Origin of the sequence: Undibacterium sp. RuRC25W, from assembly GCF_049339825.1 — a bacterium.
Classification (GTDB): Bacteria; Pseudomonadota; Gammaproteobacteria; order Burkholderiales; family Burkholderiaceae_D; genus Undibacterium.
In genome coordinates, this window is the sequence record NZ_JBMPPD010000009.1 from 57,672 (window position 1) to 106,460 (window position 48,789).

At 46.9% G+C, this 48,789-nt stretch carries 39 protein-coding genes and 1 pseudogene (1 of these 40 cut by a window edge); 17 read left to right on the forward strand and 23 right to left on the reverse strand.

Annotated features, from left to right (window positions below):
• From ACO0KV_RS06275 to ACO0KV_RS06290, 4 genes are all read right to left on the reverse strand, one after another.
• A protein-coding gene (locus ACO0KV_RS06275; RefSeq protein WP_423041003.1) for an ATP-binding protein crosses the window boundary here: on the reverse strand, nt 1-1,664 show its 5' portion. 1,162 nt of this gene lie to the left of the window's left edge; only the first 1,664 of its 2,826 coding nucleotides appear in the window; it begins with the start codon at nt 1,662-1,664; its stop codon lies beyond the left edge, outside the window.
• A gap of 55 nt (nt 1,665-1,719) precedes the next feature.
• Nucleotides 1,720-2,436: a hypothetical protein gene (locus tag ACO0KV_RS06280; protein ID WP_423041005.1), complete on the reverse strand. Its 717-nt coding sequence runs from the start codon at nt 2,434-2,436 to the stop codon at nt 1,720-1,722.
• Nucleotides 2,433-3,785 carry a hypothetical protein gene (locus ACO0KV_RS06285; RefSeq protein ID WP_423041007.1) on the reverse strand — a complete coding sequence of 451 codons (1,353 nt, stop codon included), beginning with the start codon at nt 3,783-3,785 and terminating at the stop codon, nt 2,433-2,435. Before ACO0KV_RS06285 ends, ACO0KV_RS06280 begins: the two co-directional genes overlap by 4 nt.
• 294 nt (nt 3,786-4,079) lie before the next feature.
• Entirely contained in the window at nt 4,080-4,412 is a 333-nt protein-coding gene (locus ACO0KV_RS06290; protein WP_423041009.1) for a hypothetical protein, read from the reverse strand.
• A 204-nt stretch (nt 4,413-4,616) separates the two neighbouring features.
• Here ACO0KV_RS06290 and ACO0KV_RS06295 point away from each other — a divergent pair, with 204 nt between their 5' ends.
• Complete coding sequence (locus ACO0KV_RS06295) at nt 4,617-5,009, forward strand: GFA family protein (RefSeq protein ID WP_423041011.1); 393 nt, start codon at nt 4,617-4,619, stop codon at nt 5,007-5,009.
• A gap of 112 nt (nt 5,010-5,121) precedes the next feature.
• Here ACO0KV_RS06295 and ACO0KV_RS06300 read toward each other — a convergent pair whose 3' ends face one another.
• From ACO0KV_RS06300 to ACO0KV_RS06320, 5 genes are all read right to left on the reverse strand, one after another.
• Nucleotides 5,122-5,787 carry a cupin domain-containing protein gene (locus ACO0KV_RS06300; RefSeq protein ID WP_423041081.1) on the reverse strand — a complete coding sequence of 222 codons (666 nt, stop codon included), beginning with the start codon at nt 5,785-5,787 and terminating at the stop codon, nt 5,122-5,124.
• Between the two features lie 65 nt (nt 5,788-5,852).
• The gene (locus ACO0KV_RS06305) at nt 5,853-6,332 is read right to left on the reverse strand and encodes a hypothetical protein (RefSeq protein WP_423041013.1); all 480 of its coding nucleotides are present in this window, start codon (nt 6,330-6,332) and stop codon (nt 5,853-5,855) included.
• A gap of 4 nt (nt 6,333-6,336) precedes the next feature.
• Nucleotides 6,337-7,479, reverse strand: a complete 1,143-nt coding sequence (locus tag ACO0KV_RS06310) for an MGDG synthase family glycosyltransferase (RefSeq protein WP_423041015.1) — start codon at nt 7,477-7,479, stop codon at nt 6,337-6,339.
• Between the two features lie 203 nt (nt 7,480-7,682).
• On the reverse strand, nt 7,683-8,318 hold the full coding sequence (pdxH, locus tag ACO0KV_RS06315) for a pyridoxamine 5'-phosphate oxidase (RefSeq protein WP_423041017.1): 636 nt from the start codon (nt 8,316-8,318) through the stop codon (nt 7,683-7,685).
• A gap of 61 nt (nt 8,319-8,379) precedes the next feature.
• Nucleotides 8,380-8,913: a hemerythrin domain-containing protein gene (locus ACO0KV_RS06320; protein ID WP_423041019.1), complete on the reverse strand. Its 534-nt coding sequence runs from the start codon at nt 8,911-8,913 to the stop codon at nt 8,380-8,382.
• 113 nt (nt 8,914-9,026) lie between these two features.
• Here ACO0KV_RS06320 and ACO0KV_RS06325 point away from each other — a divergent pair, with 113 nt between their 5' ends.
• A complete protein-coding gene (locus ACO0KV_RS06325; protein WP_423041021.1) occupies nt 9,027-9,851 on the forward strand; it encodes a tRNA threonylcarbamoyladenosine dehydratase in 825 nt (274 codons plus the stop codon).
• A 243-nt stretch (nt 9,852-10,094) separates the two neighbouring features.
• Nucleotides 10,095-10,601 carry a chemotaxis protein CheW gene (locus tag ACO0KV_RS06330; protein WP_423041023.1) on the forward strand — a complete coding sequence of 169 codons (507 nt, stop codon included), beginning with the start codon at nt 10,095-10,097 and terminating at the stop codon, nt 10,599-10,601.
• Between the two features lie 166 nt (nt 10,602-10,767).
• Here ACO0KV_RS06330 and ACO0KV_RS06335 read toward each other — a convergent pair whose 3' ends face one another.
• From ACO0KV_RS06335 to ACO0KV_RS06350, 4 genes are all read right to left on the reverse strand, one after another.
• Nucleotides 10,768-11,547, reverse strand: coding sequence for an energy transducer TonB (locus ACO0KV_RS06335; protein WP_423041025.1), 780 nt, complete (start codon nt 11,545-11,547; stop codon nt 10,768-10,770).
• 388 nt (nt 11,548-11,935) lie between these two features.
• Nucleotides 11,936-12,976, reverse strand: coding sequence for a GMP reductase (locus ACO0KV_RS06340; RefSeq protein ID WP_423041027.1), 1,041 nt, complete (start codon nt 12,974-12,976; stop codon nt 11,936-11,938).
• Between the two features lie 278 nt (nt 12,977-13,254).
• On the reverse strand, nt 13,255-14,190 hold the full coding sequence (locus ACO0KV_RS06345) for a metallophosphoesterase family protein (RefSeq protein ID WP_423041029.1): 936 nt from the start codon (nt 14,188-14,190) through the stop codon (nt 13,255-13,257).
• Nucleotides 14,191-14,391: 201 nt separating this feature from the next.
• Complete coding sequence (locus ACO0KV_RS06350; RefSeq protein WP_423041031.1) at nt 14,392-17,016, reverse strand: heavy metal translocating P-type ATPase; 2,625 nt, start codon at nt 17,014-17,016, stop codon at nt 14,392-14,394.
• A 68-nt stretch (nt 17,017-17,084) separates the two neighbouring features.
• Here ACO0KV_RS06350 and ACO0KV_RS06355 point away from each other — a divergent pair, with 68 nt between their 5' ends.
• A complete protein-coding gene (locus tag ACO0KV_RS06355; RefSeq protein WP_423041033.1) occupies nt 17,085-17,537 on the forward strand; it encodes a MerR family transcriptional regulator in 453 nt (150 codons plus the stop codon).
• A gap of 63 nt (nt 17,538-17,600) precedes the next feature.
• On the opposite strand, the gene ACO0KV_RS06360 is transcribed toward ACO0KV_RS06355, so the two are convergent.
• Complete coding sequence (locus ACO0KV_RS06360) at nt 17,601-18,710, reverse strand: alkene reductase (protein ID WP_423041035.1); 1,110 nt, start codon at nt 18,708-18,710, stop codon at nt 17,601-17,603.
• A gap of 117 nt (nt 18,711-18,827) precedes the next feature.
• Nucleotides 18,828-19,433, reverse strand: coding sequence for a TetR/AcrR family transcriptional regulator (locus tag ACO0KV_RS06365; RefSeq protein WP_423041037.1), 606 nt, complete (start codon nt 19,431-19,433; stop codon nt 18,828-18,830).
• Between the two features lie 399 nt (nt 19,434-19,832).
• Between ACO0KV_RS06365 and ACO0KV_RS06370 the strand changes: the two genes are divergently transcribed.
• The 5 genes from ACO0KV_RS06370 (at nt 19,833) to ACO0KV_RS06390 (ending at nt 27,749) form a co-directional block, all read left to right on the forward strand.
• Nucleotides 19,833-22,130, forward strand: coding sequence for a putative bifunctional diguanylate cyclase/phosphodiesterase (locus ACO0KV_RS06370; protein ID WP_423041039.1), 2,298 nt, complete (start codon nt 19,833-19,835; stop codon nt 22,128-22,130).
• A gap of 312 nt (nt 22,131-22,442) precedes the next feature.
• A complete protein-coding gene (locus tag ACO0KV_RS06375) occupies nt 22,443-24,365 on the forward strand; it encodes a PrkA family serine protein kinase (protein ID WP_423041041.1) in 1,923 nt (640 codons plus the stop codon).
• A gap of 190 nt (nt 24,366-24,555) precedes the next feature.
• Nucleotides 24,556-25,827 (forward strand): YeaH/YhbH family protein, encoded by a 1,272-nt coding sequence (locus tag ACO0KV_RS06380; RefSeq protein WP_423041043.1) that lies wholly within the window; start codon nt 24,556-24,558, stop codon nt 25,825-25,827.
• Nucleotides 25,828-25,835: 8 nt separating this feature from the next.
• Nucleotides 25,836-27,374 carry a SpoVR family protein gene (locus tag ACO0KV_RS06385; RefSeq protein ID WP_423041045.1) on the forward strand — a complete coding sequence of 513 codons (1,539 nt, stop codon included), beginning with the start codon at nt 25,836-25,838 and terminating at the stop codon, nt 27,372-27,374.
• A gap of 51 nt (nt 27,375-27,425) precedes the next feature.
• On the forward strand, nt 27,426-27,749 hold the full coding sequence (locus tag ACO0KV_RS06390; protein ID WP_423041047.1) for a hypothetical protein: 324 nt from the start codon (nt 27,426-27,428) through the stop codon (nt 27,747-27,749).
• Here ACO0KV_RS06390 and ACO0KV_RS06395 read toward each other — a convergent pair.
• Complete coding sequence (locus ACO0KV_RS06395) at nt 27,716-30,088, reverse strand: heavy metal translocating P-type ATPase (protein WP_423041049.1); 2,373 nt, start codon at nt 30,086-30,088, stop codon at nt 27,716-27,718. The two genes, ACO0KV_RS06390 and ACO0KV_RS06395, sit on opposite strands and share 34 nt — an antisense overlap.
• A gap of 149 nt (nt 30,089-30,237) precedes the next feature.
• On the opposite strand from ACO0KV_RS06395, the gene cadR reads away from it, so the two are divergent.
• Nucleotides 30,238-30,669 (forward strand): Cd(II)/Pb(II)-responsive transcriptional regulator, encoded by a 432-nt coding sequence (gene cadR / locus ACO0KV_RS06400; RefSeq protein WP_423041051.1) that lies wholly within the window; start codon nt 30,238-30,240, stop codon nt 30,667-30,669.
• 4 nt (nt 30,670-30,673) lie between these two features.
• On the opposite strand, the gene ACO0KV_RS06405 is transcribed toward cadR, so the two are convergent.
• Entirely contained in the window at nt 30,674-31,357 is a 684-nt protein-coding gene (locus tag ACO0KV_RS06405; RefSeq protein ID WP_423041053.1) for a MarC family protein, read from the reverse strand.
• 86 nt (nt 31,358-31,443) lie between these two features.
• Between ACO0KV_RS06405 and ACO0KV_RS06410 the strand changes: the two genes are divergently transcribed.
• Nucleotides 31,444-31,986 carry a GNAT family N-acetyltransferase gene (locus tag ACO0KV_RS06410; RefSeq protein ID WP_423041055.1) on the forward strand — a complete coding sequence of 181 codons (543 nt, stop codon included), beginning with the start codon at nt 31,444-31,446 and terminating at the stop codon, nt 31,984-31,986.
• Nucleotides 31,987-32,138: 152 nt separating this feature from the next.
• Nucleotides 32,139-33,221, forward strand: coding sequence for a calcium:proton antiporter (locus tag ACO0KV_RS06415; RefSeq protein WP_423041057.1), 1,083 nt, complete (start codon nt 32,139-32,141; stop codon nt 33,219-33,221).
• 50 nt (nt 33,222-33,271) lie between these two features.
• On the opposite strand, the gene ACO0KV_RS06420 is transcribed toward ACO0KV_RS06415, so the two are convergent.
• Together ACO0KV_RS06420 and ACO0KV_RS06425 are read right to left on the reverse strand one after the other, a co-directional pair.
• Nucleotides 33,272-33,862: a response regulator transcription factor gene (locus ACO0KV_RS06420; RefSeq protein ID WP_423041059.1), complete on the reverse strand. Its 591-nt coding sequence runs from the start codon at nt 33,860-33,862 to the stop codon at nt 33,272-33,274.
• A gap of 188 nt (nt 33,863-34,050) precedes the next feature.
• Nucleotides 34,051-36,075 (reverse strand): ATP-binding protein, encoded by a 2,025-nt coding sequence (locus ACO0KV_RS06425; RefSeq protein WP_423041061.1) that lies wholly within the window; start codon nt 36,073-36,075, stop codon nt 34,051-34,053.
• 152 nt (nt 36,076-36,227) lie between these two features.
• On the opposite strand from ACO0KV_RS06425, the gene ACO0KV_RS06430 reads away from it, so the two are divergent.
• The 3 genes from ACO0KV_RS06430 (at nt 36,228) to xerD (ending at nt 39,429) form a co-directional block, all read left to right on the forward strand.
• Nucleotides 36,228-37,250: a TRAP transporter substrate-binding protein gene (locus tag ACO0KV_RS06430; RefSeq protein ID WP_423041063.1), complete on the forward strand. Its 1,023-nt coding sequence runs from the start codon at nt 36,228-36,230 to the stop codon at nt 37,248-37,250.
• A 724-nt stretch (nt 37,251-37,974) separates the two neighbouring features.
• Nucleotides 37,975-38,472, forward strand: a complete 498-nt coding sequence (locus ACO0KV_RS06435) for a methylated-DNA--[protein]-cysteine S-methyltransferase (protein ID WP_423041065.1) — start codon at nt 37,975-37,977, stop codon at nt 38,470-38,472.
• A gap of 30 nt (nt 38,473-38,502) precedes the next feature.
• Nucleotides 38,503-39,429 carry a site-specific tyrosine recombinase XerD gene (gene xerD / locus ACO0KV_RS06440; protein ID WP_423041067.1) on the forward strand — a complete coding sequence of 309 codons (927 nt, stop codon included), beginning with the start codon at nt 38,503-38,505 and terminating at the stop codon, nt 39,427-39,429.
• Nucleotides 39,430-39,538: 109 nt separating this feature from the next.
• On the opposite strand, the gene ACO0KV_RS06445 is transcribed toward xerD, so the two are convergent.
• On the reverse strand, nt 39,539-42,277 hold the full coding sequence (locus tag ACO0KV_RS06445; protein WP_423041069.1) for a TonB-dependent receptor: 2,739 nt from the start codon (nt 42,275-42,277) through the stop codon (nt 39,539-39,541).
• Between the two features lie 368 nt (nt 42,278-42,645).
• Here ACO0KV_RS06445 and ybaK point away from each other — a divergent pair, with 368 nt between their 5' ends.
• Both ybaK and plsY read left to right on the forward strand, forming a co-directional pair.
• Nucleotides 42,646-43,137, forward strand: coding sequence for a Cys-tRNA(Pro) deacylase (gene ybaK, locus ACO0KV_RS06450; RefSeq protein WP_423041071.1), 492 nt, complete (start codon nt 42,646-42,648; stop codon nt 43,135-43,137).
• A gap of 154 nt (nt 43,138-43,291) precedes the next feature.
• Entirely contained in the window at nt 43,292-43,897 is a 606-nt protein-coding gene (plsY, locus tag ACO0KV_RS06455; RefSeq protein ID WP_423041073.1) for a glycerol-3-phosphate 1-O-acyltransferase PlsY, read from the forward strand.
• 100 nt (nt 43,898-43,997) lie between these two features.
• Here plsY and tsaD read toward each other — a convergent pair whose 3' ends face one another.
• The 3 genes and pseudogenes from tsaD to ACO0KV_RS06470 all read right to left on the reverse strand — a co-directional run.
• Nucleotides 43,998-45,026 (reverse strand): tRNA (adenosine(37)-N6)-threonylcarbamoyltransferase complex transferase subunit TsaD, encoded by a 1,029-nt coding sequence (tsaD, locus tag ACO0KV_RS06460; protein WP_423041075.1) that lies wholly within the window; start codon nt 45,024-45,026, stop codon nt 43,998-44,000.
• Nucleotides 45,027-45,103: 77 nt separating this feature from the next.
• Nucleotides 45,104-48,472, reverse strand: coding sequence for a PAS domain S-box protein (locus ACO0KV_RS06465; RefSeq protein ID WP_423041077.1), 3,369 nt, complete (start codon nt 48,470-48,472; stop codon nt 45,104-45,106).
• 197 nt (nt 48,473-48,669) lie between these two features.
• A pseudogene (locus ACO0KV_RS06470) lies at nt 48,670-48,789 on the reverse strand (IS30 family transposase); the annotation flags it as partial.

Genomic DNA, 48,789 nt, shown 5'->3' on the forward strand with positions numbered 1-48,789 from the left:
TCGAGACGTTGTGTACGGCCTGCGTTACCAAAGCGGTAGCGCGACACATCCACAAACAAGGAGCGGCCTCCACGGCGCTCAAAATGATAAGCGTCTGGTGTAATCCATTCTTGAGAGCGTGGTAGCTTCATGCCCGCTTCAATCGAAGCGACGGTATCAATACGTTGTAATTGTTCGATCAGCCATCCAGGTGCTTGTGCGGTGAAGTTCACTACCGACAGTAAGCTGTGGTCTTTCACGATCGGAGCACTGATACGATCGGGGACGATGAAGTGGCTATATTTTTGTTTTTCACCAATCCGGTAAGCAGCAGTAGCGTCACTTGCTTTATCGAGCAGGATCACGGATGTATAACCGCGCAATACGCCTTCGACCGCGCCTTGCCATTGCGGATCGGTGACTTCGACAATATCGGGCAGCATGCAATGCTCAATATTCGCTTCTTTGAGTGCACGTCGCATTTGCCGGACGTTTTCCGGATCGGGTAAACTCGATTTGCCCTGAAGCGCAGCGATCGTGTCCATCTCGGCGGCAATACGCTGGCTCAGGCTATCGCGTTCAGTTTTTTGACGAGAAAGTTCAGCTTCTTTTTTTTCTAGATCGTCGGCAATTGTGGCGACATCTGCATCCGCTTCTGCCGCTAATTTTTGCAGACGCGCTTTTTGTTCTAATAAGCTTTCTTGCGGTTTAAGTTTGGCATTGATGTGCGACAGTTTTTCGCGCAGTGCCGATTCTTCTGATTCTAATGCGGCTTCCGCTTGCTTTGCTTCGGTGACGAGTTGAGCTTGTTGGGCGAGATGTTGACGTCGCTCTGATAAGGCCTCATCTTGTGTTTTCAGAAAACGTTTAGAGGCGCGTAACGAATGGCTGGTCGCGTTCGCTTTTTCCAGATCCTCATGGTATTGCAGGGTCGGTAAAATCTCTTCTTGCAGGTCACGTTTTTCTTTGCTCAGACTTTCGTATTGATGGTAGTTCGCGACTTTGAGGCGCAAACCTTCCAGATTCGCTTTTGCTGCTTCGAGCTCTGTCTCAAAGCGTTGCAATTCGGTTTCTGTATCGCGTTGATGGCGCTTAGCGTCGTCATAGGCATCGAGCACCTCTTTATCGCCAAATACCTGAAATACCAGGTCAAGTAATTGGCGTGGTGCGTATTCGCAGAGCTTATCGGTTTCACCTTGTTCTAGTGCCAGTACTTTTCCCATGGCGTTAGACAGGCCCGCATGAGATAACCGTTTGCGATAGCTTTCGACACCTAGCCAGTCATTGGCTTCTGTGACTTCTTCAATTTCAACTTTGCCACCGCGCATCAAGTATTGACGCTTCCAGTCGCCACCATTTTTTTCAATCTTACAAAATAAGGTCACTTCATCATCATACAAGCCTGACATACGGAAAGGGCGATTCGATATCTGCGGACCCACGGCACTGTTATCGACGACAGAGCGTATCCACGCAGTCTGCTGCCCAGAATGTCGTGCATAGTGCTTATACGAACGTCCCATTGAGCATTCGAGACCGAACAAGGTACGTAAGGCGTCGAGCAGCGTCGTTTTGCCAGAACCATTCTGACCGGCGATGGTGATGATCTTGGCATCGAGCGGAATATTTTTAATCCGCTGCCAGTAATCCCAATGAACCAACTCTAACGATTTAATATGAAACATGGTGTGTATTCTTTTGTCTGGTGAACGTTGCTAAGCATAGAAAACCGATTGCACATCACTCGGGATCGGGCACTGCTTCTTCATTGCTTCGCACATCGTCATCTGTAGCGATATCCGTAGCGGTAGCGATCACAGCGGGTGTACGTGGCGCTGGAAGATGGAAAATATCCGATAGCGCACCGTTAATGATGCGGTCTTTCAGCGTGTCGGTGTCCATCAAGAGATCGAGTAACGGTCCCTCTAAAATCATATCGCCTTTACGTTCAATAAAACCAACCCTGGCCAGCTGGCCCAGGTTCATATCCATGCGGGTTTTTTTGCCGAGTTTGTCGCCGAAATCAGCCAGCAATGCACGATAAGAAATACCAATCGATGTATCTTCGGCACGTGGCAACGGCTTCTCTTTACCGAACATATCGTTTTGATCTTCTTCTGCCAGTTGATGGGCTTCCTGCCTTTCGCGTTTTGGCAAGATGATCAGTGACCACAATACAACTAATAGCGCAACGCCATCCCTTGCCAGTCCGAAATTATTGTTCTGCCAGGTTTCTTTCGTACCAAACACTTTCGACTCACTATCGCGAGTAAGTGCCAATGTGACGTAGTCCGCATAGACGTTATCGATGAATTTCATACCGCAGGCTTTGAGCCGCGTATCTAATTCAGTCCGGAAAATCTCATCTGACAAGGCACGTTTAACGAGCTTATCTTCACGACGCAAGGTTTGGTGCGCCAACAGGCGGGCGATCAGAATTTGTGCATCTTCAGTCATGGTGTTTCTCTGTTTGGTACGGATGAAGCGACGACTGCCGGATCTATGTCGTGGCGGGTGCTGATACTCAGACTGGCAATAGACATTGCCGCGATATGCGGATCATTAAGCTTTTGCATTTTGTCCTTGGAATTGAATACCAGGGGGAGTCGTGCCAGCGTACCTGTCGCGCCTTGTAATGCAGATTCATTGGCGTCGCCAAGGAGTGGCAACATCGAAGCACGGTAAGAGGCAATCGCAAAATTGGCTGGCAACAAAATATCTTGCAGAGCGATGGATTTTTCTTTCACATCGGTCTTATCTAATAAACCAAGCCAGTGGTCTAGTTCATGCAAAGCGTCGCTCTCATCATTGGCAACAGAAATCGCGTTTTCGCCGACCGGTAACGCGCCTGCAATTGCCGACACACGATGGCTCAATAATTCACTTTCGGCGACATCGATCATTTCCGATGGCGTGATAAACAACGGTGTGACTGGCTGCGCCAAGGCGTCGTCTGCTAGTGCAGCGAGGTCATCCTTTTGTAGTAACCAAGTTTTAATATCGGTGGTCGATAAACCAGATTGTCCCAGATGCACGCGCTGACGCTCGATCTGATTGAGTGCCCGTGAAAACATCCCTTGCATATTCAATAGCGCACTCTGGGCACGGCCAATCGCTTGTGCTGCACGATGGGTCGCAGCGTCAGCACGTTCATCATGCGTAATGGCATGAATAATCTGTGAGCCTTTTTCAACCCAGTCACAAGCAGTATGCCATTTTTGCTGCGCTGCGCGGAGCTGAAATTCAGAGCCTGAGGCGATCGCATCTGAGAATTCTTCTGTCAGCTCAATCAGGCGTCCCAGAAGATGATGTAATTGCTCAACTGAGACACCACCAACCGCTTGCGCACCAGCGACCTGAGTCAGCATATAGCTCATTTCTGCCTGGTCGTTGTTTTCTTCGACTTGTAACAATGACTCCACGGCCGACAGAACATTACGCGCCGTTGGTGCGATCCTGTAGACCGATTGACTCGCATCCCAGATGAGTAGTCCAGTCGAACGTAGCCGCGCAAGGACCGTTTCGAGTGCCTCGGGTTCCAGATAACCGAGCTTCGCATTGATGTCGGCGCGGGTCAGGGATGGAGAATCAACGTCAGCTGTCAGCTCGCGCAACACCAGTAGACGTAACAAGACACCGTTAAACCCACCATGAAACAAGGCTGTGAAAGCCTGAAGCACAGGCTGGCCACGTCTCAACGGAAAAACGGCGGAAACGTCATCGGGAGAAATACCAGTTTTAAAATACGTCTGCAGAGCGAGGTCATCCTCATTCTGTGCGTGGGTGTCGTCACTAAAATTTTGCATGCGGCATTTTACCTTCTTGCTGGCAGCTTGAGTATTGTCTAAAAATTAATTTTATAAGGTTTCAGGACATGCCGAAATTTACGTAAGACAAGTTTAGCGAGAGGATGTGTATGTGTGATATGTTTTTGGTAATAAAAATGATGATTTTGATCAGAAATAGAGATTGCAACATGTCATCGCTGAAGGCAGACTCATTGTGGCGTCAGCCGTCGATATTGGGGATTCATCAACGGTCATTGATTGATGCCGCATCAGCAATGGCAAGAAACACTGCTGCGATAGCGTATCCGCGCCCTATTCGAGAAATCTGTGTGTATATGGATACGTCACTAGGCGTTGATACAGCTTGTCACGATCTTCTGCACTGGCAAGAATGAAGCGTTCAACGGCTGCCTTGGGAACGCGGTAATAACGGCGGCGGTTTTTGCGCATATCTAAGGCGCGCCAGCCACGATGACTAAGCCATTGCCATTGCTCGTTATCAATCGGGACGAGTAATTGCATTTTTAAGGTATTGAGCACGATAGTACTTCCGAGCGGTGGTTTTGCGCCGGTGGGTGGAGAACATCGGATTTGACGGATACGAAATAAAGTGCGTAAGCTATCTTTGATTCTGAAGTAGAACATGGTCGATATCGTCTGCAGTCATTTTGGGGAAATGCAGTGTAGGAGGCATACCGCCAGCAAGCTGTAATTTTTTGTAAATTTACAAATATTTAACAGTCATTGTGCTGCTCTTAATTTTCCGTTGAAAGCCTTCGGAAGGCGTCGAAAGTTGTTAATATTTAGAAAATATCAACAGCAAATTTTTTCTGATTGAGGAGTCTTTGAATGACGTATGTCACGTCCGAACAACCAGGACTAGAAGGTTCTTGCCACTGCGGTGCAGTACGCTTAATGCTGCCTTCGATACCAGAAACAGCAATCGCGTGTAATTGCTCGTTATGTCGGCGTCTTGGCGCTCTGTGGGCGCGCTATCCGTTTGGTTCTGTGCGCATCGAGGGGCATCCTGAGCACACGAGCAACTACGTGTGGGGAGACAAGACGCTGAAAACAATTCGTTGCAACTACTGCGGATGTGTGACTCATTGGGAGCCCATCGATGGTGAGCTGGGAACAAGCCACGGCATTAATTTACGCAATTTTGATCTTAGGTTACAAGAGCAAGTCAAGGTGCGCTATTTTGATGGTGCGGACACGTGGACGTTCATTGATACTGAATGACAGTGATGATGCTAGATGCCGACGTATGCACTGCGTCTATAGCACGCGCTGTCTTGGCTGAGATGCCGTAGAACTATTTTTTGTTTCATTTGGAACTTGTGATTTCTAATTTCTAATGATGGGGCAGAGGTAGGTGTCCAGTTTTAACGAGAATCAGACAACCTTGTTCACTCGAGGGCACATGTGAACTCATGTGTGGACTTCTGATCCATGTGCCAGCAGGATAGTCTCCCATTTCATCCTGAAATACTCCTTCCAGAACAAATATCTCTTCACCACCAAAATGCTTGTGCATATTAAATTGCGTGCCACGTTGCCATCTCACCATTGCGGTATGACTGGTACCGAAATCAGACAAGGGAAGAACTGATAGTCCTAGGACTGTACCCGGACACCAGACAGCGTTCGTTGTACTGAGAACGACTCGCTCTGTATCGTTGATGTCCAGATGCCGCAATTTGACGAGGATGGTGCAGCCACCAACGGTAAACGGCGCGTGGGATGAGCCGGGTGGATTTTTCACATAGGTACCTGGGCCGTAGGTGCCGAATTCATCGTTAAAGTCACCCTCGAGGACTAAAAACTCCTCACCTAATGTATGTTCATGCGTAAAAAATTGCACCCCAGCTGCATAGCGTACGAGGGATGTCGCACGGGCAATTTCATCGCCGTCCCGCTCAATTAGTTTTCGTTGAACGCCTGCCACAGGAGAGTCTGTCCAAGGCAAGTCCATTGTTTGTACGACAGCGCGAGCTGAATAATCTGCATGTAGTTTCATCATAACGATGATTGTACCGATTAACTGATAAATTTGTTGAGGGTCTCCAATTGTTGGTGACCAGTTTATTTCTGTGGGCGAAATGAATAGTAGAACAGCAACGCAGCAATGAGGCCACCAATCCAGTAATCAACAGGCGTACCCCACATCCAGTGATGATGCCATTTCACGATCTCAGGATTAAACCGCTCTAAGCCAAAGGCAGGATTGAGAGCAAACCATAAAAAATCTTCAACAATCCAGAACTCAATCACACAGGAAATGACTCGGGCCTGTAGTTTGAGTGTCCACGCCTCACCAAAGAAAAACGGAAAATGAAAAAACATGGCAATGAACGGAAATACCCACGCATGGTAGCCAGTCATTGCCCGTCCTCCCCAAAATAAATCTAGTAACCAGTGTTTTTCAATACGCCACGTCGGCAGATTGGCTCCCCAACCCGCGGCCCCTTCAATCTGAATTTCTACTTCCGAGAAAAAAATCGCAAGTAAGGCGACCCACATGAACGTGAGAAAAAATGCTCTGATAGGATGTGGCTGAGACATGGGACTAATCTTTAGGTTTGATAGGGGAATTCAGAACGAAAGAGACAACATCAGCAGCGGCATTTGGTTTTCCTAAGGCGATCGCCGCGGCGCGCATTGTCTGGAGTTTTTTGGGGTTGGATAAAAGTAGTTCAAGGCGGTAAGCAAGGCTCAGATCATCATAGGCTTTGAGTGCAACACCTTGCTCTAATAAGTAATCCGCATTGCGTTCTTCCTGCCCAGGGATCGGCGAGTTAACGATCATGGGCAATCCCATTGCCAGACATTCCGAGGTAGTGAGCCCCCCTGGCTTAGTAATGACCAGATCAGAGCAGGCCATGAGGCGCTCAACCTGATCCGAAAAGCCAAGAGCGACAAGTCTGCCTGGTAGTTCTAGCATCATCGCTTGTAACGCCTTGAGGGCAGATAGGTTTTTACCGGCAAGTACAATTAATTGAAAATCGACTTTTAATGCCAATAGTCGTTGTGCAACCTGATCAAGACCACCTAACCCAGCGCCACCACCCATCAATAATACCGTTGGTTTCGCGGGATCCAACCCAATTTCTGTGGCACAGATTTGTCGCGTTGGCTGCCGGGTAAATGTGGGCATTACTGGTATGCCAGTGATATGAATAAGTTGTTCAGGGATGCCGCTCAATCGCATCCGCTGCGCAATCTCTTCATTCGCTGCAAAGTAGCCGGACATGTGTTCGTGGATCCACATCCGGTGCAAATCAAAATCGGTTACTTGTACCCAGACTGGACAATGTAGACGTTTTTTGTAGATCAAGCGTGAAAGCATCTCTGCTGGCAAAAAATGGGTGCAGATAATAGCATCGGGTGTAAACTCTGCGATAGCCCGCAGGAGCGGGCGCGCATTGAGGCGCTCCGCGCTACGGCGCAGCTTCTCCATCGTACTATCCGGCTGCGCGTCATTGGTTGCGTGGTACAGATAGCCCCATAAAGTGGGCGCTTTGTTGATAAGTTTAATATAGAAGTCGGTATAGATTTTTCGAAATCCTGCCGTCACAAAATCCATGACATCAAGATGACATACCTCCAAATCCTCGCTGCGCTGTAAAGCACTGATATGTATTGCCTCAGCAGCACGTTGATGCCCTGCACCTGCAGAAACACTCAATAGCAAGATTCTTCTTTTACCCATAAAATGCCGGTAAGTACATAAAGCGCAGAGAATAACATGATGTCTATGTCGCCAAGCATGTGGTTTGGTAACAGGGAGTTTCTATAAAATGACCGTTGTATGACACTACTCTGAAAGAAGTTCTTTTTTGCCTACGCACAAAAAAATACCGCCCAATTTCAATTGAAATGGACGGTAACGATGATGCTATCGGCTCAGAGCGTTTATGGCTGTAGGCGACCTATCGACCAGCTACCATCCGCATTCCGTGTGTAGACAATCCGATCGTGCAAGCGCGAACTGCGACCTTGCCAGAACTCGATTTTTTCAGGCACGAGTCGATAACCGCCCCAATGTTCAGGACGTGGCGGCTGGTCGCCGTACTTTTCCAACACCGCGACTAGTTGATCTTCTAATGCGGCACGATGAGGAATCGGGCGGCTTTGCTGTGATGCATGCGCTCCATGGCGGCTACCGAGTGGGCGGCTATGAAAATAGGTATCATTTTCTTGGGCAGAGATTTTTTCAATTTTGCCTTCAATACGTACCTGACGTTCGAGCGCCGTCCAGAAAAATAGCAGTGCCGCATACGGATTTTGTGCAATATCATTGCCTTTTGCGCTGTCATAGTTGGTGAACCAACAAAAACCGCGCGGATCAAATTCTTTGATTAATACAATCCTTGATGAAGGGCGTCCTGCGGCGTTGACGGTTGATAAACTCATCGCGTTCGCTTCTGCCACATCAGCCTGTAGTGCCTGATCAAACCAAGTGGCAAATTGTTGAATAGGATCTGCAGCAACATCCGTTTCGGACAGGCTCGCTTGTTGATAATCTTTGCGGATATCAGCGATAGACATAGGTTTCCTTAAAATAATCAGCTTAAAATCATCTGCTGTCAGTGATGCAATGTCTTATTTCTTATGCGGTAATACCGCGGCGTGCTTGCATCGCTGCGCCCAATTTTTTCATTTGCTCTTCGTTGAATAAACGTGCTGCCATCGGTGCGATTTGCGTCTCTTCGATGCGCATGTGTTCTTCATATAGAGCGGTAAATTCTTCAACATCCGACGCAGACAAATCTGCACCTTCACCATCTTCAATTTCTTGCAGCTGTGTTTCTAACACTTTCCACTGTTGCCCCATCTGCCCGTGCTGCTGCAGAATTTGTGCCGTCAATGCGTTCAATAATGTTGCATCATCGCCAACGGCAGTTGCCGCTAGTTCGGGTAATAGATCAATTTCCTCATCATCGTGATGCTGCGGAGCAGCTTTACGGAAGTAGCGCAACACCGCTTTTGCTGCATGTTGTGCGTCTTCATCAATCCCGAGATCGTTAAGGTGACTGACCAGTTTCTCCATCGTCGCTAGTTGCTTACGAATACGGTCATGACAATGTTTTAACACTGCTAACGGCTGATCAAAGCCAGGTGCACTGTCGAATAAGGTATTCATGCTGACTCCCTTTGGAGAGGTTAATCTCATTATGCTATACACATTTTAACGCTACTTGCGACACATCAATCGCCGTCTTGTAAAATGACGGGTAATTCTTAAATAAGCTCATTATGCAACAAAATTCAGATATCGATTTTGAACGCCGTTTTGGCGGCATTGCCCGGTTGTACGGTACTGCCGCTCTGGAACGTTTTAAACATGCCCATGTATGTGTCATTGGTGTTGGAGGTGTTGGTTCCTGGGTAGTCGAAGCCCTGGCGCGTAGCGCGATTGGTCAAATTACGATGATTGACCTTGATAACGTGGCTGAGTCGAATATTAATCGACAGATTCAGGCCAATAGCGAGACCTTAGGCAAAGCGAAAGTCACAGCCTTGTCCGAACGAATCGCATTGATTAATCCTTTTTGTCAAGTGACAGAGGTCGAGGATTTTGTCAGCCCCGACAACCTTGAGGCGATGATTGGGGTAACTCAATTTGATTACGTCATTGATGCAATTGACAACGTCAAAGCGAAAACAGCATTGATTGCGTATTGCCGCCAACACGCAGTGCCGCTGATCACTATTGGTGCAGCAGGTGGTCAGACCGACCCAGGAAAAATCGAGATTCGCGATCTTTCTCGTACTGAGCAAGAGCCTTTATTGGCGTTGGTTCGCAAGCGTCTCCGACAAAATCATGGCTTTCCTCGTGGCTCAAAGACCAAGTTCGGGATCGATGCGGTGTTCTCGATGGAAGTGCTGACGATGCCCGAAACCGCAGAGGTCTGCGAAGTGAGTCCCGCTACGGAGCTTGGTCACGATGCCGAAACGACCAGTACGCAAGGGGTGACAGGGCTCAATTGTGCGGGGTTTGGCTCATCGATTGTTGTTACCGCGTCGTTTGGAATGATGGCAGCGGCTTATGTGTTGCGACAGTTGGCGGGAATGAAGTAATGCGACAAAAAAACGGTGAGACCACGATATTTTCGTTAGGGACCTGTTGCAAACGGAAAATAAGTTGAGGATCAACCCCGTCAATTGTTAGCTTGTGTTTCCTGTGGGCATGATTATGTTAGCCTTTGTGTTAGATTGTAGTCCAAGGTTGTCTTACTGCTTGTGTCGATGAAGTCTGGTTCCTGAACTGATTCCTTAACATGTTAAGTACAACATCATTTCATTATTTTAGGAGAAATCGCCATGAGCGAATTTGATCTCGCTTCGCCAACCGCTGACAGTCAGCAACAATTTCAACCTCAGATTGATCAAGAGTTTCTGGCATTTCGTCTTGGTACTGAAGAATATGGCATCCATATCTTGCAAACGCAGGAAATCCGCAATTACGAAACGTTGACACGTATTGCTAATGCGCCAGATTACCTCAAAGGGGTCATGAATTTGCGCGGTGTTATCGTGCCAGTGATTGATATGCGTTTGCGTTTTAATACTGGGGCGGATAATTTTGACGACTCGACGGTCGTTATTGTGCTCAATATCAAAGGCAAGGTAATCGGAATGATCGTCGACAGCGTTTCAGATGTCGTGACATTGTCCTCAACAACGATCAAACCAGCACCTGAGCTTGGATCGACTTTTTCAACCGATTATTTGTTGGGCTTGGGGGATATCGAAGGTCGGATGATTATTTTACTTGATATCGAAAAACTGATGTCTGGTCCTGAATTGGGTCTGATTCCCAATTCATAGTATAAGATCGTTCTCTACTCGTACTTTTGTACACAAATAAAGGCGAGCTCTGACGCCGGTGTAGACGCCTTTATTGCTAGTCCCTCGGAGCTAAAACAAGACATAAAATCCGTTTTGGCGAAGAGGGACTTTCAACTTTTTTAAGCGTACCTTGTTGCTCAGCGCTCTATTGATCGCCTTTGAAACTGAATTCGACCACGGCTGTTTGTGGATTAGGGATCGGCGCATATTTCCATTGCGATAAAGCACTAATCACTTCTTTCTCAAAAACTTTGGTCGGACGTGCTTTAAGAATTTCCACCTTTGAGACCTTGCCGTCAGTATCTATTTGAATCCGCGCACTGACAGTTCCTTCGCTGACTCCCGCTTTTGCGGCGCTGACGGGAAACTTTGGAGGGACGTTGTTCACTAATTTCAATACGACTCGCTCTGGCTCGGAATTGACTTTTGTTGCCAGCGGTACACTGGCAACTTGTGAAGGCGCCGCCGCAACAACGATAGGAGCTGGTTCAACTGGTTTGCTTTCCGTTGTTTTGGTGACCTGCGCTGCCGTTGATTGGCTAGGCGAAGAGTTGCCTTCATTTTTTATGCTCTGAGTTTTACCATCAGACGCGCGCTTTGCTTCGAGGATCTGTTTTTCTTTTGCTTCTTTTTGCTCTTTGGCCAGTTTTTCTTCTTGCGCTAATTGTGCCGCCGTTTTTGTGGAGGCCTGATCCATCCATTGCGTTACATCTGCTACTTTATTGTGGCTGATCGGATTTTTGACTAAACCGGTCGGTTGCGTTGAAGACGCCGGGGCACTGTTCGAAATTGCTGTTGGATTTGGCTCGTCGGCGGGTGTATTTTTGGAGCATGCTGTGATGATCGTTCCGATGCAAAGAACGCTGATCATCGAACCTAAAAGCTTATACTCGGTATACCAATTTTTCTTCACTACCTTATTCATATCTCTCCACATATAAATCGGTTGCTACTCATATTTTCAGCGGTCTTTTTCGATGCAAATGACGCTTGGCGATTACTAATTTTTACGGTACTAACAAAATCTCACACTTTGTCGAACCAAAAAAACACCCATGCTGACATGGATATCTGGCTATCGCAATATATTAAGCACCAAATTAGTCAGCTGAAGCTTGTTTTGTTGTATGAATAGCAGGAAGTATGCCAGGCACTAAAAGGAGCGATGCTGATTAACGCGAGGAGTTCGCCGAGAGTCGCTTTAGCGTTGACTAAAAAGCTGGGGGGATGAAGAAGTTGAACTGATGTTGCCACGTTTCACTTGAGACAGTGCTACGTGGCTTTGCATCAGATCAGAACGTATTGAAAGACGATCAGGACTTACCAAAAACTTCGTTGAGTTGCTGTGTGACGCGAATAAATGTTGTACGTTTGGTCAGCTCTTTCAACTTGTGTGCGCCAACATAGGTGCACGCAGAACGCACGCCACCGAGAATATCTTGCATACTCTGATCAACGGGACCGCGGTAGGGAATGAGTACTTCTTTTCCTTCTGAGGCGCGATATTTTGCGACACCACCCGCATATTTATCCATGGCAGCCCGACTGCTCATTCCGTAAAAGCGTTTAAACTTTTCGCCATTACGTTCAACTAGATCACCCGCACATTCATCGTGGCCGGCTAACATACCACCGAGCATAATAAAGTCGGCACCACCGCCAAATGCTTTAGCCAGATCGCCTGGGACGACACAGCCGCCATCAGCACAAATTTGACCGCCGAGGCCATGCGCTGCGTCTGCACATTCGATAATCGCTGATAATTGAGGATAACCTACACCGGTCATTTTACGCGTTGTGCAAACGGAACCTGGTCCGATTCCCACTTTGACGATGTCTGCACCGGCAAGGATTAATTCTTCGGTGATGTCACCCGTGACGACATTCCCAGCCATGATGGTGAGATGAGGATAGGTGGTACGGACTTTTTTGACGTAGTTGATAAAACCCTCGGTATAGCCATTCGCCACATCGATACAGACGTATTCGATGGCATTGTGCGCGCGCGTCATCACTGCTGAAAATTTTTCAAAATCAGTTTGCGTAATACCCATCGAATAAAACGCGGTCGATTTTTTTTGTAAACCAGTGAAGTAATTGACTAGTGTGTCCTCGTCGTAATGCTTATGCAATGCGACTGACAATTGATGCCCTTCTAACGCGGTCGCCATTTCGATGGTGCCGGTGGAATCCATATTGGCTGCAATAATAGGAATGCCACGATAGGTTTTACGTGAATGATGAAAGACAAATTCACGCTCTAAATCGACTTGGGAACGGGAGGTGAGGGTAGAGCGCTTGGGACGGATCAACACGTCTTTAAAATCAAGCCTCAGAGTTTCTTCAATATGCATAACGACTCCGTAATGCGTCTGGCGGACGCGGGAAGGAACAACTTAGACGAAAAGACGTACTAAGCTGTTGAGCCGTAGTTGATTATAGTCCTAAAAAAACGTATTCATTTATTTGAATTTGTAATACGCCACATCATCGCATTTATATATTCGCAGGCGAATTTCTAAGAGATGTTTTTAACGGTGTCTGAAGGAAGGTGATGCTTTCTTAATACCGGTACCGATGAGTCGATACGACTGTGAATAGCGAGTTTTAGCAGCGAGGAGAAAGCTGATCATCAGTGGCAGCTACCTTGACCCTTGTCGGTAAAGGTTGTGCCTGGAATAGGGATAAATTCCCATTCGTATGCTTTCTCATGCAAAGTTAGTTTGAGCACACCGTTAGCAGAGTTGCTACGAATTTCTGTTGTTAATTTTGGTAAAAACATCGGTGTTAATTTCGCACCGCCGGTACCCACGACAAAATTACGTATGCCATTTTTTTCGTCTTTATCACCCTCTTCGTTCATCGGCGCAAAGCGCTCGTAATCGTGATCATGACCACTCAAAACAATATCTGCTTTCGCTTGAGCTAACATTTTCCAGATTGGTTTCATATTGTCGTTGCTACCGTGGCCGCCGGAGCTGAAAGCTGGGTGATGCCAGAAGGCGAGGGTACAGGATTGTTTGTTTGTGCTAAGTTCTGTTTGCAACCAAGCGATCTGTTTTTGCATTTCCAGCTTATTCAGATTGCTGTTGAGCGAGACAACACGCCATGTGCCGAGCGATGTTGCATAGTAGCCCCGACGTTCCGGTCCGGCAATGTCACCGAAATAATTAAAGTAACCCAATGCTTTTGGCATGCCGTAGTCATGGTTGCCAGGAGAAGGTAACGTGCGCTCTTTAAAACGCCCCCAGGTTGGTTCATAGCAATTACTGAACTCTTCTGGTTGACCTACCGGGTAGGTATTGTCTCCCAGTGTGATGGCGATGGCATTTTTGTCTCCTTCCAAACCGTGGAAAATGATATCGGCAGTGCGGGCCGCGATACTCTGATCGGCGGGTGCTTTCTTGCATTCAGCAATGTCACCAGCAGCGTAGACAGTATACGTCGTTGCTTTTGAATTTGATTTTTTGGGAGTGATTTTGGGCGCAGTAACAGCGTCTGCTGCACCACTCAGCGGTGCGAGTACTAAAGTAGCAGAAGCAAAAATAAAAGCGAGTTGAGAGCGCATAAAGTTCTTTATAAGAGAAGAAAGCCAGCCAGGTAAGCTCATATTGAAGCTAAAAAGGCTGACATAATCAGCCCTCTATTTTACCGCTTTACAGTATTTTGTGCGTTGCCGCATAAATCAATCCTGAGGTAAAAATCAGAAAAATTGAAGTAGAAAACTAAGGATGCTGACAATGATTTCAGATTCAATTGCACATCCTGTTCAGAGTTTTAACGTGCGCAGTCGTAAAGCATTACTGATCACGGATACTGAACTCAGGCTCATGGCGGCACTGGCGACCATTGGACTGAGTAATATCCCTAGCCAAGGATACAGAATGCCGGCTGCGATAGGGACGCCGATCAGGTTATAGGCAAACGCAAAAAACAAATTTTGCCGGATATTTTTCATTGTGGCGATGCTTAGCTTGCGCGCTTTTGCGATACCACGTAAATCCCCTTTGACCAGCACGACCAGCGCACTGTGCATGGCAATGTCAGTTCCCGTCCCCATCGCAATGCCTACGTTCGCTTTTGCCAGCGCTGGCGCATCATTGATCCCATCCCCTGCCATTGCCACACGATGCCCTTGCTGTTGCAGCGTTGTGATAAAGCGAAATTTATCTTCCGGTAGCATATTGGCATGGAATTCATCGATGCGCAGCAGGTGGGCAACAGCCTCGGCAGCGGAGCTATTGTCACCCGTGAGTAAAATTACACGCATACCGAGCTGTTGTAATTGTGTGATCGCCGCGGCGCTATTTTCTTTGATGCGGTCGGCGATACCAAATAATGCGACGGCGCGCTGATCTATTGCCATCATCATGATGCTGTGACCATTGTTTTCAAGGGTACTCAGTTCTTTTTGAAAAACGCTGATATTGATACTTGCATCACTGATCAAGGCAGGTTTGCCGAGTAAAACGCGAACGCCGTCAATATGGGCTTCTACACCCTGTCCGGTGATCGATTTAAAATCACGCAGCACGGCTGTAGTGGCTGCGCTTGCTGGGAATTTTTGTCGGACAAAGTCGATAATCGCTGTGGCGAGTGGATGTTCACTTTGCTGTTCAATCGCAATCGCTAAAGCCATTATTTTTGTCGCATCTTCGTCAGGTGCCACATGGAATTCCTGTACCGTAGGTTTGCCTTCGGTAAGCGTGCCTGTTTTATCGATGACAAGGGTATCGATGTTGGCTAAGTGCTCTAAGGACTCTGCATTTTTGATTAAAATACCTTCGATGGCACCTCGACCGATACCCGCGGTGACTGACATCGGTGTTGCTAGGCCTAACGCACATGGACAGGCAATAATCAGTACCGAGACCGCAGCCATGAGGCCATTCGCTAGCGCTGGTGCGGGACCGAACCATGCCCATGCAGCAAAGGCGACAATCGCCGCTGCAATCACGATTGGGACAAACCAGCCTGCGACGCGATCCGCGAGTTGTTGAACGGGCGCGCGTGAGCGACTCGCCTGATTCACCATGTCGATGATCTTTGCCAGTAGCGTGTCTTTACCGACTTTTTCAGCTCGCATCGTTAGACTGCCTTGCTGATTGATCGTGCCAGCATGGACGATATCGTTCGCTGTTTTTTCGCAGGCCAGTGGCTCGCCTGTCAGCATGGACTCATCGACAAAAGAATGTCCGTCAATGACGACGCCGTCGACGGGTATATGTGTGCCAGGTTTGATTCGTAATATATTGCCTGTGATGACATCGGCGACAGCAAGTTCTTTTTCTGTACCATCAGGTGCGACTTGTATCGTTGTTGTTGGCGTTAGACCAAGCAACGCTTTGAGCGCTAAGTTCGTTTTTGAGCGCGCAGTCAATTCCATTACCTGTCCTAGTAACACAAGACTGATGATCACCGCTGCTGCTTCAAAGTATAAGGGCGTCATTCCCTGTATGGTAAAGGCATCCGGTAATGTGCCTGGAAATAAGAGGGCGAATGAGCTGAACAAGTACGCCGTTCCGGTGCCAACACCAATGAGACTGAACATATTTAGATGGCCAGTTTTAAACGATGCTATTGCCCGTTCAAAAAAAGGCTGTCCCAGCCACACGACGACGGGCGTTGCCAGCGCAAATTGCAGCCAGTCAAATACCGTCATGCCCAGCCACGCGTGGAAGGAAACGTGGGGTATCATGTCACCCATACTCAGGATCAGCAACGGGATACAGAACAGCAGACTGAGTTTAAAACGCCACCGCATATCATCAAGTTCGGTCGTGTCTTCTTCGGTGCTGGCTTCTTTTGGTTCCAGCGCCATTCCGCAAATCGGACAAATACCTGGGCCAACTTGTTCGATTTCGGGATCCATAGGGCACATGTAGATCGCATCTTTAGCGACGGGCTTGGGTGCTGGACGTTGCGCAGGATCGCGCCACGCTACAGGGTCTGCGTCGAATTTTTTTAGACACGATGCACAGCAAAAATAGTAGCGTTGACCAGCATAGTCGGTGTGGTGTGGGCTTTTCTCATTGACACGCATGCCGCAGACGGGATCCGTATATGCACCTGCTTGATCTTCCTGCATGAGCTCAATAATGCCTGACTTCGCTTCGCTAGTGGGCACTTTGTTAAGACCAATCACGCGTTTGGCTTTGACATAATCTGTTGGCGTAGCCGTAAATTTCTGTACACAGGAGGAGCTGCAGAAGTAATAAGCCACCCCCTGAAAACGGGCTGTTTTTTCGGTGCTTTTACTGACTTGCATGCCACAAACAGGATCGGTGTATTTTTTTTCTTCCAACGCTCCGGCGCCGCCCGTCGTGGACGTACTGCAGCAGCCCCCCTGATGTTGGCGAGCACTATCTTGAAGATTGCTATGTTGTTCGGTCATGATGCTTCCTCTACATGGTATTTACTCGTATCATAGACGCTGTACCTGACTACGGAGTCAAGAAGTTTATGCTGATAGCTAAACAAACATCTGATGATGATCAATATACGATAGGACAACTCGCCCAAGCGGCGGGAGTTGGTGTCGAGACGGTGCGTTATTACCAAAAGCGTGCCTTGTTGCCTATTCCTGTCGTCAATAGCGGTTTTCGGACGTATCCTTCCAGATTGGCAGATCGCATCCGGTTTATCAAACGTGCACAGGATCTGGGGTTTTCGTTGGATGAGATCGCCCATCTATTGCAGTTGGAGGATAGTCAGGACCGCGAAGCCATCCGGCACATCGCCAGCGAACGCCTGACGCAGGTGCGCGCGAAACTTGCTGATTTACAGAGAATGGAGTCGAGCCTGTCGCAACTCATTGAGCAATGCAGCACTTGTTCAACAGAAGTTGCATGCCCGATTATCCATGCACTGAGTACTCCAATGAGCGCAGACAAAAAAAGCATCTGTTCATACTGAATGGCGAGATGCTTTTTCTTTGCCGAGGGAGCGGCAATACGTCAGGTTTTGTTGATTGCTCGATTACACAACTGCTTGTGTCATCGTTGGGTAGTCTGTGTAACCTTTTTCTTCGCCACCGTAGAACGTTGTGCGATCAGGTTTGTTGAGTGTTGCACCTGCTGCAAAACGCTCTACCAGATCGGGGTTAGCGATATACGGACGACCGAATGCAACAGCATCTGCCAGACCGCTATTGATTAAGGCGTCAGCTTCTTCTGCCGTGTAACCACCGCAGCAAATCAATGTACCTGGGAATGCTTGACGTAATTGTTCACGGAAATGCGTAGTCAATTCTGCGCCGCCAGCCCAATCTGGTTCTGCGATGTGCAGGTAGGCAATGCCGCGCTTAGTGAATTCTTTTGCCAGATACAGCGCAATCGGTTCTGCTTCTGTATCGTGGATGCCGTGTGCGACAAAGTTGGGAGACATCCGAACACCGACACGGTCAGCACCGATCTCTGCAATGGCTGCGTCCACAGCTTCAAGTGTCAAGCGAGCACGATTTTCAAGGCTGCCACCATAAGCGTCTGTACGCACATTGCTGTTGGTGGACATAAATTGCTGCAACAAATATCCATTGGCGGCATGGACTTCAACCAAATCAAAACCAGCATTTTTTGCACGGATGGTTGCCTGACGATATTGATCAACGATGCCAGGAATCTCTTCTAAAGCTAAAGCGCGTGGTTCAGCTGTTTGAATATTTGCTGGTGTGCCATCTTTTTGAATCACAAAGCATTGGCTGTTAGCCGCAGTGATCGCTGATGCGGAAACAGGCGCTGCGTCATTTTCTTGCAGCAGATTGTGCGAGATGCGACCAACGTGCCATAACTGCAATGCGATTTTTCCGCCTTTAGCGTGAACCGCATCGACGACTGTTTTCCAGCCAGCTTGTTGCGCATCGGTATAGATGCCAGGTGTCCATGCGTAACCTTGCCCTTGACGAGAAATCTGGCTCGCTTCTGTGACGATCAGGCCAGCACTGGCGCGTTGCGCGTAGTATTCGACATTCAGCGCGCGTGGTACATCGCCCGGCTGACCTGCGCGTGAGCGTGTCAGTGGCGCCATCACAACGCGGTTGTTCAGATGTACGCTGCCTGCTTGAACGGGGGAGAGTAATTTGCTATACATAGTTATTCCTTAAAATTAGACCGGTCGCCTAGTTGTTGATTCAAAAAAATGGGCTACTGCCCATGTCCTGCGATGCATTGTATTTAACGTTGCATTTAAGGCGATGTTGAAAATAAATTATGAAGACTGTAATAATGCTTTGGTTTGTCTGAACGCGAGCTGCAAAGGACGCATCTGACGGTTTACCTTCGTCAGTAAAGAAGCGCCAACCCACGTGCTGTACAAAGATTCGGCGACTTCATCAGCATTGAGTTTATCTGAAATACTACCTTCGCTCTGTGCGGTACGCACCACGTTGGCAATTTGTGCAGTAATGCCATTCATCCCCACGGCTAATGCCACACGCATTGGCTCAGACAGATCGGCGACTTCAGCGGCTAACTTGACTGCAAGGCAAAGCTTGTGACACTCGCTGCTTTCGGTCGTGGTTTGCCAGTTCTGGAAGTAGGTCAGCAAACGTTGTTGTGCTGAAAGGCGATTGTCTCCAAATAACGCAGTCAGACGTGACTGATAATCGGCGAAATAACGTTCTAGCATTGCCACGCCAAAGCCTTCTTTGGACTGAAAGTAATGGTAGAACGACCCTTTTGGCACTTCCGCGGCACCAAGAATTTCACTGAGTCCCAATGCGCTAAACCCTCGACCCGCGATCAGACTTTCACCTGTCGCTAGAATGCGTTCACGGGTGTCTTGATGGAGTGGGCGAGAGGATAATAGGGTCATAGCTATTTATTTTAGTAGACCAGTCAACTAGCGTCAAGCATAATTCTGTCTTACAGATGTCACACAGCACAGTTATCTGCTGCATTTCGTAGAAAAAAATGTAACAATCAGCGGTGCTAGACGACTAGTAAAGTATTTAGTCAAATAATGCGTATACCTTTGTGGTTCAGATTGTTGATGATGGTACTAATGGTGGCATTGGTCGTGGCTTAACGATGTGATTTATAGCATGATTAATGACATGATTAATGATGACACGAAGCTGGTCTTGATGAAGATCATGCGTACTTCAATAACGTAATGTGTTTGTCCTGAATGGTTATTTTTGCAATTGAAAAATGATATTTTTTGTTGATGTGCCATTTTTTTCCTTCTTTTTTATATTGATAATCAGAATTTATGTTTCGCTGGCTTTTCCTCAATGAGAGTGCTCTCACGCCTGCTGAACATGCTGCCTGGAAAATCAGCGCTTTGCGCATTATCTTAGTATCGAGCTTTTTCCTTGAAGGTTGGATTGCTGTTCATAGCGCGCTCAATTCTGCAGCCCAGGGCGCATATCGGGTGTTGTGGATCGTTGCTGGTTTGTATGGCTTAAAATCGCTCGCATTGCTTGTTTCTCGTCGCTCATTAAAACTAGGCGCCAGTCTGCTTATTGCCAATTTGTATGCGATAGCGATCGTCGTCGCCACGACAGTACCTGACCCTTCTTTAGCGCGATTAGCGTATGTCCTAGCCTATGTAACCCCTGTCCTTGCTCGTGTTTTTTTTGATACGCGCCTCGCATTGGTGTTTATGTTGTTAAATACAATCGGCTGCTTTCTGGTATTGGCCGAGGTGCCGGTACCACATCTGATTGATTTACATATTGCGATGCCGTATGCGCCGCAATACATCCACGCTTTGCTCTTCTTGTTTATTAACGTCTGTATCCCGTTAGCTGTTTTTCGGATTCTGAATGCGTTTGATCTATCGTTGGCACGTTTTCGCGATGCGAGTGATGCGCTCAAGATAAGCTATATTCAGTATCAGGAAATTTTTGAAAATGCTGGTACCGCGTTGTTATTAACGGATGCTTACGGTCAGATTCTGCAAGCAAATCGACAGGCTAATTTATTGCTCGGACGCGACCCAGAAAATGATGACGAGTTAGCTTTATTTAACTGGCTTTCGATTGATGATAGTGTGCGCATTACTCCCGGCGAAGCGGACGATGAGGGGCAATTGCGCCTATCTGCATACCGAACGCGTGACGGTAAAATGGTGGCGCTAGATAATATCTCTCAAACGTCGGCAGACCATTACATCGTTGCTTTACGTGACGTGTCGAATTTGCATAGCATGCAAGATGCGTTGAAACTGAGTCAGGAGCGCCAAGACTATCTCAGCAATCACGATGCACTCACCGATTTGCCCAACCGCGGCATGTTAAAGCATTATTTACAGGCGCTATTACTCAATCCTGATCCAGCGCAATTGAATGTGACTGCGGTTGTTTCATTCCGGCTCAATAGTATTCGCCATGCTAATCAGCAATATGGGGCGCAGACCGGTGATGTGTTATTAAGGCGTTTTGCTGATGAGTTGACGCAAGTGTTGCCGAAAAATTGTTTTTGTGCACGCTTACGCAGTATCGTTTTTTCATTTGTTGTTGATCATCTGCGCACCCCGCAAGATGTCATTCAATTTGTTGATCAAGTACGCCAGGGCTTGCCGACGGAAGTCGAGCTCAATGGTGAAACATTGTTAGTGCAATTTTCAGCGGGTATTGCGATTGTTCGACCGGAGGATGTGGAACCTGATGACGTTCTTCGTCGAAGTGAGGTGGCATTAGATACTGCTCGCCGCTCAAATGATCAGAGTGTGACTCTATTTGACGAAGATGATGCTTTGCAAATTCTTAGGGGGGTAGAAATTGAGGTGGGTATCGTCAATGGCTTGAAGCAGAACGATTTCTATATGATGTATCAACCCAAAGTGACGCACGATGGCGCAGTGCTCGGTGTTGAAGCGTTGTTGCGCTGGAAGTCGCCAACCTTGGGTAAGGTATCTCCAGCGGAATTCGTTCCTATTGCTGAACGCTCAGGACTGATACAGCAAATTAGTGAATTTGTTCTACAGCAAGCTTGTCGCCAGGTGCGTAGCTGGCTCGACGAGTTTGGTGAGAGCCCTGTCATTGCCTTAAATCTTGCAGCGAGTGATATCGCCCAGCCCGGTCTTTTGGATCTAATTGCGAAGACCTGTCACAACTATCGTGTTGAACCACAGTATTTAGAATTTGAGATTACAGAAACTGGGCTGAGCGCCAACGAGGCATTGTCGATTCAACATCTGCATGCATTAAAAAATCACGGTTACCGGATTGCGATTGACGATTTTGGAACAGGCTATTCTTCCTTATCAAAACTGAGTCATTTTCCTGCGCACACTGTCAAAATTGATCGTTCTTTTGTGGCGCAAATTGGCTACAACCGCAAGAGTGAAATGATTATTAAAGCGATTGTGTCACTGGCTAAAATTCTTGCTTGTACAACGGTTGCTGAGGGTGTTGAGAACGAGAGTCAGGAACTATTCTTGAAAGAAGTGGGTTGTGATTTATTTCAGGGTTATTACTACCATCGGCCTTTAAACATTCATGCAATGAATACCTTATTAAGGGCATCGCATTTAAAAGCGAAACAATTATTGCAAGTGTCCTAGTCTTTTACTTCAGCATCTTTCATTAATGATACGTATCGCTGAAATTCCAACTTAACATAGTCGTTTTTTTATTCTATCTTTTCTTTTTATGTTTGACTTTTATGGTCAGCGCTCAAGGAATATATCTTTTTATTATCCCGTTTTTTATCTGTTTGTTGTTGCTTTTAAAAAAGAAATATTTTAATCAACATAAATTTCTAATTTCATCTACACTAACCTCGTAGTGTGCTGGCAGGCATGCCAAATTAAGTACATCAATGTCGCCAGTACTATTCGGTATTCGCATGTGATTGCTTAACCAGGGAGGTCGAGATGAACATCTTTGACAACTACGCTGCACGGTATGAACGGACTCGAGAAGAAGAATATTCAATGCAAGAGTATCTCGAGCTCTGCAAGAAAGACAAACTAGCCTACGCTAGCGCCTCAGAACGATTGTTAGCGGCGATCGGTGAGCCCGAATTTGTCGATACGCGACATGATCCTCGGCTGTCACGAATTTTTTCCAATAAAGTCATCAAAATCTATCCTGCGTTCCGTGAGTTTTACGGCATGGAAGAAGTCATCGAGCAGGTGGTGTCGTATTTTCGCCATGCTGCGCAGGGCTTGGAGGAGCGTAAGCAAATTATTTATCTTCTCGGACCTGTTGGCGGTGGTAAATCGTCGATTGCCGAAAAGCTTAAAGTGTTAACGGAAAAAATTCCGTTTTACGCGATCAAAGGATCGCCAGTGAATGAGTCGCCACTCGGACTCTTCAACGAAGAAGAGGACGGCGCGTTACTGGAAGAAGATTTTGGTATTCCACGTCGTTATTTGAAAGGGATCCCCAGCCCATGGGCAGTGAAGCGCCTGCATGAATTCAATGGGGATATTAATCAGTTTCGTGTCGTGCGCCGTTATCCGTCGGTGTTAAAACAAATCGCGATCTCGAAAACAGAACCCGGTGATGAAAACAACCAAGATATTTCTTCGCTAGTTGGTAAGGTCGATATTCGCAAACTCGAAGAATATGCACAGGATGATCCTGATGCCTACAGCTATTCCGGCGGGCTTTGCTTGGCTAATCAAGGACTGATGGAATTTGTTGAGATGTTTAAAGCACCGATTAAAGTGCTGCACCCCCTATTGACAGCAACGCAGGAGGGTAACTTTAAAGGTACTGAAGGCTTTGGTGCGATCCCGTTTGATGGTGTTATTTTGGCACACTCGAACGAATCGGAATGGAAGACCTTTAAAAACAATAAGAACAACGAAGCTTTCTTGGACCGGATTTATATTGTTAAAGTGCCTTACTGCTTACGTGTTAGTGATGAAATTAAGATCTACGATAAATTAGTCCGTACATCGTCATTGTCTGCTGCGCCTTGCGCACCAGGGACCTTGAAAATGATGGCGCAATTTGCGGTGCTATCACGTCTGAAAGAACCAGAAAATTCTAGTATCTTTAGTAAGATGCTAGTCTACGATGGAGAAAATCTCAAAGACACTGATCCCAAAGCGAAATCGCACCAGGAATACGCCGATTATGCGGGTGTTGACGAAGGCATGAATGGCTTATCCACTCGCTTTGCGTTTAAGATTTTGTCGAAAGTTTTTAACTTTGATAACACCGAGGTTGCAGCTAATCCCGTTCATTTGCTGTACGTACTTGAGCAGCAAATTGAACGTGAACAGTTTGCTCCTGAGATCGAACAAAAGTATGTGTCATATATTAAAGAGTATCTGGCGCAACGGTATGCGGAGTTTATTGGCAAAGAAATACAAACGGCCTATCTCGAAAGCTATTCCGAATATGGACAGAATATTTTTGATCGCTACGTGACGTTTGCCGACTTTTGGATACAGGATCAGGAGTTCCGTGATCCGGATACTGGCGAGAGTTTTGATCGCGACGCGCTCAATAATGAACTCGAAAAAATTGAGAAGCCGGCGGGTATATCTAATCCAAAAGATTTTCGTAATGAAATCGTCAATTTTGTGTTGCGGGCAAGAGCGCAAAATGCGGGCAAAAATCCGGCATGGACGAGTTACGAAAAACTGCGGACAGTGATTGAGAAAAAAATGTTCTCGAACACAGAAGAGCTCTTACCAGTGATTTCATTTAATGCCAAAGCCAGTGCTGATGATGCGAATAAACATCAGGAATTTGTTGATCGCATGGTGAGCAAAGGGTATACCGCGAAGCAAGTGAGATTGTTATGTGAATGGTATTTGCGTGTTAGAAAATCATCGTAACTGATTAGAGCGAGGTTGAATTGACGTTGAAGACAGTCTGGCGTTGCTGTTGCAGATAGAAATGAAGGTGTATCAACGTTGTTTGCGTTGACGTCCCTCTGCAATGGCGCGTTGATTAGTCCACTTGGATTTGATGAGACTGTTTTCTGCGTAAAGTGGTGACTCTATTGAGGGCAAACGGGAGAGCATTTTGGTTCATCTGATTGACCGACGTATTCAAGGTAAAAATAAATCCGCCCCAAATCGCGAACGGTTTTTGCGTCGCTATAAAGGGCAGATTAAAGAAGCGGTTGCGCGGGCAGTAAAAGGGCGTTCGATTACGGATATCGAAAGTGGCGAGCGTGTTTCTATCCCCGTCAAAGATGTCAACGAACCTAACTTTGGTCACGCCCATGGCGGCGTGTGGGAAGGGGTGCAACCAGGTAACGAGCAATATCAAAAAGGCGATCAGATTGCTCGCCCTAAAGGTGGCGGTGGCGGAAGTGGCAAGGGACAGGGGGGAAATAGCGAAGATCCCGCCGAAGACGATTTTGTATTTCAGTTGAGTCGCGAAGAATTCATGAATTATTTCTTCGAGGATCTCGAGTTGCCTAATATGGTGAAGACGCAACTGACCTCCACCACTGATTTTAAAAGTCAGCGTGCTGGTTATAAAACCTCTGGCACGGCATCGAGCCTGCATGTGTTGCGTTCGTTGCGCGGCGCAATGGGAAGAAGGATTGCTGTCGGTGGTAAGTCATCCCGCCGTCTAAAAGCTGCTGAAGCCGAGTTAACCGCTTTACTTGATGCCGGAATCGCCGTTACCGATAACCGTATTGTATTGTTGAAACAAGAAATACATCATTTACGTCTGCGACTGCTGGCAATTCCATTTCTCGACCCATTTGATCTCCGCTACAGTAATCGGATCAAAGTGCCAAAACCAGCTAGTCAATGCGTCATGTTTTGTTTGCTCGATGTTTCCGGTTCGATGGATGAGCAAAAAAAGGATACAGCGAAACGTTTTTTTATTTTACTGTATCTATTTTTAACCCGTGCTTACGAAAAAATTGACGTCGTCTTTATTCGCCACCACACCACGGCGCAAGAGGTTGATGAGGATGCTTTTTTTCATTCGAGAGAGTCGGGAGGAACGATTGTTTCGTCAGCCCTAAATTTGCTCACGCAGACCATACAAGAGCGCTATGCGGCGAGTGATTGGAATGTCTATGTTGCACAAGCCTCTGATGGTGATAACTGGGATAATGATTCCGTGAATTGTCGGCAACTGCTGATCAATAAAGTGATGCCCTTGGTGCAGTACTACGCCTACGTTGAAATTACCGAAGGTGAACCACAGAATTTGTGGCTGGAATACGAGCAGGTTGCGGCGCGTCATGCACACTTCGCGATGCAGAAAATAGAATCCCCGGCCGATATTTATCCGGTGTTTAGAGAACTATTTAAAAAACAGCCGAATTGAGGTTCATCATGGAAATCGTACATGACACGCCCAAGCTAAAACATCCGAATGCACTGCCAGAGCAGTCGGAATGGACTTTTGAACTAATCGAGCAAGCGCATGAAGAAATCCGTCGTGTTGCTGAAAATTTTGGACTCGATACCTATCCCAACCAGCTCGAAATTATTACCGCAGAGCAGATGATGGATGCGTATGCCTCAGTTGGTATGCCGGTCTCTTACAATCACTGGTCGTTTGGTAAGCATTTTTTATCGACAGAAAAAAGCTATCGGCGTGGCCAGATGGGCTTGGCATATGAAATCGTGATCAATTCCAACCCATGTATTTCTTATCTCATGGAAGAGAATAGCCTGACGATGCAGGCACTCGTCATTGCCCACGCCGCTTATGGACATAATTCTTTTTTCAAGGGTAATTACTTATTCCGTACCTGGACCGATGCCGATGCCATCATCGACTATATGGTGTTTGCTAAAAACTATATCGCCGAGTGTGAGCAACGCCACGGCGCCCAAGCCGTTGAATTAATTATTGATTCTTGTCATGCATTACAAAACTACGGTGTCGATCGTTACAAACGGCCAGCGCGTATTTCATTAACGGAGGAGCGTGAACGTCAAGCCGAGCGAGAGAATTATCTACAATCTCAGGTGAATGATTTGTGGCGCACCATACCTCGTCGGCCGGAAGTAGTTGAAAGTCTGCAGGAACGACGCTTCCCGCAGGAACCACAAGAAAATTTGCTCTACTTTATTGAAAAATATTCGCCGCTACTTGAATCTTGGCAACGGGAGATCGTGCGGATCATCCGGAAGATTTCGCAGTATTTTTATCCACAGCGACAAACACAGGTCATGAATGAGGGATGGGCAACGTTTTGGCACTACACCATTTTGCATCAGCTTTATGATGAAGGTATCGTGGGGGATGGCTTTATGATGGAGTTTTTACAAAGCCATACGAATGTTGTCTACCAGCCGCCGGTTAGTAGTCGTTATTTTAACGGTATCAACCCGTATGCCTTAGGGTTTGCCATGATGCGTGATATTCGCCGCATTTGCGAAAATCCAACCACGGAAGACCGCGAATGGTTTCCGGATGTGGCTGGCAGCGACTGGAAACAAACCTTGCAGTTTGCGATGCGTAATTTTAAAGATGAGAGTTTCATCGCTCAGTATCTATCGCCTAAATTAATTCGTGATTTCCATTTTTTTTCGATCCTCGACGACGACAGTAAAGATAAACTGCAGATATCAGCGATTCATGATGAAAACGGTTATCGCTATATTCGCCAGCAGTTGGCGGGTCAATATAATCTTGGCAATCGCGAGCCGAATATACAGGTATGGTCCGTCGACATGCAGGGTGACCGTTCGTTGACCTTGCGTCATACCCAATACCAGCGCAGACCGTTAAATCCACAAACGGATGAAATGCTCAAACACGTCGCGCGCTTGTGGGGCTTTGATGTCTTTCTGGAAACAGTGGATCAACAGAACAAGGTGTTGGCTCGGCAAGAGTGCAAATGGGAAAAACGTAGCCGTTAAGAAGCGCTTCGGATAGAATGAAGCACACACTAACACGATGGAGATAGCACTATGTTTTTGGATTACCCGAAAATTTCTGCAACGAATAGCGAAACAGAGCCAGACCGGCTTGAGCGTCTCAGCCGCGTGTATGGATATGCCGCTGGATTGGCTGACCTTGATGGAAATTCTGAATGCATAGAAAAGCTTGCTAAACTGCATGACCACAAGGGCACGCTGATGGTGATCTGGCATGCTGCGCCAACATCGCAAGAAATCGGCTACTTTTTACGTGCCTGGCAGAGTCGTATTGGTGACGAATCCAACCAGGTCGAACATGCGTTGATGATCAGTGAATCGGCTCAGCGCGTTGTTGAGGCCAGCGAATCTGAATAAGTCAGTAATCGCACACCATTGAGCACCACAAGTAAGCTGGTGCCAGTGTCGGCGAACACAGCCATCCACAGGCTTGCATGGCCACCTAGTGCGAGTGCAAAAAATACAAATTTCACAGCCAGTGCAAAAATGATGTTTTGCCATAGGATCGCACTGGTTTTGTGAGAAATGCGGATAAATTCCGGTAACTTCCGCAAATCGTTTTGCATGAGCGCAACGTCTGCTGTTTCTAACGCGGTGTCACTTCCTGCAGCCATAGCAAAGCCAATATGCGCACGAGCGAGCGCTGGTGTATCGTTAATGCCATCCCCTGTCATCCCCGTTACCCCCTGATCGGCGAGTTGCTTTACCGCCTCCAGTTTATCTTGCGGTAATAATTGACTACGAACGTCGGTGATGCCCGTTTGAGCCGCGATTGCTTGTGCCGTGTGGTCGTTATCACCGGTCAGCATTAAAGTGGCAACACCGAGCGCATGCAATTCCTCAATCGCCTGTTTGCTGGTGGCTCTGACCTGGTCGGCAATCGCAAGCAATCCAATTAACGTCTCGTTTGCGCACAAAAAAATCACCGTATTGCCACGTTTTTCCAGTTCCTGCACTTGTTGATCCAGGTCGCTCATTTGATCCTTGCTGATCACTATGTGAAGCTCTTCAATCAGCGCGCGGTTACCCAGTTGGTATTGCACCCCACCGATAATACCGTTGATGCCACGACCACGTCCCACTTCTGACAAACTGATATCAGACGCAGAAAATAAGCTTTCTTTACAGGCCTCAATCAGCGCATGTGCCAGCGGATGGCTGGAGTTTGCATCCAGACTTGCTGCCAGTCTCACTATTTCCGATTCAGAAACACTACTGAGACTGACGGTTTTTGTCAAACGTGGCTTCCCTTCCGTCAGTGTGCCGGTTTTATCAAAAGCCACTGTCTTTAGCTGCCGTCCATGTTCTAAAAATAAACCACCTTTGACAATAATACCGCGACGTGCTGCTAGTGCCAGACCACTAACAACAGTCACCGGTGTCGAAATGACCAACGCGCAAGGGCAGGCGATGACCAGCAATACTAGGGCACGGTATAAGCTGTCATGCCAGCTGTGGTTTAAAACGAGAGGCGGAACGAGCGCCATTAATAGGGCGAACATAAACACACTCGGCGTGTAAATGGCCGCAAATTTATCTACAAAGCTTTGCATTGGCGCACGTTGACTTTGTGCATCCTGTACCGATTGTGCAATACGTACCAGCATGGTTGCGTTAGCGGCTGCAGAAACGCGAATCTGGATGGCGCCGGATTGATTTATGCTACCTGCATAAACGATATCGCCGATACGTTTTTCAACCGGGCTACTTTCACCAGTGATTGCCGCCTGATTGATGTGTGACTGTCCTGCCTCAATCGTGCCGTCTAAGGCGATACGGTCACCAGGGCGACACTGAACTAGCGCGCCAACTTCAACATTGCAGGTCGGTGTTGCTTGCCATGATGCATCTACTTGTTGAACCAACGCCGTTTCTGGTGCATGGGCCAGCAAGCCACTAATCGCATCGCGGGCGCGCAACAGGCTTGCTGCCTCGATCATTTCTGCTACGGCGAACAAGCAAATAACCATCGCTGCTTCTGGCCACTGTCCAATCGCTAACGCGCCAATCACGGCAGCAGTCATTAGTAAATGAATATTTAATGTGAAATGACGCAGCGCAATCCAACCTTTTTTGAGTGTCGGAATGCCACAGGCCAGAATCGCGCTCAGTGCCAATAAACCGACGACGACCGAGGTGTCACTGCTGGTCAGCCATGCTGTCACTTCTGCTGCCGCAGCAGCGACAACACCGATGGCGACCTTCCAATACTGTCCTCTGGATGGTGTTGCAGGTGCACTGGCTATCTCGCCGTCGGCTAACTCTGTGCCGGACATCCCCAGTGCCTTTAGTTTGGTGTGGATTTCAGCCGGATCTTGCTGGTAATGATGGACCGTCAGAATGCGGTTAAGCAAATCGAAATCCAGACCCAATACATTCGGCATGCCCGTCATGGTCCGACGAATCAAGGCCTCTTCAGTCGGGCAATCCATGTCCGCAATATGCAAGCGAAGACGTTTGGCGTCTGTCGGAACTACTGCTTTCACTGTATTGGAGACTGCATCTTGCCCGTGATCATGACTGCAGGCGTGGCCATGCTTATGTTCGTGTACGTGTTTGTGTTCGTGAGCATGATCGTTGCTATGCTTGTGCTTGTGCTTGTGCTCGTGTTTTTGCTCATGTTTGTGACTATGCTCATGCCCATGATCATTCTTTTCTTGATGATTGTGGCCGCAGCAGGTCGTATCTTGAGTCATGGTAGTTCCAATTCAGAGAAGTTAGAACTAGTGTAGACTCTGGAGTCACTACAGGGTCAAGCAGATTTTTTGTGATTTTTGATGTTGTTAAAAAAGTATTTTTTTTGTGTAAGGTGAGCTTTATTTTATGGTCTTTATGAAAGAATAAAATGCGTATCAGCGAACTTGCTAGTGCGACGGGTGTCGACCTGGAAACCATTCGGTATTACGAAAAACAAGCGTTACTTCCTGCACCAGCGAGGGAGGATAATGGCTATCGCAGTTATACGGCGGAGCATTTAGAACGTTTGTCGTTTATCCGTCATTGCCGGGCGTTAGATATTCCGCTGGCGGATATACGCCGGTTGGTCTCTTTTATTCAGAGTCCGGCAGAGGATTGTGGCGATATTAATCACCTTATTGATCAGCAGATTGCTCGCGTCAAAGCGCGGTTAAAAAGTATGAAAGCACTGGAGAAACAGTTGAGTCAACTGCGGGCGCGGTGTGATGATCGCCACCACGGGAAAGAGTGCGGAATTCTGCACGAATTGGTGTCCGCCGCGCATGGCGAGGCGTGTGCCTGCCATACGGACGGAAAATAAAAAATTACTGCGCAGCGAGTTCGGCAAACAGATCTGCAATACCTGCCCAGCCGATGGCAATACCGATACACAACAAAATAAATGCTGATAAACGCATTAATACCGTAGCACCAACTTCACCTAGAAACTTCTCCATATTACGCGCGAACCGATAACATAAATAAATGACGAGGGTTGTCAGTAACACGCCTATCGCTGAAGCGATGCTAATTACCAAAAAATCAACTGGCTTATTTGGCATTTGCGTTCCCAACGTAATCGACGCAGCAATGGTGCCTGGACCCACAGTGAGAGGAAAACTGAAGGGATAAAAGCTGCGGCGGCGTAATTCATCTTGGCTCCAATTTCCACCATGGGTGGCCGCTACTGAGTTGAGCAATTTATCCTGACTTTGGTCGTTCAACAGCTTCCAGCCTGCCATCCCGACAACGATACCACCGGCGACACGTACAATCGGAATCGAAATACCAAAAAAATCGAGCACATAAGAGCCGATGAATACCGCACCCATTAACAAAAAAAAGCAGTTCAATGCGATTCGTTTTGCCAATCGGTTGGACAGAGCGGGATCCAGTGGCCCTGTCATCGACAGAAATATCGGCGCAACAGCGATTGGATTTAAAATAGGTAATACCGTGACTGGTACCACAATCAATGCTTTTAAGAATGCGTTTATCGCAACACTCATGAAGAACTCCATAAAAATCTTAGCGTGTGATTATAAAGTCCACGCGGCGAATCGTGTTCGTCTTTACAACGCTATCATCTTGAAATATGTCATTTCCTGAGTTACGCACCGACCGCCTCGAGCTGCGCCGTATTTCTGCAGCGGATCAGACGCTGATATTCACCGCCATGTCGCACCCTGAGGTTACTGCGTTTTATGGATGCCGTTACGAAACGCTGTCTGAAACACAATCACTGATGGCGTGGTTTGAAGTCATTGTAAATCATGGTACTGGAATCTGGTGGGGGATTTGCCTCAAAGACGCACCTGACCAATTAATTGGTGCCTGTGGTTTTCATGACTGGGATCGTGAAAACCATTCTGCTGAAATCGGATTTTGGCTACTCCCTGCGTACTGGCAACAAGGAATGATGCAAGAGGGTCTTCGCACGTTGCTGCCATTTTGCTTTTCTGAACTAGCAATCCACCGGCTGCAAGCTTATGTCGAGGTGGGTAATACCTCTTCTCAGAAACTACTTCTGAAGTTGGGTTTTCAACCGGAAGGCGTATTACGTGGCGCGAGATTGAAAGAGCAGCGTTATTCCGATCTTCTTTTATATGGCAGATTGGCAATGGATGGTGGCGATTAAATGAACAAAACGCAACTATAGCGGTCTTATTTTGATCTGACCCAGCTAAAATTGCTGGGTATTGCTGGGTATTGCTTTGTAAGCAGGGTAGCGTAGCAAGTGTTTTGCTGCTGCTTTACGATGAGTCAGTCTGATAACAAGAGAAAGTGATTATGATAATAACCCCCGTTTTGCCACGCTGGTCTGTGTTAATCCCGGTTTTCGCATGGCTTGCGCTGGCTGGCTCTTTACTCCACTTTGGTTCTTTGTACGCTATCGTACTCACCATTGCGCTGTTCGGAGGTGTACTGACGGCGGTATATCACGCTGAAGTAGTGGCGCATAAAATTGGCGAACCATTCGGTACCTTGTTACTGGCGTTGGCGGTGACCCTGATCGAAGTGGCGCTGATCGTTTCGTTGATGTTGTCAGGCGGTGCGGCAACCGCGGGTTTAGCACGCGATACCGTTTTTGCTGCCATTATGATTATTCTGACAGGCATCATTGGCCTGTGTTTATTGGTTGGTGGTATTCGTCACCGTGAGCAAAGTTTTGGGTTGCAGGGTGCCAGCACGTCGTTAGCGACGCTCGCTGCCTTAGCGGTGCTGACCTTGGTATTGCCGAACTTTACGTCGACCGTTGTAGGTCCATTTTATAGTGCTAGTCAGTTAGCTTTTATCGCTGTTGTGTCCGTCGTGCTCTATGGCACCTTTGTTTTGATACAGACCGTCAGACATCGTGATTATTTTTTGCCGGAAGTGGCCGTTAGTGATGAAGGTGTACATGCCCCTAAACCGTCGAATAAAGTTGCCTGGTGTAGTGCAGGGTTGTTGATTGTCTGCCTTGTTGCCGTCGTTTTGCTTGCCAAATCACTTGCGCCGAGTCTGGAATCTGCTGTCGCTGCGGTAGGGGCACCCAAAGAATTAGTCGGTATCATCATTGCGATGATTGTACTGTTACCAGAGGGGATTGCTGCGGTGAGTGCGGCGCGGTCCAATCGTCTGCAAACCAGTATCAATCTAGCGCTGGGCTCGGCATTGGCGAGTATAGGACTCACGATTCCGGCAGTCGCTATTATTTCGTTGATGACGGGCTGGCAGTTGAGCTTGGGGATTGACGCGAAATCAACGGTGTTATTGTTGCTCTCGCTCATCATTACGACACTGTCTCTGGGGACTGGAAGGACCACCATTATGCAAGGCACTATTCACTTGGTCATTTTTGCAGTATATCTGTTCACGACGATTGTGCCGTAAGTGCCTTGGCTGGCATTTTTTGCGTTTGAGGGTGTTTTTTAGGTCGACATTTACTTCAGAATACCAGCTAGTTCCACCGCAGTCTTGACTTGCATTTTGTCAAAAATATGTGCCCGATGAACTTCCACGGTACGCATACTGATTCCCAGATGATCTGCAATCACTTTATTCATCTTACCTTGCAGGATCAGATCAAGTACTTCCTTTTCACGTACAGACAAGCTCGCCAGTCTGTCGTGAACGGCGGCAGCCAAACCCGCTTCGCGTGATAAGGCGAGCGCTTCTTGTACGCGATCCATGAGCTTGTTGTCGTTAAACGGTTTTTCAAAAAAATCAAACGCTCCGCGCTTTAAACTATCAACCGCCATGGGTACATCACCATGACCAGTGAGAAAAATAACGGGTAATCGTTTGGTGAGTTTCTTTTCTGAGAGCACATCGAACAGACCGATACCGCTGAGTTGCGGCATCCGGACATCGAGCAAAATACAGTCACCAGCCTGATCGAAACGCAGTGGTTGCGCTAAGGCTGCCAGAAATTGCTCACCGCTGCTGTAACCGATAGCAGCGATTTGGCGTGAACGCGCCAGCCATGACAGCGAGTCACGGATGACATCTTCATCGTCAATAATGTGTAGCATTGTGTCTCCCCAAAAACTTTAAAATTCAATCTGGTACTAACGGTTGCAATCTTATGTCTGCATGTCTGAGACCAAACATCCACGTTGCTATGTTGTGTTTCCGATCAACCCATCATTCAATGGCTCGTGCTGTTAATAACGGCTGTGTCTATGGGTGCTGCGTAATACATCTGCACTTGATATCGGTTTTATCTTTGCTTTATACCAGTTTCAGGCATTGACGTTGACGTACCGTGAAATGCTGGTAACGCAAAGCGGAAGATAGTACCACCAGCTGGGTTATCGCTGTGCGTGAGTTTACCACCATGAAATTCTATCGCAGTACGACAGATATTGAGTCCCATCCCCATTCCAGATGCTTTGGTGGAAAAAAACGGTGAAAATAGCCGTTCAGCAATCGCTTCTGAGATCCCAGTGCCGCGATCAGTGACTTCAACGACGACCTGATCGGCACTCTTATCCAGACTGGCCTGTATCCGCAGATTTCGTTGTCCATCAGGTGTTTCTTGCATTGCTTCAATGGCATTACGGGTCAGATTTAAGAGTACCTGTTCGATCAAAACCTTGTCCGCGAGTACGTTAGGTAAATTTTTTGTTGGTAGCCACTGCAGGTGGATATGTGATGCCTGCCCTTGTAATTCAATTAATGGCATTGTGTTTTGGACCAATTCGCAGACATCAACCTGCTCTCTAGTGGCTTCACGTTTTTTGACGAACTCATGGACGCTGCGAATAATCTGCCCAGCACGCTGCGCTTGGTTGTTGACTTTGCCCAGTGCACCGAGCAATAAGTTTTTATCCGCACTATCTGCTTCAAGAATATTCATTGCACCGGTGGTGTAGCTGGAAATAGCCGCCAGAGGCTGGTTTAACTCGTGTGCCAGCATCGAGGCGATTTCCCCCATGGTTGCCAGTCGCGCACTAGCATGGAGCTTTTCTTCTTGTTGCCTTGTTAATTCTTGCGCCCGTTTAAGCTCGGAAATATCGAGGATAGAGCTCATCCAGCCCGATTGCTTTCCAGTTTCATCAATCAGTGCTGATTCGTAAATCAATACCGAAATTTTTGTGCCATTGGCATGTTGATAAATAGTTTCAAATCCATTCGCGGGGACGGTTCCGGCGAGGAGTTCCGTAAATCGCTGTTTATATTCTGCGAAGGCTTCCGGCGCCCAGTAGGGCATTGGCGGCAAGCGGCCGATAATTTCTTCTGCCGGAAAACCAACCATTGTGCAAAACGCAGGGTTGACGTAGGTAAGTCGCCCTTGCATATCGCGCGCACGCAAACCAGTCACCAGTGAGTTTTCCATGGCTGTTCTGAAGATAACTTGCTGGCGCAGCGCTCCTTCGGTGGCAAGGCGGCGGTTGATGTCACGCCAGAGTGCTGCTAGGCTCCAGATTAACCCCAGCGATAAGACGATCACGACTGACACCAGCAAGTTCGCCAGCAATTTCGGTTCACTTTTGTTGCTGTTGGTGTGCAAGACCAATGGGAGATCTGGCAGGTCTAGCGTACGGTTATGGGTGTAGATGTTCTTCCCCAATCCAGCTGACGCACGGGTGGCGTACACTTTATCGTCGATATCGACCAGTGATATTTGGTTATCCTGCGCAAACCACCACGGAACTAGCTCCTCTAATATGCCGCTGGCTCGGTAAGTAATGATAATGCGGCCAAAATGTTTGCTACCTTTGATCAGTGGGATCTGGCAGTTGATGACATAGGAGTTTTTTTCTGCTTTAGCAAACTGGTCATCTAAAGTAGGTGAGAAACAACGGGTGCGTATATCAAACTCAAGAGCACCGGACTCTTGATACGGTAGATCAGGTACGTGCTTGCCTGACGGCCCCTCATCTGTGCTTGCAGTCACCAAGGTGTTATTGTGGTTAAACCAAGCTAGACTTGATATTTCGTGATTACTATTACGCAAACGTTCAAAGCGTTCAAGCACTTCAGCAGGTTTTAAACCGATACCCATGATATCAGCACCAATCTGGCGCAACATTTCATCATTTCTGTCGATTTGAAACTGAATTGCATGTTCTACCCAAAGGGTATCGGCAATCAGTTGCTCTTGGCGCTCGTTGGCTTCCATGCGTTGCGCTTGCAGTGGCAACCAGCTCAGGGTGGCAAGGAATAAGGAAATCAGCAGGATCGGAATGATCCAGCGCCATTTTTCTTTTGACCAAGAGCGTGATTTATCGAAAATCTTCATGCTCAACAGTGTAATGTACAAGTGATTTGAGCACTAGCGTGAATCCTCATCTGTCTTACAGTGATGCTTGTGGTTTTCCACACTTGTTGTTTAAACTTTATTTCTGAATAATGAATCAGCCAATGTACTTGGCAATGACATTGGAGACAGTTGTGCAAATCAAATACGCCTTACTATGTTTCGTTACAGCATTCGTCGCTCAGACTCCTGCTTATGCACAATCGACGCAATCTCCACCGTCACCAATAGTCATCAAATTCAGTCATGTCGTTGCGAGCAATACACCCAAGGGGGAGGCCGCACAACGCTTCAAAGAACTCGCCGAAAAAGCGACTCATGGACGTGTCAAAATCGACATCTATCCCAATAGCAGTTTGTACAAAGACAAAGAAGAATTAGAGGCCTTGCAGTTGGGCGCAGTGCAAATGCTTGCGCCATCACTGGCAAAATTCGGACCTTTGGGAATCAAAGAATTTGAAGTCTTTGATGTGCCCTATATTTTCCCTTCTAAAGAGGTGTTGTACAAGGTGACGCAAGGTCCCATTGGCCGTGATTTACTCAGTAAGCTTGAGGCTAAAGGGATTACCGGATTGGCGTTCTGGGATAATGGCTTTAAAGATATGTCTGCAAATCGACCGATTCATTTGCCATCTGATATGAAAGGATTGAAGGTGCGCATACAGTCTTCCAAGGTCATTGATACACAAATGAGAGCGTTAGGAGCAACGCCACAGGTCTTGGCATTTTCTGAGGTTTACCAAGCGCTCCAGAGTGGATTTGTGAACGGTACAGAAAATCCGCCATCCAATTTGTACACTCAAAAAATGTATGAAGTCCAAAAATATGTGACGTTGACTGGACATGGCTATCTTGGCTATGCGGTGATCGTGAATAAGAAATTTTGGGATGGGCTGCCTAAAGATATTCGGGATGAGCTCAATCAAGCGATGGCGGAGGCGACTACCTATGCCAATGCGATTGCCCAGCAGGAAAATGACCGAGCGCTGGAGGCAATAAAAAAAACTGGAAAAACGAAGATTTACGAATTAAACGCACAGGAAAGAAGCGCTTGGCGTAAGGCCTTATTGCCAGTGCAAAAAGAAGTTGAGTCTCGCATCGGAAAAGAATTGGTGATGAGCATCAACAAAGAAGCGGCTAAGTTTGGCTACCAATAAGTTTGGAGCAAGTAAAATTGTCCGTCAGCATCATGACACCAAAATGTCATAGTCGATCATTAAAATTTTTGCGACCTTTGTCAGTGTTCGGCATATATTGCAGTCATGATGTTGAAGAAGCGCTATTGAAAGGCACCATCATCAACACAGTCGGTTGTGATGAAGTTGCAATGAATCAATATCTGGTTTTATCGCTTAATGAGACTTGATTAAACATTGTTCTTTGCCTAATATTAATGTGTTGCAACAGAGCGAAATAAAAAAATGTTTACCACATTTTTTGGTTTTTTAAATGTGTTTTACATATATGCAACACATGCGTGTTTTTACGTAGTTTTTTTTGTCACCGGTATTTGGGCATGCTATATTCTGCCCAGATTTGAAATTTGCAGTCGGCAGGATTAAAAGGCGGTAGTGCGAAAAAACGGTACTCATACCGTACACTGAGGAGACGCGCGTTTTTATTACAAGCTGAGTTGATGTGTTATCACATCAAACTAAACAGCCGAAAACGCGAGATATATTTTAAGGGCGCATCTGCTGATGCGCCTTTTTTCTTTGTTTCGCCTGATTCTAGAGAATAATCGCTCGTGATATGCTTCTTTGTTGATATTCGGAAACATCGATCGAATTTTGTACTTATCATCCTAGGCGTTTGTATAGCGATTTCCCCCATATCTCCTGCATTCCGCTATGCTGTCAGTCTTTGCGCTCACGATAAATCATGTCAGATCAGGAAGCATCCATATTCTCCGCAGTGATTCATGCTCCCTTTGGTGCGATGGGGATACGTACCGAAGATCAACGCGTGACTGAACTCGTGTATTTACCATCTCGTTTTATTGAGAAAGCGCCGCAAGATGCTTTGTCTGAGCAGGTTGCCAGACAAATTTATGCGTATTTTGATGATCCAGATGCCAAGTTTGACCTGCCTTTAAAATCCGTGGGTACGGCATTTCAACACCGCGTCTGGCAGGCGATTTCTGCAGTTCCGCGTGGCGAGGTTGCGACTTACGGGCAAATTGCAAAGCATATCCGCTCAGCGCCACGGGCCGTCGGGCAGGCTTGTGGTGCCAACTGGTATCCCCTGGTGATCCCTTGTCACCGTGTCACAGCCGCTGGCGGGCTAGGGGGATTTGCCCATCATGATGATGAAACGGGTTTCCACCTTGGCGTAAAACGTTGGTTACTTGCTCACGAGGGCGTTACGGCCTATGCCTGATATTTCGCCTCCAGAGTGACGTTAGCTGACATGAGCAACAATTTATCTCCATTACCCATTATTTTGCCAGACAGCGTCACTGCACAGATTGATCAGTTCTGTGATCTGCTTTGGTTAGAAGATGGTTTAGCCAAAAACACCGTTGAAGCCTACCGGCGCGATATGCGTTTATTTGCTGAATGGCTATATGGCAACGGCGGCAAAGATCTGTATCAGGTCAGCTACACCGATATCACTGCCTACATCGCAGCGAAACATCCAACATCCAAGGCAACCTCAGCGAATCGACGCTTAAGTGTCTTAAAACGCTTTTATTTGCAGGCTGTACGACTGCATCTGGTTGCGATCAATCCCTGCAGTAAACTCAAATCAGCAAAACAAGCAGTACGCTTGCCCAAGACACTCAGTGAAGCACAAGTTGACGCATTATTAGCAGCGCCGGATGATAGTCCGCTTGGCATACGTGATCGTACGATGCTGGAGCTACTCTATGCTTGTGGTTTGCGGGTGTCCGAGCTGGTTAATCTTAAATCGCTCGAAGTAGGATTGAATGAAGGTGTGTTAAGAGTAACAGGTAAGGGAGATAAAACCCGCCTCGTGCCATTTGGTGAGGTAGCCCGCCTATGGCTCGAAAAATATCTGAAACAATCGCGTCTGGCAATTTTGCAAGGTCAGGTCGATGATGCTCTATTTGTGACTGCGCGCGGTGGTGCGATGACGCGTCAGATGTTTTGGGTTCTGATCAAAAAGTACGCCTTGCAAGCGGGCATTACTATTCATCTTTCGCCGCACACATTGCGTCACGCCTTTGCTACCCATTTGCTTAATCATGGCGCTGATCTGCGTGTCGTCCAGTTATTATTGGGGCATGCCGATATTTCAACGACGCAGATTTATACGCATGTTGCCAAAGAACGATTGAAGAAATTGCATGCGGAACATCATCCACGAGGATAACGTGTTCTCGTACGCAGAGGTGTAGGGGCGCCGCAAAGATGAAAAAATGGCCGTCAATGAACGGCCATTTTTTATCAGACTACATTCGCAGCATAGTTCAGAACATAGTTCAGAATTTATATTTGCCAGTCACGTAGATAGTACGCAGTATCGAATCAGTATATCGTGCATCGTAGCCTGCTTGCTGACCACCTCCTGCTGCCTGAAGTGACATTGGCGGAACACGATTGAACAAGTTTTTGATACCCGCACGCAGTTCTACTTTTTTGCTGTATTCATAACGACCTTGCCAGTCAAACGTGGTGTATGAAGGAACGTGCAAAGTAATACTTTCGTCTTTGCCTGTACCAAGGTTACGCACGGTCGCTGGCGCATCCTGATATCCAGAACGGTAGTTCAGACTAAGTGAGTTAGTAAATTTACCTGTTTCGAGAGTGGTTGTCGCGCTGACAATGTTACGGAAGCCAACACTGTTATAAATACTGAATTTCCCCAGATCGGTATCCCATTGATTGTCAGTACCAGGTTTGGTGAACTTGGAGACGAGCATGTACGTACCACTGATGTTGCCAGTCAATGTGCCAAAGCCAAGTTTTTGACGAGCAGTCATATCCCAGTCAATACCACGGTTATGTGCTTTACCGATGTTAATCGCCAGATCTTTAAACGCCCAGTAGCTGTTTCCTGTTGCGACTTCTTTCGATAACGTGAACAACTGTGCATATTTCGTTGGGTCACCAAATGCCAGCTGTTGGCTGACTGAGGATACCTGATCGCGCATTTCAACATCCCACAGATCTAAACCGACAGAGAAATCAGCCGTTGGTTCATAGCGTGTACCAATACTGAATTGTTTCGATTTTTCTGGTTTTAATTCGGCGTTACCACCAGTTAATCTGTCGTATTGTGCAATGTTTGGTTTGCAGTAATCAGTACCAGGGAAAGGACATGCCCAGTTGTTCGTCACGCCTGCAGAAACCAGTGGTTGTGCAATGGAAAGCATCGATGGTGCTTTAAAGCCAGTGCCATAGGAACCACGGATTAACCAGGTGTTCGTTGGCTGGTAACGTAAAGACAGTTTGTATGTCGTGGCATTTTTACCGTCACCAACGCTCGTTTTGTTCACACTATCAGTAATCGATGAGTACTGATCAAAACGGGTCGCTGCTGTGAATTCAACTTTATCCACCACCGGTGCCAGGAACTCCGCGAAAACCCCCGATGTTTTACGGGATAAATCATAGGTTGGAGGGACTGCCAAGTTGTACACTGCACCTGCGGCTACTGCATCAGATGGTGTTTGCTGGAAGTTGTATTCGCGATAATCACCACCAATACCGATGCTCGCATTACCGCCCGGCAATGCAAACAATTCTCGTGAGCCTCGTACATCGATACCTTTGAGCGTCGTTGAAGCGGTGCGGATAGAGCCGTTGAACAGTGAGCTTTGAATCGCTTGTTTTACTGCATCTGACTGTTGTCCTGCTGGCAGGAATGGATTAAAGCTACCTGCTTTTAACATGCCACGGAACGTGCCGTCGAGCACATAGCCACCTGTGTATTTCTCATCGATGGCATTTTTGGAGTAGGTCGCGCCGCTATTAATAGACCATCCCAGGTATTCGCCTTCGACACCGACAACAAAGTGCTTGGTGTCAGTGATAGTGTTGTCATCACGTGTTCCCCAATCAGACATGCGATAGCTAGCTGAGACGGTTTTTACCGATGCAGCCTGGGCTGGTGTCAGGTACGGTAATACGTAAGTGTTGTAATACGCCGAGCCTGGTGCGATCGTAACCGGAACAGGATTTGGTGCAATTCGCGCTGTCAGGTTCATGCGTGACAGCGCAATATCTGTAAACAGCGTCCAGTCATTGTTGAGTTTGTAACGTGCGGTAGTGAACAAGCTATCGCGTTGAGAAACCGGCACAATTTCCAATGTGGATGCATAGTCGAACGTGCAACCTTTTGGATTATTCAGATTAACCACGTGATTCGCTGGGCATTTGCCATTGGCGAGCAGGTAAGGGTTAAATGTAATACCGGCCAATGTTTTGTCTTTAAAACTTGCCGTCACGTTTGCTGGAACGGTAGAGCCACTGGTACGGTCGAACACATAGTTGTTGCCGTTGGCGGAGAATGGCAAGTAAGCAGTCTTTGCAAAATCACGATCTGTCGCTTTTAACTGCTGTTGATCATCATGGCGATAGCTCACCAGCACGTTGTAGCCTTTTTCAATCAGATCGCCGAAGCCATAAGTCAGGCTCGCGTTGTACGACTGGCCACCACCTTCTAATGGAGAATTGTAACCAGCCTCAACGGTTCCGCCTTGTTCATTTTTTTTCAAAATAAAGTTGACGACACCAGCGATCGCGTCAGAGCCATACAGCGCGGATGCACCATCGGTCAAGATTTCTACGCGCTCAACGGCGCTCATCGGAATGGCGTTCAAATTCACTGAGCTACCTGAACCCTGTGGCGCGACACGGCGACCATTGAGCAAGACCAGTGTATAGTCTTCACCGATATTGTGAATAGATGCACTGACACGGCCACCGGAGTTAGTGCCTACCGCTGATGATTGCGTAGTGAAGCCTTGCATTGCCGGTAACTTCTGAATCAGGTCGGCAATGGTGTTTGCACCAGTGCGGGCGATCGCTTCTTTGCTAAGAAGTTGCACTGGTAGCGCACCTTCTTTATAGATGCGTTTAATGCTGGAGCCGGTGATTTCAATTTTTTGTACGTTTTCGGCGGTTTCTTGGGCAAAACTAGTCGCGCAAATGCCGCTTGCCAACAGACTTAATGCTACTTTCACGGATAGAACCACCGATTTTTCCTTCAATACCATTGCTGCCTCTCCAGATAATTAATTTTTTTGTTTATTTTGATGACCAATGAAGCAAAAAAAGCATGTTCATCGGCATTAATCACTATTTATATTGCGAACTCGTTGTACGTATTGAGTAATGTAACGAAACGTAAAAATGAGTTGCGTTACATTATGCCTACAAATATTTTCAATTAAAACACTAAGTTACTCAAAATGATTTATTTGTTGCAATTATGTTGCGTAAAACGGAAATTAATTTTCATAAAGTACAGTTTTTTTAAGAGCAATAGCACTGACCGAAACCTTATGGTGCGTAAAATTCGCTGTTGCACAATGAGAAAAGCTATAATCCCTCTTTGTTTTTTTAGTTTTAGCGGGAAAACATTTTGGCAAAAAAAGAACACGTCTCTGAGACACCGGCAACACAACTGTTGAAAAAAAATAACGTGGAATTTTCTGAGCACCCGTACGCCTACGAAGATCACGGTGGTACGTCGGTATCGGCACGCGAGCTAGGGGTGCATGAGCACAGTGTGATCAAAACCTTGGTTATGCAAGATGACGCAGCCAAACCGCTGATCGTGCTTATGCACGGTGATTGCAAGGTGTCGACTAAGAATCTGGCTCGTCAGATTCCATGCAAATCAGTAGAGCCCTGCAAGCCAGAAATTGCTCAAAAACATTCAGGTTATCTAGTCGGTGGTACTTCGCCATTTGGCACTAAAAAAGTGATGCCAATCTATGTTGAGCGAGGGATCCTGGAGTTACCGAAAATCTACATTAATGGTGGACGTAGGGGTTACCTAGTCGGCATTACGCCTTCTGTGTTAGTCACTTTGTTGCAAGCAAGAGCAGTTGAATGTGCAATTGATGAGTGAGTATCTTTGAACCAAGGCGGAATTAGTTGTTTCCTTCGGTTCGCCTCAACAATGATCATATATGTGATTAAATCTGCGTGCTCTCATTGAAACGAATGAGATATTTAATGACTGGAGGGGAATTTTCACCCCCTTCGCAGCTTATAGGATAAAAATGAATACGATTCTGGCAACGATACTCGCTTATTTGATTGGCTCAGTGTCTTTCGCAGTGGTGGTGAGTAAGGTATTCGGTCTGTCTGATCCGCGTACTTATGGCTCTAAGAATCCCGGCGCAACCAATGTGTTGCGTAGCGGTAACAAAGCGGCAGCGGTGTTGACCTTGTTAGGTGATGCTGTCAAAGGCTGGTTTGCGGTCTGGTTGGCCATGACGTACGCAACGCAGTTTAACTTTGATGATGGTAGCATTGCGGCCGTCGCTATTGCTGTTTTTCTTGGCCACTTGTGGCCGGTGTTTTTTAAATTTGTTGGTGGTAAAGGCGTCGCTACGGCTGCCGGTGTACTGATTGGTATTAATCCTTGGCTAGGACTTGCAACATTAGTGACTTGGGTAGTGATTGCGTATGCCTTCCGTTATTCATCCTTGGCGGCGTTAGTGGCAGCAATATTCGCGCCGCTGTATTACGGTTTTCTGTTTGGCCCTGATATCAAATTACTGGCGGTGTTTGTGATGAGTGGCTTGCTCGTGTATCGCCATCGCCAAAATATTGCCAATTTGATGGCTGGTAAAGAAAGTCGTTTGGGCAGCAAGAAGAAATAGGTCACGCCGCTTCTCGTGACCCAGACATGATCAGTGTTGTTATACACAAATGATGACGATGACGATGACGGGTCGATCATATCAGTTCGACCTCTGAAAATCAGGCTGCATCAAGTTCATGTAAAGGCCAACGAGGCCGGACATTAAACGCATAATCCCGTGTTGCTAAGGCGGGATTTTTTTTGAGCCGCATCGCACCGGCAAAAGCGATCATCGCGCCATTATCGGTACAAAATTCGAGTTCAGGATAAAACACCTGAAAGCGTTTTTTTGCCGCCGTCTCATTTAACGCCTGACGTAACTGACGATTAGCACCAACACCGCCAGCGATAACGAGGCGCTTTAAACCACTCTGCTTAATTGCTGTCGCACATTTAGCCACCAATACATCAACGATCGCATCGACAAATCCACGCGCAACATTTGCTTTGTCCGCTTCGCTCAACTCACCAGGATATTTTTTGACTGCCGTGAGGACGGCTGTTTTTAATCCTGAAAAGCTAAAATTAAAGTCTTTGGAATGGAGCATAGGGCGTGGGAATTGATGTACGCCTGGATCTCCACTTTCTGCCAAGATGGAGATCGCCGGACCACCAGGGTAGGATAGCCCTAACAACTTTGCTGATTTATCAAATGCTTCACCAGCCGCATCATCGAGTGTTTCACCCAGTAATTGATACTGTCCTATACCATCGACCCGCATTAATTGGGTATGCCCACCGGAGACCAATAAGGCAATAAAGGGGAATTCCGGAGGTCGGCTGGCCAATAGTGGGGACAATAAATGCCCTTCAAGGTGGTGCACACCGAGGACGGGTCTATCTAGCGCCAGCCCCAAGCCGCAGGCAAAAGATGCACCAACTAGCAGCGCTCCTGCAAGCCCAGGTCCTTGCGTAAAGGCAATAGCGTCGATGTCCTGTTTTTGTATGGCGGCTTGCTGAATCACTTGGTTTAACAGTGGCAAGGCGCGGCGGATATGATCGCGCGATGCCAGCTCAGGTACGACACCGCCGTATTCCTGATGCATTGCAATTTGTGAATGTAAAGCATGCGCTAATAAACCACGTTCGGTGTCATATAAGGCAAGTCCTGTTTCATCGCAGGAAGATTCAACGCCAAGAACTATCATGAAGCTACTTTTAAAAAGGTTATGATGCGCAGGTGTAGCGCACGATCAAAGTCGAGATTATAACTTTCTTGGCTGACTCAAGGAGAAACAGCATCTCCGTCAGTAATCGGCAACTCAATATAGAAACGGGTTCCCTGCGTTGTTGTCGATTCAAAACCGATCGTTCCCCCCATGCTTTCTATGAGTTCTCTTGAAATAGCCAGACCGAGTCCGGTCCCCCCTTTTTCACGGGTATCTGAGGAATCTGCCTGCGCAAATTTCTGAAAAATACGATCTCTGAACTCGCTAGGTATGCCTTTCCCTTGATCCGTAACGACAATGCGGACATGCTTTGTTTGTACACTTGCACTAATATCAACTGTCTCATTGACGGGAGAATATTTGATCGCATTCGAGAGCAAATTTGAAATGACCTGCATGAAGCGTTGAATATCAATTAAGATTTTGACTTCTGGCAAGGGGTGATGCAGGTGCAGTTTAACTTGTCTCTCTGCTCCAAAGATCATATTCGTATCAATCGCCTGATTTAATAGCGGCGCCAGTGCATATTCCTGCATATCAAAATGCATTTTGCCCGCGCTTAATTTTTCCATATCGAGCAGATCGTTGATCAGGAACGTTAGGCGCTGACTATTTTTACTAGCAATATTCAGTAATGGTTTCAAATTCTCTGGCAGTGATCCGATTGCGCCACCTAAAATGAGGCCCAATGCACCAGAGATTGATGTCAGCGGTGTACGTAACTCATGACTCACCGTAGAAATAAACTCATTTTTAATTCGCTCGAGACGCTTTCTTTCGGTAATGTCGCGCACCAGTCCAATGTATAGTGCACGCCCTTGCCTTTTTACTGCAGATACCGACAAATCAAGAGGAAAGATGGTGCCATTTTTTCTTTTAGCTTCGATTTCTTGCGCGACACCGATCATCGTTGAAATGTTGTCGGCGCTCAGATGGAACTCCGTATTGCCACCATCCTCACGTCGAGGTAATAAGATCGTAAAATGTTTACCGATCAGTTCTTCTTTGTCATAGCCAAAAATATTTGCAGCGGCAACGTTGAATGCGTCAATAAAACCGAGATGATTAACGGTGATAATCCCATCAAGCACATTGTCGATAATTGCCTGAGTGTGAGCGGCTTGATCTTGTAGTGCCTGCGCGTTAGTTTTGCTGTCACTCACGTCTTGGATCGTGCCGTAAATGCCGCATATCTCACCATCTTTGACCTGTGGTAAGCCGATGACTCTGACCCAGCGTTCATTTTTCTTAGCAGTGACGATCTTAAATTCAGCGTCGAAACGAGTCCCTTTCGTTCCTGCTTCAGTCAGCAAATGGTGGATGTATTCCCGATTTTCTTTGCCTTTGTAAAAAGATAAGGATAGTTCCGTATTACATTGATAGTCAGCTTCTACTTCGTGGATTTGTTTTGTAATGGAACTCCAGTTGATTTGCTTGCTCGCGAGGTCATATTCCCACGTACCGATACGGGCAGCAGCGTTTGATTGTTCCAGTAATTCGTAAGCATGTGCTAGCTTTTCTTCGGCAATACGCTCTTGCGTGACATCCTGATGGCTCCCCGACATCACCAGTGGTTGGCCATTTTCATCCCAACTGACAACGCATCCGCGATCTCTGATCCAGACCCAGGAGCCATCTTTGTGCCGCATACGGCTGGTCAGATCGAAGTAAGGTAATTCACCTTTGAAGTGAAGCTCGATCAGCTCCGCAGAGATTTTTACATCCTCAGGATGACATAAATCGAGCCAGGTATTGACGGTAGTTGGGCTTAGTTCAGCCAGAGTGTAACCAAGCATACCGGCCCACCGCTCGTTGAATATTGTCAGCCCTGAGGGAATGTGACATTCCCATGTACCGATATTGGTTCCCTCAATAATGTTGGTAAGTCTTTGTTCACTTTGTGCATGTTGACGTTGAACTCTGGCTGCATTGACCAACTGTCCTACAGCGATAGTCACTGGCTGCAGAAAATCGACCGTGTCTTTGTCGTAAGCTCTCGGACAATTTGCAATGCCCATCATGGCAATAATCTCACCATCGTATTCGATAGGGATGGCTAGAAAATGCCTTAATGGTGGGTGATCTGCTGGTAAATCGCCTATGTTTCTCTCGAAGGCAAGATTATTGGAGATCACCGGTATTTTTTTCTCTAAGCGTGGATCAAATAATAAATCCAGATCGAAGAATTCAAGGCCAGTCTGTACTTGCTTTTTATGAAGGTCAATAATTTGATCCTCCCAACCAAGATCGAGAATCGAGCATACTTTTAAGTAGGGAACGTTATCACGGCTTTTTAACACTTCGCAGATAAATCCATATTCGCTCTGAGTCAGACGCAAACTATTCACTAACAAGGTATCGAAGCCTTTACCGCGATCTTTACCTTTAATAAATTGCGCTTGTGCCTTTGCCACGGCATCGTTGAGAATTTGTTGTCGCTGCAAAGACTGGTTAAGATGCTGTCGCTTGATGGTGCCATTGACCCAGTCCCCTAATACATTGATAAACTCAATTTCAATATCGGTAAATTGATTAGATCTTGCTTGGGGATCTGAAAAACCTAAAGTGCCGTACTTTTTTCCCTCAACAATGAGAGGGATGCCAATATAGGTTTCTTGCTTGAATTGAGGATAGCTTGGATGTGTTTGGTAATTACTCTGGTTCAAATGAGCCTCAAAAATAACACCATGTTCTCTGTTAATAAAATCAGAGAAGGTATTTTCTTTGCGAAAACGCTGCCCCTCTTTAAGTATGCCGGAACCTGAATGACAAACTTGGATCACACTTTCGTTTTCCTGAATTTGCGAAATCACGCCTGTCGATAGTTGTAAATATTGACAGCCAAGTGCCAGTGCTTCACGTAACAAAATCTGTGGATCCTGCACTGTGAGTGACGTAATTCTTGTCAATGTCAGAAGTGCATTGCGTTGTCGCTGCGACTGGGTATTACCGATTTCATGCTCTACACAATCGGCCAGATGACGCAAGATCGCGATTTCTTCCGGCGTCAACGTTTTGGGTACGGGGTCGATAATGCAGAGCGTTCCGATACGTTGGCCATTTTGCGCATGTAGTGGCGCACCGGCATAGAAACGGATATATGGCTCGTTTACGACCAATGGGTTATCAAAGAAACGCAGGTCGCTGCTTGCATCGGGAACGTGTAAAACATCTTCGGATAAGATAGCATGCCCGCAGAATGAAATATCTCTTCCTGTTTCGGGGACCTCAAGACCTTGCCGAGATTTGAACCATTGCCGCTGATCATCGACCAGCGAAATCAGTACAATCTGCGTTTTAAAAATCTGTTTTGCTAGTACTGTGAACCGGTCAAAACGTTCTTCAGATGGCGTGTCGAGGAGGCCGCATTCCTGAAGGGTTGCTAAGCGATATTCTTCTTCATCCGGGCGCCGAGGCGATTGCATATAAAGTAATTTTTACTAAAAGATAACAAACAGAATCGATCAAAAAATGGAAGCAAAGCAATACCTGATGTGGCCGGTAAGAGCATCGTGAACATAGGGCGCTGATTCAACAGATGCGGCCATGTATTCGCTTTAAATTCTGGTCAGCCATAAACGGTTGTATATTACTATTTTTTTACACAAATAAAACCGCGAGTTCAATTTTGAAGTGCAAGCGTATTTTTGAAGAATACCTGATTGGGTGTAAGGTATCCTAATCTTTTTCTTGGTCGATTATTCAGTCTTTTCATGGCGTGATCAATCTCCTGTTGTGTAAT

Coding starts and splice junctions, on each gene's coding strand:
- ACO0KV_RS06280 (WP_423041005.1), bottom strand. CDS start 2,436: ATGACTGAAGATGCACAAATTCTGATCGCCCGCCTGTTGGCGCACCAA.
- ACO0KV_RS06285 (WP_423041007.1), bottom strand. CDS start 3,785: ATGCAAAATTTTAGTGACGACACCCACGCACAGAATGAGGATGACCTC.
- ACO0KV_RS06290 (WP_423041009.1), bottom strand. CDS start 4,412: ATGTTCTACTTCAGAATCAAAGATAGCTTACGCACTTTATTTCGTATC.
- ACO0KV_RS06295 (WP_423041011.1), top strand. CDS start 4,617: ATGACGTATGTCACGTCCGAACAACCAGGACTAGAAGGTTCTTGCCAC.
- ACO0KV_RS06300 (WP_423041081.1), bottom strand. CDS start 5,787: ATGAAACTACATGCAGATTATTCAGCTCGCGCTGTCGTACAAACAATG.
- ACO0KV_RS06305 (WP_423041013.1), bottom strand. CDS start 6,332: ATGTCTCAGCCACATCCTATCAGAGCATTTTTTCTCACGTTCATGTGG.
- ACO0KV_RS06310 (WP_423041015.1), bottom strand. CDS start 7,479: ATGGGTAAAAGAAGAATCTTGCTATTGAGTGTTTCTGCAGGTGCAGGG.
- pdxH (WP_423041017.1), bottom strand. CDS start 8,318: ATGTCTATCGCTGATATCCGCAAAGATTATCAACAAGCGAGCCTGTCC.
- ACO0KV_RS06320 (WP_423041019.1), bottom strand. CDS start 8,913: ATGAATACCTTATTCGACAGTGCACCTGGCTTTGATCAGCCGTTAGCA.
- ACO0KV_RS06325 (WP_423041021.1), top strand. CDS start 9,027: ATGCAACAAAATTCAGATATCGATTTTGAACGCCGTTTTGGCGGCATT.
- ACO0KV_RS06330 (WP_423041023.1), top strand. CDS start 10,095: ATGAGCGAATTTGATCTCGCTTCGCCAACCGCTGACAGTCAGCAACAA.
- ACO0KV_RS06335 (WP_423041025.1), bottom strand. CDS start 11,547: ATGAATAAGGTAGTGAAGAAAAATTGGTATACCGAGTATAAGCTTTTA.
- ACO0KV_RS06340 (WP_423041027.1), bottom strand. CDS start 12,976: ATGCATATTGAAGAAACTCTGAGGCTTGATTTTAAAGACGTGTTGATC.
- ACO0KV_RS06345 (WP_423041029.1), bottom strand. CDS start 14,190: ATGCGCTCTCAACTCGCTTTTATTTTTGCTTCTGCTACTTTAGTACTC.
- ACO0KV_RS06350 (WP_423041031.1), bottom strand. CDS start 17,016: ATGACCGAACAACATAGCAATCTTCAAGATAGTGCTCGCCAACATCAG.
- ACO0KV_RS06355 (WP_423041033.1), top strand. CDS start 17,085: ATGCTGATAGCTAAACAAACATCTGATGATGATCAATATACGATAGGA.
- ACO0KV_RS06360 (WP_423041035.1), bottom strand. CDS start 18,710: ATGTATAGCAAATTACTCTCCCCCGTTCAAGCAGGCAGCGTACATCTG.
- ACO0KV_RS06365 (WP_423041037.1), bottom strand. CDS start 19,433: ATGACCCTATTATCCTCTCGCCCACTCCATCAAGACACCCGTGAACGC.
- ACO0KV_RS06370 (WP_423041039.1), top strand. CDS start 19,833: ATGTTTCGCTGGCTTTTCCTCAATGAGAGTGCTCTCACGCCTGCTGAA.
- ACO0KV_RS06375 (WP_423041041.1), top strand. CDS start 22,443: ATGAACATCTTTGACAACTACGCTGCACGGTATGAACGGACTCGAGAA.
- ACO0KV_RS06385 (WP_423041045.1), top strand. CDS start 25,836: ATGGAAATCGTACATGACACGCCCAAGCTAAAACATCCGAATGCACTG.
- ACO0KV_RS06390 (WP_423041047.1), top strand. CDS start 27,426: ATGTTTTTGGATTACCCGAAAATTTCTGCAACGAATAGCGAAACAGAG.
- ACO0KV_RS06395 (WP_423041049.1), bottom strand. CDS start 30,088: ATGACTCAAGATACGACCTGCTGCGGCCACAATCATCAAGAAAAGAAT.
- cadR (WP_423041051.1), top strand. CDS start 30,238: ATGCGTATCAGCGAACTTGCTAGTGCGACGGGTGTCGACCTGGAAACC.
- ACO0KV_RS06405 (WP_423041053.1), bottom strand. CDS start 31,357: ATGAGTGTTGCGATAAACGCATTCTTAAAAGCATTGATTGTGGTACCA.
- ACO0KV_RS06410 (WP_423041055.1), top strand. CDS start 31,444: ATGTCATTTCCTGAGTTACGCACCGACCGCCTCGAGCTGCGCCGTATT.
- ACO0KV_RS06415 (WP_423041057.1), top strand. CDS start 32,139: ATGATAATAACCCCCGTTTTGCCACGCTGGTCTGTGTTAATCCCGGTT.
- ACO0KV_RS06420 (WP_423041059.1), bottom strand. CDS start 33,862: ATGCTACACATTATTGACGATGAAGATGTCATCCGTGACTCGCTGTCA.
- ACO0KV_RS06425 (WP_423041061.1), bottom strand. CDS start 36,075: ATGAAGATTTTCGATAAATCACGCTCTTGGTCAAAAGAAAAATGGCGC.
- ACO0KV_RS06435 (WP_423041065.1), top strand. CDS start 37,975: ATGTCAGATCAGGAAGCATCCATATTCTCCGCAGTGATTCATGCTCCC.
- xerD (WP_423041067.1), top strand. CDS start 38,503: ATGAGCAACAATTTATCTCCATTACCCATTATTTTGCCAGACAGCGTC.
- ACO0KV_RS06445 (WP_423041069.1), bottom strand. CDS start 42,277: ATGGTATTGAAGGAAAAATCGGTGGTTCTATCCGTGAAAGTAGCATTA.
- plsY (WP_423041073.1), top strand. CDS start 43,292: ATGAATACGATTCTGGCAACGATACTCGCTTATTTGATTGGCTCAGTG.
- tsaD (WP_423041075.1), bottom strand. CDS start 45,026: ATGATAGTTCTTGGCGTTGAATCTTCCTGCGATGAAACAGGACTTGCC.
- ACO0KV_RS06465 (WP_423041077.1), bottom strand. CDS start 48,472: ATGCAATCGCCTCGGCGCCCGGATGAAGAAGAATATCGCTTAGCAACC.